Raw genomic sequence first — 46,494 nt, forward strand, 5'->3', positions numbered from 1 at the left:
CCGGTGGCGCGGCCGCCCTCCTCCGTGTCCGTCCCCGTGCCCGCGCGGGCACGGGGACACGCGGACCGGTCACTCCTCGAAGGGGTCGAAGTCCTCGTACTCGCGCAGGGCCTCGTCGCGCTCCGCGTCGCGGTCGCGGCGGCGCTGGGCGGCCGGGCGGAGGGTGTCCAGGCGGTGGTCCTCGCCGCGGCGGCCGAGCATCTCGGCGCCCGCGGCCATCGAGGGCTCCCAGTCGAAGACGACCGCGTCCTCCTCGGAGCCGATGGCCACGCCGTCGCCCTCGCGGGCGCCCGCCTTCATCAGCTCGTCCTCGACACCGAGGCGGTTGAGCCGGTCGGCGAGGTAGCCGACGGCCTCGTCGTTGCTGAAGTCGGTCTGGCGCACCCAGCGCTCCGGCTTCTCGCCGCGCACGCGGAAGAGGCCCTCGCCCTCGCGGGTGACGGTGAAGCCGGCGTCGTCCACGGCCTGGGGACGGATGACGATGCGGGTCGCCTCCTCCTTCGGCCTGGCCGCGCGCGCCTCGTCCACGATCCCCGCCAGGGCGTAGGAGAGCTCCTTGAGGCCCTTGCGGCTCACGGCCGAGACCTCGAAGACCCGGTAGCCGCGCGCCTCCAAATCGGGGCGGATGATGTCGGCGAGGTCCTGCCCGTCGGGGACGTCCACCTTGTTGAGCACCACGACGCGCGGGCGGCCCTCCAGACCGCCGTACTGCGCCAGCTCGGCCTCGATGACGTCCAGGTCGGTCACCGGGTCGCGGTCGGACTCCAGCGTCGCGCAGTCCAGCACGTGGACCAGGACCTCGCAGCGCTCGACGTGGCGCAGGAACTCCAGGCCGAGCCCCTTGCCCTGGCTGGCGCCGGGGATCAGCCCGGGGACGTCGGCGACGGTGTAGACGGTCGAACCGGCCGTCACCACTCCCAGGTTGGGCACCAGGGTGGTGAAGGGGTAGTCGGCGATCTTCGGCTTGGCGGCGGAGAGGACGGAGATCAGGGACGACTTGCCCGCCGACGGGTAGCCGACGAGCGCCACGTCCGCCACCGTCTTCAGCTCCAGGACGATGTCGCGCGTCTCCCCGGGCTCGCCCAGCAGCGCGAAGCCCGGCGCCTTGCGGCGGGCCGAGGCCAGCGCGGCGTTGCCCAGGCCGCCCCGGCCGCCGCGGCCGGCGACGAAGGTGGTGCCCTGGCCCACGAGATCGGCCAGCACGTTGCCCTGCTTGTCCAGGACGACCGTGCCGTCCGGGACGGCCAGCACCAGGTCCCTGCCGTCCGCGCCCGAGCGGTGGCCGCCCTCGCCGGGCTTGCCGTTGGTCGCCCGGCGGTGCGGGGTGTGGTGGTACTCCAGCAGCGTGGTCACGGACTGGTCGACGACGAGGATCACGTCGCCGCCCCGGCCGCCGTTGCCGCCGTCCGGGCCGCCCAGCGGCTTGAACTTCTCGCGGTGGACGGAGGCACAGCCGTGGCCTCCGTTACCCGCGGCGACGTGCAACTCGACGCGGTCCACGAAGGTGGTCATGACGGGTGCCTCCAGGCTGGTGTTCGAGGGGTGTGACGGATTGCGGGGTGCCGGCGCGCCGGCGAGGCGCCGCGCGGGCCGCCTTCGTACAACGCGCCGAGGGCGGAACCGCTTCCCCGCCGTACGCGCGGGGCGCGTACGACGAGAGGCGGTCCGCCCTCGGAGGGTGCTGCGGGGTCGTACCGGAGCCGGTGGTTACTTGGCGACCGGGACGATGTTCACGACCTTGCGGCCGCGGGAGGTGCCGAACTGCACCGCACCGGCGGCCAGCGCGAACAGGGTGTCGTCGCCGCCGCGGCCCACGCCGGTGCCCGGGTGGAAGTGGGTGCCGCGCTGGCGGACCAGGATCTCGCCCGCGTTGACGACCTGACCGCCGAAGCGCTTCACGCCGAGCCGCTGGGCGTTGGAGTCACGACCGTTCCGAGTGGACGATGCGCCCTTCTTGTGTGCCATCTCTCCTCAGTCCCTTACTTCGTCGCCGGGGCGTCGATGCCGGTGATCTTCAGCGCGGTGTGCAGCTGACGGTGACCGATCCGCTTGCGGTAACCGGTCTTGTTCTTGTACTTCATGATGTCGATCTTGGCGCCCTTGTGGTGGTCCACGACCTCGGCGTGCACCTTCACGCCGGCCAGGACCCACGGGTCGCTGGTGACCGCGTCGCCGTCGACGATGAGCAGGGTCGAGAGCTCGACGCTGTCGCCGACCTTGCTGGTGGAGATACGGTCAACCTCAATGACGTCGCCGACGGACACCTTCTGCTGGCGGCCGCCGGTGCGCACGATCGCGTACACGCGGAACTCTCTCTCGCTCGTGGGTGGGGCCCCTGATGCCAGCCGCCCGCCACGGGCGGGGCCCGTGCTGGTCCGAATGGATTGAGCGGCCTCTCCTCGCGCTCACGCGATGCCTCGCGGAGCGCGTGGAGGGAGTTGCTCAGGAGCCTGGCGTATCCATTGACACGCCGCGACGGTCAAGGTTACGGGGCCTGATGTCGAGAATCAAACCGGGCCCCGGACGCCGGTGAGGGCGGCCGGGGCCCGGGCCGTCAGTCCCCGGCCGGAGCCGAGACGGACGGCGGGTCCTGCTGCTCGGCCGCGGACGTCTTGCGGGCGGCCGACTTCTTGGTGGCGGTCTTCTTCGCCGCCGTCTTCTTGGCGGCCGTCTTCTTCGTCGCCGACGCCGCGGTCTTCTTGGCGGCGGTCTTCTTGGCCGCCGTCTTCTTCGCCGTGGTCGCGGCCTTCTTGGCGGTGGCCTTCTTGGCCGTCTTGCGGGCCGCCTTCTTCGCCGGAGCCGCCTCCTCGGCGGGCGCCTCGGCCGGAGCCTCGGCGGCGGTCTCCGGCTCGGGCGCCGCGGCCGCGGGCTCGGGCTCGGGCTCGGGTGCCGTGACGGCCGGCTCGGTGATCTCCGCAGCCTCCGGGGATCCGGCCGGAGCCGCCGCACGGCGCACCACACGACGGCGGGGACGGGCCGGCGGGGCGGGCTCCTCGGCGGCCGGAGCGGGCTCGGGGAGGGGCGCTGCCTCCTCCACGGCCTCCGGAGCCGCCTTCTCGGCGGCCGGAACCACCGTCACCGCGGCCTCCGCCTCGGCAGCCGCCTTCGGCGGACCCGCCGGAGCCGACACCTTCCGCGTCGCACGACGCCGCGCACGCGGCGCGGCCTCCGCCACCGGCGCGGCCTCCGCCACCGGCTCGGACACCGCGGCCGGAGCCTCCGCGACCGGAGCCTCCTCCACGGCCTCCGGAGCCGTCTCCTCGGCGGCCGGAACCACCGTCACCGCGGCCTCCGCCTCGGCAGCCGCCTTCGGCGGACCCGCCGGGGCCGACACCTTGCGGCCGACACGCCGGCGCCTGCGACCGCGCCGGGCGGCCTCCTCGGCCTCGGCGGCGCTGCTGTACAGCTCCTCGTCCGGGACGAACTCCGGCTCGGGCAGCGCCCTGGGCTCGGCGGCCTCGGCCGCGACCTCGGCGGGCGTCTCGACGGACGTCCCGGCGGGTGCGGCCTCCTCCGGCACCTCGGCGGCCGGCACCTCGACGGCGATCTCGGGCGCCTGCTCGGGCTGCTGCGCGGCCTTGCCCTTCTTCCTGCCGCGCTTGCCCCCACCGCCGCCGCCCTGGGTCTGCACCTGGTCCATGTGGACGATGACGCCCCGGCCGTTGCAGTGCACACAGGTCTCGGAGAAGGACTCCAGCAGACCCTGCCCGACCCGCTTGCGGGTCATCTGGACCAGCCCCAGCGAGGTGACCTCGGCCACCTGGTGCTTGGTGCGGTCCCGGCCCAGGCACTCCAGCAGACGCCGCATGACCAGGTCGCGGTTGGACTCCAGCACCATGTCGATGAAGTCGATCACGATGATGCCGCCGAGGTCGCGCAGCCTGAGCTGGCGCACGATCTCCTCGGCCGCCTCCAGGTTGTTCCTGGTGACCGTCTCCTCCAGGTTGCCGCCCTGGCCGGTGAACTTGCCGGTGTTGACGTCGATCACGACCATCGCCTCGGTGCGGTCGATGACCAGCGATCCGCCGCTGGGCAGCCAGACCTTGCGGTCCAGCGCCTTCATCAGCTGCTCGTCGATCCGGTAGGTGGCGAAGACGTCGACCTCGGAGGTCCACTTCTGCAGCCGGCCGGCCAGGTCGGGCGCGACGTGCGAGACGTACCCGTGGATCGTCTCCCACGCCTGGTCGCCGCTGACGATGACCTTGGAGAAGTCCTCGTTGAAGATGTCGCGGACGACGCGGACGGTCATGTCCGGCTCGCCGTAGAGCAGCGTCGGCGCGTTGCCCTTGCGGGCCTTCCCCTGGATCTCCTCCCACTGCGCCTGGAGCCGCTCGACGTCGCGGCGCAGCTCGTCCTCGCTGGCGCCCTCGGCGGCGGTGCGCACGATGACGCCCGCGTCCTCGGGGACGATCCGCTTGAGGATCTGCTTGAGCCGGGCCCGCTCGGTGTCCGGCAGCTTGCGGCTGATGCCGGTCATCGAGCCCTCGGGCACGTAGACCAGGTAGCGGCCCGGGAGGGACACCTGGCTGGTCAGCCGGGCGCCCTTGTGGCCGATCGGGTCCTTGGTCACCTGGACCAGGACGGACTGGCCGGACTTGAGCGCGGTCTCGATCCGGCGCGGACCGCCGGACAGGCCGAGGGCCTCGAAGTTGACCTCACCGGCGTACAGGACGGCGTTGCGCCCCTTGCCGATGTCGACGAAGGCGGCCTCCATCGACGGCAGGACGTTCTGGACCTTGCCCAGGTAGACGTTGCCGACGTAGCTGGTGGCCTGCTCCTTGTTGACGAAGTGCTCGACGAGGACGCCGTCCTCCAGCACCCCGATCTGGGTGCGCTCGCCGCTCTCGCGCACGACCATGACGCGCTCGACGGCCTCGCGCCGGGCCAGGAACTCGGCCTCGGTGATGATCGGTACGCGGCGGCGGCCCTGCTCGCGGCCCTCGCGGCGGCGCTGCTTCTTGGCCTCCAGACGGGTGGAGCCCTTGATCGACTGCACGCCGTCCGCGCTCTCGGACGCCTCGTCCTTCTTCTTCCGCGGCTCGCGGATCTTGACGACCGTGCGCTCCGGGTCGTCCGGGGCGACCTCGGCGGCCTGGGGCTCGGCCTCACCGCTGCGGCGACGGCGGCGACGGCGACGGCGCGAGGTGCTGCTGGAGGATGCCGAGTGCTCGTCGGCGTCCTCGCCCTGCTCGTCGTCCTCCCGGCCGTTCCCGGCGGCGCCCTCGCGGCCCTCGTCGCCCTCCTCGGCGCTGTCCTCGGAGGTCTCGGCGTCCTCGGGGGCCTCGGCGTCACCGCCGCGGCGACGGCGGCGCCCACCGCGGCGGCGGCGGCGCGAGGGACGCTCGTCGCTCTCCTCGCTCTCGCCCGGGCCGTAGGCCTCCTCGTCCTCCTCGCCGGTGTCCTCGCCGTCGGCCTCCTCGGCGCGCTCCTCGCCGTCGGCCTCCTCGGCGTTCCCGGCGGCGGTCCGCTCGTCCCGCTCCTCCTGCTCGGCGGGCTCGCCGGCGCGGCGGCGACGGCGACGGCGGCGTGCCGACGCGGTGGCCTCGGCGCGCTCCTCGCGCTCGGCCTCCACGGCGCGCTCGGCCTCGGCCTCGGTCTCGGTCTCGGTCCCGTACTCCTCCGGCTCCTCCGGCTCCTCCGGCTCGTCGGACCCGGCGGCCTCGGCCGCGGCGGCGGCCGCGGCGGTCTCCGGGGTCTGGAAGACCGGCTCGGCGAACACGGGCGCCTGGAACACCGCCACGGGCGCCACCGGCGGCCTCCTGCGGGCGCGCCGGGGAGCCTCGGGCTCCGTCTCGGCGGCGGTCTCCTCGGCCTTCCGGGACCTCGCCGTCTTCGCAGCCTTGGCCGTCTTCGCCGTCTGCTCGACCTTCGCGGTCTTCGCGGTCTGCTCGGCCTCCGCGGGCCGCTCCGTCTCGGCGGCCGCCGCCTCGCGCGGCTGCTCGGCGGGCTTCTCCTCCACGGGCTGCTCGGCGGCCTTGCGGGTGCGCCGCCTGGTACGGGCGGGCGCCAGCTGCTCCTCGGCCGCCTCGGGCGCAGAGGCCCCGGCCGGCTCGGCGGCGGGCTTCTCCGGCTCCGCGTCCTCCCCGGCCGTCTGCGGCGGGCCCGCGGGTGCGGCGGCCCGGCGGGTCGCACGGCGGCGCGTGCGGGCGGGCGCCGGCTGCTCCTCGACCGGCTCGGGCGCAGAGGCCCCCGCCGGCTCGGCGGGTTCGGCCGCGGTGGGGGCCTCCGCCGCGGGCACGACCGTCTCGGCCGCCTGGGGCGGGCCGGCCGGAGCGGAGGCGCGGCGGGTCGCACGGCGCCTGGGCCGCGCGGGCGCGGCCTGCGCCTCGGGCTCGGCCTCGGCGGTGGGGGCGGAGGCCTGCGCCGACGGGTCCCCGGCCGCCGCGGCGGCCGTCGCCGTGGTGACGACCTCCGGCTCCGCCGAGGTCACCGCGGGCGGTCCCGCCGGGCGGGACACGGCGCGGCGGCGGCGCGGCGGCAGTGTGTCACCGGGGCCGCCGGATGCGGCGCCCGCCCCTCCGCCGGGTGCGGCGGACGTACTGTCGATGTTCTCCGCGGGCGTGGGCTCCGCGGACTCTGTGGGTTCGCGCATGCGGGCGGTTCTCCCGTTCACGCTCCCGGGCGCCGTGCCTCGATCCGGCCGGGCTCCGCCTGATGTGCGCGGGCCGTTCTCCGGGGCGCGGGCGCCGCACGGGAGCTGTTGTCTCGCTCGCCGGTTCCGTGCCATCGGGCCCGGCTACGGCGAAAGTCTGCTGGTGGATGCGCCTGCCTGACGGCCGGACCCGGGTGGCTCCCTGGTGCCTCGCACATCGGCGGCGCGGCGGCGTCGGCCTACGCGGTGCCGTCCGGCACCGTCGCGACGGGGGTTGCGTCGCGGTCGGGCGCAAGCGGATCGGTCACCGTGCCGGTCTCCTCATCGAGCGGCCCCTGCGCCAGCCTGGTCACCGCTGCGGGGACCGGCGGCGCCAGGTCGGCCGTAGCTCGGAGGCCGGACAGGACGTCGTCGGGTCGTACGGCAGGTGTCAGGTGCCGTACCACCAGGCGCAGTATCGCACAGGGAGCCTCTCCGGGCCTATCGGACCCGGCCGGGGCCACCTCCAGTGAGGCCACCGCGGCACGTGTGTCGAAGGTGCGCATGCCCTTCTTGGTCTGCCGCTGGACCTCGACCGAGTCGGCCGCGAGGAAGACCTCCACCGCCTTGCGCGCGTCCTCCGGGGCGACGCCGTCGAGCCGCAGCTCCCACCGGGAGGCCGTCAGGCGGTCGGCGAAGCCGCTGGTGTGCGCCTCCACCGCGTCGACGACGTCGAGTCCGTCGGGAAGCGACTCGTCGAGCAGCCGCCGCAGCACCTCCGGGTCGCGCCGCTCGGTGAGGGCGATCTCCAGGTACTCGGCCTCGCTGCCCGTGCCGGTCGGCGCCGCGTTGGCGTACGAGACCTTCGGGTGCGGGGTGAAGCCCGCGGAGTACGCCATGGGCACCTCGGCCCGGCGGAGCGCCCGCTCGAAAGCGCGCTGGAAGTCGCGATGGCTGGTGAACCGGAGGCGGCCGCGTTTGGTGTAACGCAGACGGATGCGCTGCACCGCGGGTGCGGGCGGCGGGCCTTCGGGCTGTCGCTTGCCCAGGATCCTTCTCCTTGCTGCGGGGTGGCGCGCCGAGCGCCCCTCGGTCGAACACTGGCGGCCGGGCCGTCCCCGCCGGTGCGGGGCCGGTAGGCCCGTACCTACCCACCAGCCTACTCGCCGGCGGCCCCGGCCTCTTCCCGCCCGGCCTCCCGCGCCTGCGGCGCGGACGGTCCCGTGGCGATCCAGTACCGCAGTTTCTTCCCCCGCCGGTCCTCGAAGACACCCCCGCACTTCTCGATGACGCGGCGGGAGGCGGTGTTGGTGTCGTCGCAGGTGACCAGGACCGGGTCGATGCCCAGGGAGCGCACGACGGGCAGGGCGGCGCGCAGCATCGCGGTGGCGTGGCCGCGGCGGCGGGCGGAGGCGCGCACGTCGTAGCCGATGTGGCCGCCGTAGTCGAGCAGGAAGCCGTTGAGCCGGTGGCGGATGGCGATGCGGCCGAGGTAGGTGTCCCCCTCGACCCACCACAGGGTGGTGCACGGGACGTGACCGTCGGGGCGCGGGCTGTCCTCCTCGGCGTCGGCGCGGACGCGCTCGACGTACGCGGCGAAGACCTCCGGGTCCTCCCAGCGTCCGCGGTGGGTGCGGATGTCGCGGCCGACCATCGAGTTGTCGTCCGCCGCCCCGCGCCCCTCGGCCTCGAACTCCTTCATCGCCTCCAGGAAGGAGGCGTGGACGCGGACGGCGGGGGCGATCAGCTCGGGCATGCGGCCAGTGTGTCAGCGCGCGACCGCCCCCGGCCAGCGGACGTCCACCGGCCGGGGCGGGGCGCGTACGCCCGCGCGGCCGGCGGGTGCTCGTCGGCGACCGTCAGCGGGAGCGGCTTCTTCCCCGTCGGGCCGATCCGGACGTGCGTGTCCGTCTGCGACCACGGGGCGACAGCCCCGGCATCGGGTCCGTACGCTCCGCGGTCGTGAGGACGTACGGCGTCGGGAGCGGGTGGACCGCCCCGGACCCGGCCCTCCCGGAGGGCCTGGAGCGGGCGGAGGCCCTGCTCCCCGAGGACGCTCCGGACCGTACGAGCGGGGTCGATGCAGCGGCCATACGGGAGAACGCGGCTGTGCGCGTTGCCGCGTGAACGGGACCCCGAGAACGCCGAGAGGCGTCCGGACGGGATCGTCCGGACGCCTCTCCACGTCCTACGGCCGCTCGACCTCCGGGGCGGCGCCCGGGTCCCGCCGAGGGGCGGGGAGCGGCGTGCGCCGCTCGGGGCGGGGAGCCCGCCCGCGCTCCTTCGCTCCGAGCCCCCGGAGGGCTTCGGCGCGGTCCGCCCCGGGCGTGTCGGCAAGCGCCTCGGCCATCCGCTGGACGGGACCGCCGCCGGTCGCGGCTACTTCTTGACCGTCAGCGGGAGCAGCTTCTTCCCCGTCGGGCCGATCTGGATGTGCGTGTCCATCTGCGGGCACACGCCGCAGTCGAAGCAGGGCGTCCAGCGGCAGTCCTCGACCTCGGTCTCGTCGAGGGCGTCCTGCCAGTCCTCCCACAGCCAGTCCTTGTCGAGACCGGAGTCGAGGTGGTCCCAGGGCAGGACCTCCTCGTAGGTGCGCTCGCGCGTGGTGTACCAGTCGACGTCCACGCCGTGGGGGGCCAGCGCGCGCTCGGCGCACTCCATCCACAGGTCGTACGAGAAGTGCTCGCGCCAGCCGTCGAAACGGCCGCCCGCCTCGTAGACGGCCCGGATGACGTCGCCGACGCGCCGGTCGCCGCGCGAGAGCAGGCCCTCGACGATGCCGGGCTTGCCGTCGTGGTAGCGGAAGCCGATGGAGCGGCCGTAGCGCTTGTCGGCGCGGATCCTCTCGCGCAGCTTGTCCAGCCGGGCGTCGGTCTCCTCGGCCGACAGCTGCGGGGCCCACTGGAAGGGGGTGTGCGGCTTGGGCACGAAGCCGCCGATGGAGACGGTGCAGCGGATGTCGTTGGAGCCGGAGACCTCCCGGCCCTTGGAGATGACCTTGGCCGCCATGTCGGCGATCTGCAGCACGTCGTCGTCGGTCTCGGTGGGCAGGCCGCACATGAAGTACAGCTTCACCTGCCGCCAGCCGTTGCCGTACGCGGTGGCGACGGTGCGGATCAGGTCCTCCTCGGAGACCATCTTGTTGATGACCTTGCGGATGCGCTCGCTGCCGCCCTCGGGGGCGAAGGTGAGGCCCGAGCGGCGGCCGTTGCGGGTCAGCTCGTCGGCCAGGTCGATGTTGAAGGCGTCGACGCGGGTGGAGGGCAGCGACAGGCCGATCTTGTCGTCCTCGTAGCGGTCGGCCAGGCCCTTGGCGATGTCGCCGATCTCGCTGTGGTCGGCCGACGACAGCGACAGCAGGCCGACCTCCTCGAAGCCGGTGTTCTTCAGGCCCTTCTCGACCATGTCGCCGATGCCGGTGATGGAGCGCTCGCGCACCGGGCGGGTGATCATGCCCGCCTGGCAGAAGCGGCAGCCGCGGGTGCAGCCGCGGAAGATCTCCACGCTCATCCGCTCGTGGACGGTCTCGGCCAGCGGCACCAGGGGCTGCTTGGGGTAGGGCCACTCGTCGAGGTCCATCACGGTGTGCTTGGACACGCGCCACGGCACGCCGGAGCGGCCCGGCACGACGCGGGCGATGCGGCCGTCGGGCAGGTACTCCACGTCGTAGAAGAGCGGTACGTACACGCCGCCGGTCCTCGCCAGGCGCAGCAGCAGCTCCTCGCGGCCGCCGGGGCGGCCCTCGGCCTTCCAGGCCCGGGTGATCTCGGTGATCTCCAGCACGGCCTGCTCGCCGTCGCCGATGACCGCGCAGTCGATGTAGTCCGCGATCGGCTCGGGGTTGAAGGCGGCGTGGCCGCCGGCGACGACCACCGGGTGGTCCTCGGTGCGGTCCTTCGCCTCCAGCGGGATGCCGGCGAGGTCGAGGGCGGTGAGCAGGTTGGTGTACCCCAGCTCGGTGGAGAAGGAGACGCCGAACAGGTCGAAGGCGCCGACCGGGCGGTGGGCGTCGACGGTGAACTGCGGGACCCGGTGCTCGCGCATGAGCTTCTCCAGGTCCGGCCAGACGCTGTAGGTCCGCTCGGCGAGCACGCCCTCGCGCTCGTTGAGGACCTCGTAGAGGATCATGACGCCCTGGTTGGGCAGGCCGACCTCGTAGGCGTCGGGGTACATCAGCGCCCAGCGGACATCGCAGGCGTCCCAGTCCTTGACGGTGGAGTTCAGCTCTCCGCCGACGTACTGGATCGGCTTCTGGACGTGCGGGAGGAGGGCCTCCAGGCGCGGGAAGACCGACTCGACAGGCATGGGTGGTGTCCTCGGATGCTGGGGTTCGCTGGGTCTGCTGGGTTTCGCCGGTTTTTCGGTGGGGGCCCGCGCGGCTGGTCCGGTACCGCCGGCCGCCGGGCGGGAGTGACCATCCAGCGTAACGCCTGCCGGAGCCGGCCCGGCGCCCGCGTACCGGCCGGGGGCCGGTACGCGGGGCGGGCTCAGGCGGAGACCGGGCGCTGCACCCGGATCGACTGGAGCAGCCCGATGGCGATCCAGACCGCGAACATCGAGGTGCCGCCGTAGCTGACGAAGGGCAGCGGCAGGCCGGCGACCGGCATGATGCCCATGGTCATCCCGATGTTCTCGAAGGACTGGAAGGCGAACCAGGCGATGATCCCGGCGGCGACGATCGTGCCGTACAGCTCGGTCGTCTCGCGGGCGATGCGGCAGGCGCGCCACAGCACCACGCCCACCAGGAAGATGATCAGGCCCGCGCCGAGGAAGCCCAGCTCCTCGCCGGCGACGGTGAAGACGAAGTCGGTCTGCTGCTCGGGGACGAACCGCCCGGTGGTCTGGGTGCCCTCGAACAGTCCCTTGCCGTAGAGGCCGCCCGAACCGATGGCGATGCGGGCCTGGTTGGTGTTGTAGCCGGCGCCGGACGGGTCGAGCGCGGGGTTGGCGAAGGCCGCGAAGCGCTTGATCTGGTAGTCGTCGAGCACGCCGAGCTGCCAGACCAGGACCGCGCCGATGCCGCCCGCGGCCAGCAGGCCGATGATCCAGCGGTTGGAGGCCCCGGAGGCCAGCAGCGCCCCCAGCACGATCACCGCCAGGACCATCACCGAGCCCATGTCGGGCATCAGCATGACGATTCCGATCGGCACGGCGGCCAGCGCGAGGGCCTGCACCACCGTGCGGTGGTCGGGGTGGGCCCGGTCGCCGGCGTCCACCTGGGCCGCCAGCAGCATCGCCATGCCCAGGATGATGGTGATCTTGGCGAACTCGGCGGGCTGGAGGGAGAGGCCGGCGCCCAGGTTCAGCCAGGCGCGCTGGCCGTTGATCGTCGCGCCGACCGGGGTGAGCACGAGCAGCGTGAGCAGCACCGACAGCACGTACAGCACCGGGACCGCGCCGCGCAGCCTGCGGTGGCCGAGCCAGATGGTGCCCACCGCGAGCGCCACGCCGATGGCGAGGCTGAGCAGGTGGCGCCAGAGGAAGTAGTGCGGGTCCCCCTCGTTCAGCTCGGTGCGGTTGCGGGTGGCGGACCACACCAGCAGGGCGCCGAGGACGGACAGCGCCGTGCAGGCCAGCAGCAGTGTCCAGTCCAGGCGGCGGAGGACGGAGTCGCGCGCCGTCAGCCTGCTCCATGCGGAGCGCTCCTGCCAGGGCCGCCCGGTGTAGGAGTGGGTGCTCACGGCTTGAAGCCCTTCTGGCGCAGGGCCTCGATGGTGCCGTCGGAGTTGACCTTCGGGAGTTCCTTCTGCGGCTTCGGCAGGAGCGCCTTCCTCTTGTCGATCTTGCCGTCCTCCCCCACGCCGTACAGGGCGTCGTAGATCGCCCGCACCGCGGGGCCGGAGGCGCCGGAGCCGGTGCCGCCCTGGGAGATCGTCATGACGATCGCGTACTCGTCGGTGTAGGTCGCGAACCACGAGGTGGTCTGCTTGCCGTAGACCTCGGCGGTACCGGTCTTGGCGTGCATGGGGATCTCCTTCTGCGGCCAGCCGGCGTCGGCGAAGCGCCAGGCCGCGGTACCGCGGGTGGCGACGCCCTCGAGGGCCTTGTCCGTCTGGCGCAGGGTCTTGGCGTCCATCGGGAGCCTGCCGCGCTTCTTCGGCTCGATCTCCTCGACGTTCCTGCCGTCGGGGCTGATGACCGCCTTGCCGACGGTGGGCTCGTACACGGTGCCGCCGTTGCTGATGGCCGCGTAGATGGTGGCCATCTGGATGGGCGTCACCAGCGTGTCGCCCTGGCCGATGGAGTAGTTGACGCTGTCACCGGCGCGCAGCCTGTTGCCCTCCAGGCAGTTCTCGTACGCGATCTGCTCGACGTAGTCCCCGCCCTTCTTGCCGTACTTGCACCAGGCGTCCTTGTTGGCCTCCCAGTACTTCTGCTTCCACTCCCGGTCGGGCACGCGGCCCTCGACCTCGTTGGGGAGGTCGATCCCGGTGCGCTTGCCGAGGCCGAACTCGTGGGCCATCTTGTAGAACCAGTCGTCGGGGTTCTTCTTCGGCCTGGCTCCGCCGTCCTTCTTCCACTCCTGGTGGGCCAGGGCGTAGTAGACGGTGTCGCAGGAGACCTCCAGCGCGCGGCCGAGGTCGATCATGCCGTGGTTCTGCGACTCGAAGTTCTTGAAGACCTGGCCGCCGATGCTGTACGAGGACGAGCAGTTGTAGCGTCCGTCGAAGTCGTAGCCGGCCTTGACGGCCGCGGCGGTCGGGATGACCTTGAAGATCGAGCCGGGTGCGGCCTGTCCCTGGATGGCCCGGTTGAGCAGCGGGTAGTTGGACTCCTTGCCGGTGAGTTCGGCGTAGTCCCTGGCGGAGATGCCGCCGACCCAGGCGTTGGGGTCGTAGTCCGGCGCGGAGGCCATCGCGACGATCCGGCCGGTCCTGGCCTCCATCACCACGACCGCGCCCGCGTCCGCCTCGTAGGTGCGGTTGGTGTTGCGGTCGTGCTGTTTGCGGGCTTCCTTCATCGCCTTGACCAGCTCCTTCTCCGCGACGGCCTGGACGCGCGAGTCGATGCTGGTGACGAGGGAGGAGCCGGGTTCGCCCTTGTCGTTCTCGGCCTCCCCGATGACCCGGCCGAGGTTGTCCACCTTGTAGCGGGTCACGCCCGCGTCGCCGCGCAGCGCCGCGTCGTACTGGCGCTCCAGGCCGGAGCGGCCGATCTGGTCGGAGCTGAGCAGCGGCGAGTCGGTGTCCTTGGTCTGCGCGATCTCCTCGTCGGTGACGGGCGAGAGGTAGCCGAGGACCTGCGCGGTCCGGGCGCCGTACGGGGCCGGGTAGCGGCGGACGGCGACGGGCTCGGCGGTGATGCCGGGGAAGTCCTCCTGGCGCTCGCGGATCTGGAGCGCCTGCTGGGTGGTGGCCTCGTCGGTCACCGGGATCGGCTGGTAGGGGGAGCCGTTCCAGCAGGGCTGCGGCGTCTCGGCGTTGCACAGGCGGATCTTCTCGGACACCTCCTTGTAGGACATGTCCAGCACGTCGGCGAGCCGGGTGAGGACGGCCTCGCCGTCGTCGTCCATCTTCATCAGCTCGGTGCGGCTGGCGGAGACCACCAGCCGGGTCTCGTTGTCGGCCAGCGGCACGCCGCGCGCGTCGAGGATGGCGCCGCGCACGGCGGGCTGGACGACCTGCTGCACGTGGTTGCCCGCGGCCTTCTCGGCGTACTCCTCCCCGTTGCGGATCTGGAGGTACCACAGCCGTCCGCCGAGGGTGAGCATCAGGGAGAAGACCAGGACCTGGATGGCGACCAGCCGGATGGTGACCCGGGGGGTGCGCCCGGTCTCGGGAATGTTGCTCACTGCGTCTCCGTCGCAATCGCCGTCACAGTCGCTTGACGCCCTTGATCCGCCCCGACCCGCTCCTGGGGATCCGGGCCGGCAGGCCGCCGCGCCGGGCGGTGCCCACCCGGGCCGCGCGGCCGCGGAGACCGCCGGAGCCGAGCAGACCGTCGTACTTGTGGGCACCGTCGCTGGCGCTGCCCGCCGTGTCGGCGAGCGGGTCGTGCGCGGTGCGCCGGGCCAGCGCCATGACCACCGGGACCGTGAACGGCGCGAGCAGCAGGTCGTAGACGGTGGCCGTGGTCAGCAGCACGCCCAGGCCCACGTGGCGGGCGGCGGTGTCGCCGACCAGCGCGCCGACCCCGGCGTACAGCAGGGTGGAGGAGAGCGCGGCGCCCGCCACGACGAGCATCGGGACGGTGGCCGAGCGGTGCTGGCCGTTCTCCGGCCTGGTCAGGCCGGCGGCGTAGCCGATGACGCACAGCACCAGGGCGTAGCGGCCCACGGCGTGGTCGGCGGGCGGCGCGAGGTCGGCCAGCAGACCGGCGCCGAAGCCGACCAGCGCGCCGCCGGTGTGGCCGTACACCAGCGCCAGGCCGAGGACGGTCAGCAGCAGCAGGTCCGGTACGGCGCCGGGCAGCTGGAGCCGGGCCAGCACGCTGACCTGGACGACCAGGGCGACGACGACGAGCGCGGTCGAGAGCAGGATCCGGTTGAGGTGCATCGTTATCGGTCAGCTCCTGGAAGGACCGGGGGTGGCGCCCCCGGAGGAGGTGGCGTCCCCGGAGGGACCGGCGCCCGCCGCAGGGCCGGCACTCGCCGAGGGGCCGACGGTCACCGTGACCGTCGGGGTGGGCTGGGCCTTCGGCCTGGGCGGGAGGACCGCGTCGCGCGGGTCGGTGCGCGGCGGCCTGACGACGACGCCGACGATGTCGAGCTTGGTGAAGCCGACGTACGGCCGCACCCGCACCGTCCGGGTGAGACCGCCGCTGTGCGGGTCGACCCGGATGACCTCGCCCACCGGCACCCCGGGCACGAACGGCCGGTCGTTGCTGGAGCCGAAGGTGACCAGGCGGTCGCCCTTCTTCACGTCGGCCTTGCTGTTGAGGAGCTGGACGGTCAGCGCGCTGTCGCCGCGGCCGTTGGCGAAGCCGAGCTCGCCCGTGCCCTCCATCCGGGTGCCGACGGTGAAGTCGGGGTCGTTGGCCAGGAGCACGGTGGAGGTGTTCGGCCCGACGGTGGTCACCCGGCCGACGAGCCCGTCACCGTTTATCACGGTCATGTCGCGCCTGATGCCGTCGCGCTCGCCGACGTCGAGGGTGACGGTCCAGGAGAAGCCCTGGGCGGCGCCGATCCCGACGACCTGGGCGGCCTTGATGCCGTACTGCCCGGCGCCCGCGGTCCGCAGGAGCCTGTCGAGCTGCTCGACCCGGGAGCTGTTGCGGTCGGAGGCGGCGAGCCGCTGCTTCAGCTCGGCGTTCTCCTGCTCCAGCACGCTGATCCGGTCGTAGCGCTCGCCGGAGTCCCGTACGGCCGCGATGGCGTTGCCGACGGGGTCGACGGCGGTGGCGACGCCGCTCTCCACCGGGCCGAGGACGGACGCGGCGACCTGTCGCGCGCCGTCCAGCGGTGATCGCTCACCACCGCGGATGTCCACGGTGATCAGTGCGAACGCGATGGCGACCAGCAGAACGAGCAGCAGCCGGCTCTCTCGTGTATCCCTCACGTGCGACGGCCGTGCCTTCCCCTTGTTGGACTTGTTGGACTTGTCGGGCTTGTCGGACCGTTCCGTCAGCGCCGCGGCTGGGCGTCGAGCACCTGCTGGAGCGCCTCGAACTCCTCGACGCACTTGCCGGAGCCCAGCGCCACCGAGTCCAGCGGGTTCTCGGCGATGTGGATGGGCATGCCCGTCTCGCGCCGCAGCCGCTCGTCCAGGCCGCGCAGCAGGGCGCCGCCGCCGGTGAGCACGATGCCGCGGTCCATGATGTCGCCGGAGAGCTCGGGCGGGCACTTGTCGAGGGTGGTCTTCACCGCGTCGACGATGGAGTTGACGGGCTCCTCGATGGCCTTGCGGACCTCGCTGGCGGAGATGACCACGGTCTTGGGCAGCCCGCTGACCAGGTCGCGGCCGCGGATCTCGGTGTGCTCGTCGGTCTCCATGTCGTACGCCGAGCCGATCGTGATCTTGATGCTCTCGGCGCTGCGCTCGCCCAGCAGGAGGCTGTACTCCTTCTTGATGTGCTGGATGATCGCGTTGTCCAGCTCGTCGCCCGCCACCCGGATGGACTGCGCCGTGACGATCCCGCCGAGCGAGATCACCGCCACCTCGGTGGTGCCGCCGCCGATGTCGACGACCATGTTGCCCGTCGCCTCGTGGACCGGCAGGCCCGAGCCGATCGCGGCCGCCATCGGCTCCTCGATGATGTGCACCTGGCGCGCGCCGGCCTGGGTGGAGGCCTCGATGACCGCGCGGCGCTCGACGCCGGTGATGCCGGAGGGGACGCAGACGACCACCCGGGGGCGCGCGAGGTACCGCCGCTTGTGGATCTTGAGGATGAAGTAGCGGAGCATCCGCTCGGTGATCTCGAAGTCGGCGATCACCCCGTCCTTCAGGGGACGGACCGCCACGATGTTGCCGGGGGTGCGGCCGATCATCTTCTTGGCCTCGGCGCCGACTGCGAGGATCCCGCCGGTGTTGGTGTTGATGGCGACGACCGATGGCTCGTTGAGGACGATCCCGCGACCCCTGACGTACACCAGCGTGTTGGCGGTCCCGAGGTCGACAGCCATGTCACGGCCGATGAACGACATGTTGTTCGCCATGAGGATACGTCAGGCCTTCCAACTGGAGCGATGTAAGGGGAGGACGACAGCGTGCGCTGCGGGGCCCGGAGAAGTTTCCATCGTAGTCGCGCTCGTTCGAACGCGGTGAGAGGGTTCCTCCTCCGTCATTGTCGGCGGAACGCGGGTCATCCCCGTATGTGGTGACGTCGCGTCCGGGTGATTCGTTCCCCCGAGTGGAGGCGAATTCACGGTGGGGCGATCGAATTCCATCGATCGCCCCAGGTCAAGAGGTCCGGTGAAATGACACGCCGTCAGGAGTGGGAAGGGAAGAAAATCTTCAGCTCCCGTTCGGCGGACTCCTCGGAGTCCGAGGCGTGGATGAGGTTCTCACGCACGATCGTCCCGAAGTCCCCCCGGATGGAGCCGGGCGCTGCGGCGATCGGGTCGGTCGGCCCGGCCAGGGCGCGCACCCCCTCGATCACCCTTTCGCCCTCGACGACCATCGCCACGGCCGGGCCGGAGGTCATGAACTCCAGCAGCGGCTCGTAGAACGGGCGGCCGACGTGCTCGGCGTAGTGCTGCTCCAGCGTGGCGCGGTCCAGCGTGCGCAGCTCCAGCGCGCTGATCGTCCAGCCGGCCTTGCGCTCGATGCGCCCGACGATCTCGCCGATCAGGCCCCGCCTGACCGCGTCGGGCTTGAGGAGGACGAGGGTGCGCTGGCTCATGGTCGACTGCTCCTTGGAGTCATACGGAATACGGGCTTTCACAAGTGCTCAGAGGCTACAGGGAGCCCGTCCGTGCTCCGGCGGCACCCGTCAGGCGGCGTCGGCGGCGGCGGCGAAGCGGGCCTTCGCCTCGTCGATCTTCCGGCCGAAGTGGATGGACGCCCACCACAGCCCGGCGAAGAGCGCGCCGAGGAAGAACATCGCCGGGACGGCGAAGCCGGAGGCGATCAGGCCGATCTGCAGCACCCAGCCGAGCTGGAGCGCACCGGGCCGGCCGAGCACCCCGCACAGCAGCAGGCACAGCACCATCGCCGTACCGCCGACCGCCCAGACCGTCCCCGCGGGCAGACCGCCCAGTCGCATCGCCACCAGGGAGGCGAAACCGATGACGAGGAACTCGCCGACGAGGGTGGAGGCGCAGAGCGTACGCACCGCCGTCACCTGTCCTTTCCGAGCAGCAGCCGGGCCTCGCCGACGGTGAACACCGAGCCGGTGACCAGCACCCCCGCGCCGGAGTACTCGCCCTCCTCCTCGGCCAGGGTGATGGCCGCCTCCAGCGCGTCGTCCAGCCTCGGCTCGACCTGGATCCGCTCCTCGCCGAAGACCTCGACGGCCAGCGCCGCCAGCTCGTCCACGTCCATGGCGCGGGGGGTGGCGTTACGGGTGACCACGACCTCGGCGAAGATCGGTTCGAAGGCCTCCAGCAGCCCGCGCACGTCCTTCTCCGCGCTGGGGGCGACCACGCCGACCAGCCGGCTGAAGCCGAACGCCTCGGTGACCGCGGCGGCGGTGGCCAGGGCGCCCGCCGGGTTGTGCGCGGCGTCCAGCACCACCGTGGGGCTGCGGCGCACCACCTCCAGCCGTCCCGGGGAGGTCACGGAGGCGAAGGCGGTGCGGACGGCGTCGATGTCCAGGGTGCGGGCGTGCTGGGAGCCGATGCCGAAGAACGCCTCGACGGCCGCCAGCGCCACGGCGGCGTTGTGCGCCATGTGGGCGCCGTGCAGCGGCAGGAAGACCTCCGGGTACTCCCCGCCCAGCCCGCGCAGCGTCAGCAGCTGGCCGCCGACGGCCACCTCGCGGGAGACGACGCCGAACTCCAGGCCCTCGCGGGCGACGGTGGCGTCCGTCTCCACGGCCTTGCGCAGCACGACCGAGGCGGCCTCCACCGGCTGCTGGGCCAGGACGACGGTGGCGCCCTGCTTGACGATGCCGGACTTCTCCTCCGCGATCTTCCCGGGCGTGTCGCCCAGCCGGTCGGTGTGGTCCAGGGCGATCGGGGTGATGACGGCGACGCCCGCGTCGATCACGTTGGTGGCGTCCCAGCTCCCGCCCATGCCGACCTCGACGACCGCCACGTCCACGGGCGCGTCGGCGAAGGCCGCGTACGCCATGCCGGTCATGACCTCGAAGAACGACAGGCGGTGCTCCTGGGAGGCGTCCACCATCTCCACGTACGGCCTGAGGTCCTCGTACGTCTCGATGAACCGCTCGGCGGAGATCGGCGCGCCGTCCAGGCTGATCCGCTCGGTGACGGCCTGCACGTGCGGGCTGCTGTAGCGGCCGGTGCGCAGCTCGAACGCGCCCAGCAGCGCCTCGATCATCCGGGCGGTGGTGGTCTTGCCGTTGGTACCGGTGATGTGGATGGAGGGGTAGGAGCGCTGCGGCTCGCCGAGCACGTCCATCAGCGCGCTGATCCGCTTCAGGGACGGCTCCAGCTTCGTCTCGGGCCAGCGCCCCACCAGCTCGGCCTCCACCGCCCGCAGCGCCCGGTCCAGCTCCGGGTCCTCGGGACGGACCGGCAGCGCGTCGTCCCCGGCCGGCCCCGCCTGGGTGCGCAGGGTGCGGCTGCCCGCCTCGATCACGGCGAGATCGGGGTCGCGGTCCGTCTCGGCGCCGATGATCTCCTCGAACCGGTCCGGGGGATCGCCGGGGCCCCCGTCCTCGCCGGGGGCGTCGCCGGGGCCGTCGTACGGGTCGTGCGGGGGGTGCTCGCTCACGGTTTCAGTGTACGGAGACGGCGGCAGCCGCCGCGCCCGGCCCGGGCGCGGCGGCTGCCGCTCTCTCGTCGTACCTTCCGTCCTACCCGCTCGCGGGGCGTGCTAGCCCTGCGGCAGCGCGTCCAGCTGGGCGGTGATCCGGGCGATGTCCGCCTCGGCCTGCTCCCTGCGGGTGCGGATCTTGGCGACCACGTGGTCGGGGGCCTTGGCCAGGAAGCCCTCGTTGCCGAGCTTGGCCGTGGTCTGCGCCAGCTCCTTCTCGGCCGCCGCCAGGTCCTTCGCCAGGCGCTTGCGCTCGGCCGCGAAGTCGATCGCGCCGGACAGGTCCAGCTCCACCCTCGCGCCCGCCACCGGCAGGGACGCGGTGGTCTGGAAGCCCTCCCCCTCCGGCTGCAGGCGCAGCAGGGAGCGGATGGCCGCCTCGTGCGCCGCCAGCGGGGTCCCGTCCAGGGTGAGGCGGGCCGGGACGCGCTGGCCGGGCTGGAGGCCCTGGTCGGCGCGGAAGCGGCGGACCTCGGTGATCACCCGCTGGAGCGTGGCGATCTCCTCCTCGGCCGCCGCGTCGCGGAAGCCGGAGTCGGCCGGCCAGTCGGCGATCACCACGGACTCGCCGCCCGTCAGCGTCGTCCACAGCGTCTCGGTGACGAAGGGCATCACCGGGTGGAGCAGCCGCAGCGTGGTGTCCAGGACCTCGCCCAGGACGCGGGCGGAGGCGCGGGCCGCGGCGCCGCCCTCGGCGAAGGTGGTCTTGGACAGCTCGACGTACCAGTCGAAGACCTCGTCCCAGGCGAAGTGGTAGAGGAGGTCGGAGAGCTTGGCGAACTGGTAGTCGTCGTAGTACGCGTCCGCCTCGGCCACGACCGTGTTCAGCCGGGAGAGGATCCAGCGGTCGGTCGCGAGGAGCTCCCCGGGCGCGGGCAGGGGGCCCTCGACCGTGGCGCCGTTCATCAGCGCGAAGCGGGTGGCGTTCCAGACCTTGTTGGCGAAGTTGCGGGACGCCTGGACCCAGTCCTCGCCGATGGGGACGTCGACGCCGGGGTTGGCGCCGCGCGCGAGGGTGAAGCGCAGCGCGTCGGAGCCGTACGTGTCCATCCAGTCCAGTGGGTTGACCGCGTTGCCGAAGGACTTCGACATCTTCTTGCCGAACTGGTCGCGGACCATGCCGTGCAGCGCGATGGTGTGGAAGGGCGGGGTGCCGTCCATCGCGTAGAGGCCGAACATCATCATCCGGGCGACCCAGAAGAAGAGGATGTCGTAGCCGGTGACCAGGACGGAGTTCGGATAGAACTTCTCCAGGCTCTCGGTCCGCTCGGGCCAGCCGAGCGTGGAGAACGGCCACAGGCCGGAGGAGAACCAGGTGTCCAGCACGTCGCTGTCCTGGTGCCAGCCCTCGCCGCTCGGCGGCTCCTCGTCCGGGCCGACGCAGACGGTCTCGCCGTCCGGGCCGTACCAGACCGGGATGCGGTGGCCCCACCACAGCTGGCGGGAGATGCACCAGTCGTGGAGGTTGTCGACCCAGCCGAAGTAGCGGGACTCCATCTCCTTGGGGTGGATCGTCACCCGGCCGTCGCGCACCGCGTCGCCGGCGGCCTTCGCCAGCGGGCCGACCCTGACCCACCACTGCATGGACAGCCGCGGCTCGATGGTGGTCTTGCACCGCGAGCAGTGGCCGACGGAGTGGACGTAGGGGCGCTTCTCGGCGACGATGCGCCCCTCGGCGCGCAGCGCGCCGACGACCGCCGAGCGGGCCTCCAGCCGGTCCAGGCCCTGGAAGGGGCCGTGGGCGGTGATGACCGCGTGCTCGTCCATGACCGTGATGCTCGGCAGGTCGTGGCGGCGGCCGATCTCGAAGTCGTTGGGGTCGTGCGCCGGGGTGACCTTGACGGCGCCCGTGCCGAACTCGGGGTCGACGTGCTCGTCGGCGACGACCGGGATGCGGCGGCCGGTGAGCGGCAGTTCGATCTCGGAGCCGACGAGGTGGGCGTAGCGCTCGTCGTCGGGGTGGACCGCCACGGCGGTGTCGCCGAGCATCGTCTCGGCGCGGGTGGTGGCCACGACGATGGAGTTCTCGCCCTCTCCGTAGCGGATCGAGACCAGCTCGCCGTCCTGGTCGGCGTACTCCACCTCGATGTCGGAGATGGCCGTCAGGCAGCGCGGACACCAGTTGATGATCCGCTCGGCGCGGTAGATCAGCTCGTCGTCGTAGAGCCGCTTGAAGATCGTCTGGACGGCGCGGGAGAGCCCCTCGTCCATGGTGAAGCGCTCGCGCGACCAGGCGACGCCGTCGCCCAGGCGCCGCATCTGGCCCGAGATCTGGCCGCCGGACTCGGCCTTCCACTGCCAGACGCGCTCGACGAACGCCTCGCGGCCCAGGTCGTGGCGGGACTTGCCCTCCTTGGCCAGCTCGCGCTCGACGACGTTCTGCGTGGCGATGCCGGCGTGGTCCATGCCCGGCTGCCACAGCGTCTCGTGGCCCTGCATCCGCTTGCGGCGGGTGAGGGCGTCGATCAGCGTGTGCTCGAAGGCGTGGCCCAGGTGCAGGCTGCCGGTGACGTTCGGCGGCGGGATGACGACCGTGTACGGCGGCTTGTCGCTCTTGGCGTCCGCCTCGAAGTAACCGCGCTCTACCCAGCGCTCGTACAGCTTCCCCTCCACCTCGGCCGGAACGTACTGGGTCGGCAGGTCGGCATGGGCGCTGGTCGACGGCTCCGCCCCCGCGGGGGTCGGGCTCTGCTGAGTGTTCTCGGTCACGACGGCCAGTGTACGGGCGGCTGTGTAGCAGTCTCGAATCGGTTTGGAGGGCCGGGTGACCGGGGGGAGCGGGGGTCCGCCAGGATGGGACGGCTCATTCGCGAACGTGTCCGATCAAGGGGGAGCCCCAGCATGAGTTACCACCAGCCGCCGCCGCAGCCCGGTCCGTACGGCCAGCCGCAGCAGCCGCCGCAGCCGCCGTACGGCGGCCCCCAGCCGGGGTACGGCCACCCGCAGCAGCCCGGTCAGCCCCAGCCGGGCTTCCCCCAGCAGCAGGGCTGGGGGCAGCCGGGCTATCCGCAGCAGCCCGGCGGCTACGTGCCCCCGCCCCCTCCCCCGCCGGGCGGCGGCAAGGGCAAGACGATCGGCGCCCTGGTCGCCGTCCTCGCGGTCGTCGGCCTGGCGGTGGGCGGCTACCTCGTCTTCTCCGACGGCGGCGGCGACCTCGCCGACGACGGCAAGCGGTACAAGCTCGTGGCTCCCGCGACACTGGCCGGCGAGTACAAGAAGGCACCGTCCGGCGAATCGGACGGGTTCGACTCGGAAGACCTCGAGCAACTGGAGAAGGTCGGCGTCTCCGACGCCCAGGAGGTCAACGCCGAGTACCTCACCGGCAACGTCGGCGACCCCGACCCCACGACCGGCATGGCCCTGTCCTTCAACGGGGTGTGGGGCGAGGTGAAGGACCCGGAGGCAGCCGTCGACACCCTGTTCGCGACCCTCGCCGAGGGCGCCGGCGAGGAGTCCTCCGAGAAGGGCGACGCGAAGGTCACGCTGGTGGGCGAACCGGAGGAGGTGTCCCCCGAAGGGCTGGAGAACGCCGTGATGAAGTGCCAGGAGGCCGAGTTCACCGGCGACTCCTCCACCGGGCTGGGAAGCGGCGGGAAGGCGACCATGCCCTTCTGCGTCTGGGCCGACTACAGCACCGTCGGCGCGGTGTCCCTGGCCGACATCTCGGCGTTCCTCGGCGGCAAGGGCGGGGCGCCGATCGGCGACGCCGCCGACCTGGCCGCGGAGCTGCACAGGGAGGCGCGCGTCGAGATCGAGTGACACCCGACGCGCGCGCCCGCCGCGTACGTGCCGTGCGTGCGCGCTCAGGCGCTCTTCTCGCGCGGGCCCTGGCCCTGGTCGCCGCGGGAGCGGGGCACCAGGGTGGGGTTGACGTTGGAGTGGACGACGTCCTCGGTGATCACCACACGCGCCACGTCCTTGCGCGAGGGCACCTCGTACATCACCGACATCAGGACCTCCTCCATGATGGCGCGCAGGCCGCGCGCCCCGGTGCCGCGCAGGATCGCCTGGTCGGCGATGGCCTCCAGCGCCGGGCGGTCGAAGTCCAGCTCCACGCCGTCGAGCTCGAAGAGCCGCTGGTACTGCTTGACCAGCGCGTTGCGCGGCTCGACCAGGATCTTCAGCAGCGCCTCGCGGTCGAGGTTGTGGACGGAGGTGATGACCGGCAGCCGGCCGATGAACTCCGGGATCATGCCGAACTTGACCAGGTCCTCGGGCATGACGTCCTCGAACTGGTTGCTCGCCTCGATCTCGCGCTTGGAGCGGATCGTGGCGCCGAAACCGATGCCCTTGGCGCCCGCCCGGGACTCGATGATCTTCTCCAGGCCGGCGAAGGCGCCGCCCACGATGAACAGCACGTTCGTGGTGTCGATCTGGATGAACTCCTGGTGCGGGTGCTTGCGCCCGCCCTGCGGCGGCACGGAGGCCGTGGTGCCCTCCAGGATCTTCAGCAGCGCCTGCTGCACGCCCTCGCCGGAGACGTCGCGGGTGATCGACGGGTTCTCGCTCTTGCGGGCGACCTTGTCGATCTCGTCGATGTAGATGATCCCGGTCTCGGCCTTCTTCACGTCGTAGTCGGCGGCCTGGATCAGCTTCAGCAGGATGTTCTCGACGTCCTCGCCCACGTAGCCCGCCTCGGTCAGGGCGGTGGCGTCGGCGATGGCGAAGGGGACGTTCAGCATCCGGGCGAGGGTCTGCGCCAGCAGCGTCTTGCCGGAGCCGGTGGGGCCCAGCAGGAGGATGTTGGACTTGGCCAGCTCGATGCCGTCGTCCCGGCTCTGCGAACCGCCGTTCTCGCCCGCCTGCACCCGTTTGTAGTGGTTGTAGACGGCGACGGAGAGGGCCTTCTTGGCGGCCTCCTGGCCGACGACGTACCCCTCGAGGAACTCGTAGATCTCACGCGGCTTGGGCAGCTCGTCCCAGCGCATCTCGGAGGTGTCGGCGAGCTCTTCCTCGATGATCTCGTTGCAGAGGTCGATGCACTCGTCGCAGATGTAGACGCCCGGCCCCGCGATGAGCTTCTTCACCTGCTTCTGGCTCTTGCCGCAGAACGAGCACTTGAGCAGATCGCCGCCGTCACCGATGCGTGCCACGAGGTGCTTCTCCTTCGCCTGGGATCCGTCGAGTTCCACGAACCCGGGTGCTTGCTCTGGGCCTTGGCGGGGGCGGCCCCCGGACCCCCTATGACGGTACCTTGCCCGACCCCCTGAATGGGCCCCCCTCGGACCGACTCGACCCGAGGGGGGCGGAAATGTTCGGGGGAATCCGCGGACTCAGCCCATCCCCACCGAGGTCTTGCGGGTGGAGATGATCTGGTCGATCAGGCCGTACTCCAGCGACTCCTCGGCGGTGAGGATCTTGTCGCGCTCGATGTCCTGGCTGATCTGCTCGAGCGGCTTGCTGGAGTGCTTGGCGAGCATCTCCTCCAGCTGGGTCCGCATGCGCTGGACCTCGTTGGCGGCGATCTCCAGGTCGGAGACCTGGCCGCGGCCGGTCTCGCTGTACGGCTGGTGGATCAGCACCCGCGCGTTGGGCAGCGCCATCCGCTTGCCGGGGGTGCCGGCGGCGAGCAGCACGGCCGCGGCGGAGGCCGCCTGGCCCATGCAGACGGTCTGGATGTCCGGCTTGACGAACTGCATCGTGTCGTAGATGGCCGTCAGCGCCGTGAACGAGCCGCCGGGGCTGTTGATGTAGATCGAGATGTCGCGGTCGGGGTCCATCGACTCCAGGCACAGCAGCTGCGCCATGACGTCGTTGGCGGAGGCGTCGTCGATCTGCACGCCGAGGAAGATCACGCGCTCCTCGAAGAGCTTCGCGTACGGGTCGTACTCGCGCACGCCCTGCGAGGTGCGCTCCACGAAGCGCGGGACGACGTACCGGGACTCGGCCGACGGCCCGGTGTAGCGGGCCTCGGGGCGGCCGTGCGTCCCGGAGCCGGGGAAGGTGTGCTGACTGTTCATGTGGCGGTACACCGTTCTGGAGAGATGGACTGGCTGCGGTGTCGGACTGCGGCGGACGCGGCGCTCACGCGCCCGTGCCGCCGCCGCCCGGGAGCTGCGCGGCGGAGCCGTAGACCTCGTCGATCAGGCCGTACTCCTTGGCCTCCTGAGCGGTGAACCAGCGGTCGCGGTCGGCGTCGCGGTTCCACTGCTCCTCGCTCTGGCCGGTGTGCAGCGCGGACAGTCGCGCCATCTTCTTCTTGGTGCGCAGCAGCTGCTCGGCGTGGATCTTGATGTCCGAGGCCGAGCCCGCCAGCCCCGCGGAGGGCTGGTGGATGAGGATCTCCGCGTTCGGCAGGGCGAAACGCTTGCCGGGGGTGCCCGCGCTCAGCAGGAACTGGCCCATGGACGCGGCCAGGCCCATGGCGATGGTCACCACGTCGTTCTTGATGTACTGCATGGTGTCGTAGATCGCCATGCCGGCCGTGATGGAGCCGCCCGGGCTGTTGATGTAGAGGTAGATGTCCTTGTCCGGGTCAGCGGCCAGGAGGAGCAGCTGAGCGGTGATCTTGTTGGCGATGTCATCGTCGACCGGCTGGCCGAGGAAGATGATCCGCTCGTTGAGCAGCCGGTTGTAGACCTGGTCGCCGAGGCCACCGATGGTCGGCTCGGTGGCGGCGGAAGGCATCGGAAGCGTCACGTGTCCACCTGCTCGTGTACGGACGGCCGCGGTCTCTCACAGGGCCGTCTCTGGGGTCTTCGTCTTTACTTGGACCCTAACGCGCGGGTCCTGTCGCGCCATCCCGGTCCGAGAACTGTTCGCTGTTAGCGCAGGGAGCGTTCCCGCAGGTGAGGTCGGTGTGTTCCGCCGTACGCGAACGGGCCCGCACGCGGTGTCGCGTACGGGCCCGTTCGGCCGGTCGTGGAGCCGGCCGCGGATCAGTCCTCGGACTTCTCCGGGCCCTGCTCGGCGGAGTCCCCGGCGGACTCGGCGGAGGCCTCGGCGGTCGCGCCGGACTCCTCCTCGTCCTCCTCGTCCTCCATGGAGACGGCCTCGCCGTTGGTGTCGGTGACCTTGGCGGCCTCGACGACGACCGCGAGGGCCTTGCCGCGGGCGACCTCACCGACGAGCATCGGCACCTGGCCGCCCTCGACGACGGCCTGGGCGAACTGGTCGGGGCTCATGCCGGAGGACTGGGCGCGGCGCATGAGGTGCTCGGTGAGCTCCTCCTGGTTGACGTTCAGCTTCTCCTTGTTGACCAGCTCGTCGAGGATGAACTGGGTCCGGATGCCCTTCTCGGCCTGCTCCTTGAGCTCGGCCTCGAACTCCTCCTCGGACTTCTCCTGCATCTTCAGGTAGGTCTCGAGGTCCATGCCGAGCTGCGCGAGCTGGTGGTTGACCAGGTTGTGCTTGCGGGTGTTGATCTCGTCCTGGAGGAGCTTCTCCGGGATCGGGACCTCGACCAGGGAGATCAGCGCGTCGAGCACCTTCTCCTGGGCCTGGGTGGCCTGGTCGTACTTCTTCATCCGCTCCAGGCGCTTGCGGCTGTCGGCCTTCAGCTCCTCGAGGGTGTCGAACTCGCTGGCCATCTGGGCGAAGTCGTCGTCCAGCTCGGGCAGTTCGCGGGCGGAGACGGAGGTGACGTCCACCTTGACCTCGGCCTCGCGGCCGGCGGCGGAGCCGCCCTTGAGCTCGGAGGTGAAGGTCGCGGAGCCGCCGGCCTCCAGGCCGATGACGGCCTCGTCGATGCCGTCCAGCAGCTCGCCGGAGCCGATGGTGTAGTCGATGCCCTTGGCGACGCCGTCCTCCAGGACCCCGCCGTCGACGCTGGCCTCCAGGTCGATCTTGACGACGTCGCCCTCGGCGGCGGCGCGCTCGACGACGCTGGTGGAGGCGAAGCGCTCGCGGAGCTGCTCGACCGACTTCTCCACGTCCTCGTCGGTGACCTCGACGGCGTCGACGGTGACCTCGATGCCGGAGTAGTCCGGGATCTCGATGGCGGGACGGATGTCCACCTCGGCGGTGAACGCGAGGAGCTCGTTGTCCTTGAGCTCGGTGATGTCGACCTCGGGCTGGCCGAGCGGGCTCAGCTCACCCTCGTTGACGGCGTCCTGGTAGAGCTTGGGAAGCGCGTCGTTGACGGCCTCCTCCAGGACGGCGCCCCGGCCGAACCGCTGGTCGATCACCCGGGCGGGAATCTTGCCCTTGCGGAATCCCGGCACCGTGACCTGCTGGTTGATCTTCTTGTACGCCGCGTCGAGGCTGGGCTTGAGCTCCTCGAAGGGCACCTCGACAGTGAGCCGAACCCGGGTGGGGTTCAGGGTCTCCACGGCGCTCTTCACGGTCGGTCTCCTTGGGGCTGACTGCTGGGACTTCGTACTTCTGTGAGGCGCCCCGCACGCAGACACGACACAGGCAGGCGCGTCTTTCATAGTACGTGGTCGGGGTGGCCGGATTCGAACCGACGACCTTCCGCTCCCAAAGCGGACGCGCTACCAAGCTGCGCCACACCCCGTCCGTGCGACACGTAGAGTACATGCCGTACGATGCGGAGCGTGCCGCACGCGGTCACGATCGGTTGGCTGTGGTCTGTATGATCTGCCTGCCACGTGAACGACGGTGGCGCCGCGGGCGTAGCTCAATGGTAGAGCCCCAGTCTTCCAAACTGGCTACGCGGGTTCGATTCCCGTCGCCCGCTCCGAACGAAGGCCCGGCCCCTCGCGGGGGACCGGGCCTTCACCCTTTTCCGACCTTCTTCGTCCTTCTTCGCCCCTCTTCGTCCTTCTCCGCCCTTTCGCGTCTTTCGCGCTCCCGGAAGGGCGGCCCGCCGGCCGCCGCCCGGATCGCCCGGGCCGCTCAGAAGGTGATCTGGTTGATCGACTCGGCGAGCGAGTTGAGGAAGCGGTTTATCGACGGGGCGATGCCGGTGGAGGCCAGGAAGAAGCCGAAGAGGATCGCGACGAGCGCGGGACCCGCCTTCAGCGAGCCGCCGCGGATGAGCACGACCATGATGATTGCCAAGAGCAGCACCACAGACAGTGAAATGGCCACAACTGATCACACCCTCGGTCGCAACGCCTCTGCACCGGCCGCGCCGGCCCGGGGAGCCTCCACCGTGTCCCCGCCGTGACCATCGTGCCACCAACTGACCTGCAAGCGCAGGCAGGTGAACGATCGACGGGGTCCGGGCGTGTCCGCGCCCCGCGCCCGCCGGCGGCCGCACGCCGGGCGCACCCCGGCCGCCGGCAGGGGATTCCGGCGCGTTCCGAACAGATCGGTGCAGCGTGCACCGGAGTGCCCGGCGATCCGGGCCGCATGGGCTCCGGATAACGCCGCGGAGCGAATTCGACGGCATTGCGACCGGCCCGTGATCGGCGCCGCACGGCGAAAGGGGCTTCGAAGAGGCGCGGCTTATCTTTCGGACATTCCGAATATAAGGGGTATAAAGCTCCGGACATCGCGTTACTTAACGGACGCCCGCCTCTTCGGTCGCTCACCGACCGGCCGACCGGTCGTGTCCGGGGCATAAGCGGCTCCGCCGGGGCGGAGGGAACGGCGCGAATTTACCTGCGGGCGGATTCCCACTAAGGTGCGGCAGATGTTCCACGCTGGCTACGAGCGCTCTCCGCTTCCCCCGGCCCGGCCGGACGCGACCGAACCGCCGGCGCCGCCCGCTCCGGAGACCGTCCGGACCGGACCGGGCAGCGGATCCGGAGGCGCCGCGCAGCGGGACGCGTTCTTCGACAACGCCAAGTACCTGGCGATCGTGCTGGTCGTCGTGGGACACGCCTGGGGGCCGATCCTCTCGGACTCACGGGCGGTGCTGGCGGCGTACAACTTCGTGTACGCCTTCCACATGCCGGCGTTCATCGTGATCACCGGCTACCTCTCCCGCAACTTCGACATGCGCCCGGGCAGGCTGCGGCGGCTGGTGACCACCGTGGTCGTGCCGTACGTGATCTTCGAGACCGCGTACACCCTGTTCAGGCGGGCCGGGGACGGCGCCGACCATCCCATCAGCCTGCTCGACCCCTGGTACCTGTCCTGGTTCCTGCTGGCGCTGTTCGTGTGGCGGCTGACGACCCCGCTGTGGCGGCTGGTGCGCTGGCCGGTCCCGCTGGCCCTGGGGATCGCCCTGCTGGCCTCCGTCTCCCCCGAGACCGGCGGCGACCTGCACATGCAGCGGATCCTGCAGTTCCTGCCGTTCTACGTCCTCGGGCTGAACCTGCGCCGGGAGCACTTCGACGTCGTGCGGCACCGCGCGGTGCGGCTGCTGGCCGGACCGGTCCTCGCCGCGGCGGCGGTGTTCGCCTACTGGTCCGCGCCCCGGATGAACCTCGCGTGGTTCTACCACAACAACAGCGGCCAGGAACTGGGCGTCCCCTGGTGGGTCGGCGCCGCGATGACCCTCGCGCTGACCGTCTGCTCGCTGGTGCTGAGCGCCTGCTTCTTCGCCCTGGTCCCCCGGCGCCGCACCTGGTTCACCGCGCTGGGCGCCGGGACGCTCTACGCCTACCTGCTGCACGGCTTCCTCATCCTGGGCGCGCGCTTCCAGGGCTGGTACGACCTGGCGTGGGTGACCACACCGGCGGGAGAGGTCGCGCTGTCGGTCCTGTTCGCGGTGCTGGCCACGGTGATGTGCACCGCGGCGGTGCGGCGGGTGTTCCGGTTCGTGGTGGAGCCGAACGTGGAGTGGATCTTCAGGCGGGACGCCGCCGGGGCCGCCCGCGAGCGCGCCGCCGCGCCGGCCGAGCCCGCCGCCCGGTCCGCCGAGCCGGCCGCCCCCCGCCGCTGACCCGTTCAGCCCCCGAACCGCTCCGCCCCTACCGTTCTCCCGCGTCTCCCGCGCTCGCCGCGTCCCCCGCCGCACCGTACGGCTCCCGCAGGCCCTGCTTGATCTCCCTCAGGACCCTGCGGCCGAGGCCGTCGGCGCCGCGTGTCGTCTCCGGCAGCCGGTAGCGCGGGGCCAGGCGCAGGGTGTGGGCGCAGGCGTGGTCCAGGCCGATCCCGTGGCCGGCGGAGACGAACACCGGCTTGACGCCCGGCTGGGTGCGCAGCGCGCGCCCCACGGTCTCGGGCGGGGTGAGCAGCCGGTCCAGCAGCGGCGAGGCGTCGCCGCGCCGCGGGCCCGGCTCGGTGTGGTCGAAGGCGAAGGGCGACTTGGCGACCCCGAAGCACGGCAGCCCGGTCAGCACCCCCAGGTGCACCGCCAGCCCGGCCCGCCGGGGGTGCGCGTAGCCGTAGCCGTCGCAGACCACCAGGTCCGGCGGGGCGCTCAGCTTCCCCAGGGCGGCCAGCACCGGGGGCAGCTCGCGGAAGGCGAGCAGGCCGGGCACGTACGGGAAGCGGCTGCGGTCGGTGTGGACCGCCTCCTCCAGGACCCGGAGCGTCCCGGCGTCCAGCACCACGGCCGCCGCCACCAGCAGGTCGCTCTCCTCGTCGTAGGTGACGTCGACCCCGGCGATCCTGCGCGCCTGCCCCGGCGCGGGCCCCGGACTCGTCAGGTCGGCCGCCCCGCGGATCCGCTCCTGCTCGGCCGTCGCCTCCGCCTCGTCGGCGGGCCACCGCACGGTCCCGCCGGCCGTCCCGTCAGTCACGGCGGATCAGCAGCAGGGCCCGGTCGTCGTTGACGTCCCGGGCGACGGCCTCGATCAGGTGCCAGGCGGCCCCCTCGAAGCCGGTGACGACGTAGCGGTCGGCCTCGCCCGTCAGCCGGTCGATGCCCTCGGCCAGCTCCCGCTCGGCGGTCTCCACCAGGCCGTCGGTGAAGAGCATCAGCACGTCGCCGGGGCGCAGGCTGCCCTTGACCGCGTCGAACTGGGCGCCGTCGTAGACGCCCAGGAGCGGGCCCTCGGCGGCCTTCTCCTCCCAGCGTCCGCTGCCCGCGTTGAGCTGGAGGGCGGGGACGTGGCCGGCGGAGAACAGCTCGTAGTCGCCGCTGTCGAGGTCGAGGACGAGGTGGACGGAGGTGGCGAAGCCCTCCTGCCAGTCCTGGCGCAGCAGGTAGGCGTTGGCGGCCGGGAGGAAGGCGTGCGGGGGCAGGGAGCCCAGCAGGCCGCCGAAGGCCCCGGACAGCAGCAGCGCCCGGGAGCCGGCGTCCATGCCCTTGCCGGAGACGTCGGTGAGGACGGCCTCCAGGGTGCGGCGGTCGGGCCCGGTGAGGGCGGCGACGACGAAGTCGCCGGAGAAGGACTGGCCGCCCGCCGGGCGCAGCGCCATCTCCCGGTGCCAGCCCGCGGGCAGTTTCGGCAGCTTGCTCTGGACGCGGATGCGTTCGCGCAGGTCGAAGAGCATGGTGCCGCCGCGTCTCCAGGGAACGCCGACCCGGCTGCGGAACTGGGCGACCAGCAGCCCGGAGAGCCCCACCGCGGCCACCACCAGGATGGTGCCGGGGGTGACCCGGCCGGGGCCGGACGCGTACGGCCCGAGCACCGTGGCCTCCACGATCAGCGCGGCGGCCGCGGCGGCGTACAGGATCAGCAGACTGGCCGGACGCAGCAGCAGGCCGCCCGCGATCACCGGCAGCACCAGGCTCTCGGGCGCGAACCACAGCGGCTCGGCGAGAGTGGCGTAGGTGAGGGCGGGAACGGTGACCAGCAGGGCCGCGAAGGCGATCCAGTCGGAGCCGTCGCCGCGGAAGTAGTCGACGGCGGAGCGGCGCACGGCGGTGCGGACCCGGTGTACGGCCTTGCGGGCCTGGTACAGCCGGGGCGCGGGAGGGGTCTTGCCCGTGCGGCCTGCCATGTCAGGGACCTTATCCACCCGTTCGGGGGTCCGTCGATTCCCGGTGAGGGTGCCTCGGAAACCGTGTTCGATATCCAGTCGACCCGGCCTCGTCTCCCTGATAGTGATGGGCTCATGACGAGCACGGATCTGCGGGTACTGCGCCGCGAGGAGTGGGACGACTGGTACGGAAGGCTCGAACTGGCCTTCGGGGAAACCGAACCGCCCGAGGCGCGGGCGCTGTGGCGGGACCTGACGGAGTTCGAGCGGTCGATCGCCGCCTGGGACGACGGGGAGATCGTCGGCACGGCCGGCACGCTGTCCTTCGGCCTGTCGGTGCCCGGCGGCGCGATCGTGCCCACCGGCGGGCTGTCGATGGTCAGCGTGGCCGCCACGCACCGGCGGCGCGGCATCCTGACCGCCATGATGCGGCGGCAGTTGGACGACGTGCGGGCGGCCGGGGAGCCGCTGGCGGTGCTGACCGCCTCGGAGCCGGCGATCTACGGGCGCTTCGGCTACGGCGTCGCCGCCCGCCACGCGCGCGTGGAGGTCGACACGGCCCGGGTCCGGCTGGACGTGCCGCCGGACGCGGACGGGTTCCGGCTGCGGTACGCCGATCCGGCCGCGGCGCTGAAGGAGTGCGAGGCGCTGTACGCCCGCCGGGTGCCCTCCCGGCCCGGCATGCTGGAGCGGCGCCCGGGCTGGGAGCGGCAGGGGGTGCTGGACCCCGAGGGCTGGCGGGACGGCGCCTCGCCGCTGCGCTGCGTGCTGGCCGAGAAGGACGGCGAGTTGCGCGGGTACGCCCGCTACTCCGTCAAGCCGGAGTGGGACGCGTCCGGGCCGAAGGGCACGGTGGTGGTGCACGATCTGGAGGCGCTGGACCCGGCGGCGCACGCGGCGCTGTGGCGCTTCCTGTTCGGGATCGACCTGACCTCGACGGTGTCGGCCAAGTCCCGTCCGGTGGACGACCCGCTGTTCCACCTGGTCAGCGACCTCCGGCGCTGCGGGATCCTGCTGCGCGACCTGCTGCACCTGCGGCCGGTGGAGGTGGGCGCGGCGCTGGCGGCCCGCCGGTACGCGGCGCCGGTGGACGTGGTGCTGGAGGTCGAGGACGCCTTCTGCCCCTGGAACACGGGACGTTGGCGGCTGACGGGCGACGCCCGGGACGCCCGGTGCGTCCGCACCGACGCGGCGGCCGAACTGGAGCTGGGCGTCAGGGAGTTGGGCGAGGCCTATCTGGGCGGGACGTCGCTGGCCGCGCTGGCGGGCGCCGGGCGGGTGCGGGAGCTGCGGGCGGGGGCGCTGGCCGAGGCCTCGACCGCGTTCTCCTGGCCCGTCGCGCCGTGGCTCCCGCACGGCTTCTGACGGCCGGCTCCGGGGCTCCGCCGGGCCCGGCGGGCCGGCCGCTCACGGCTTCTGGCAGGCGGGGCACCAGAACAGGTTGCGGGCGGCGAGCGGGGCGGTGCGGACCTCCTCGCCGCAGACGTGGCAGGGCATCCCGGCGCGGCGGTAGACGTACACCTCGCCGCCGTGGTCGTCCACGCGCGGCGGGCGGCCCATGGCCTCGGGGGTGTGCTCGGGCCGTACGGTGTCGATGCGGTTGTTGCGCACGCCCTCGCGCATCAGCCCGACCAGGTCGGCCCAGATCGCGTCCCACTCGGCCCGGGTGAGGTCCTTCCCCGCCCGGTACGGGTCGATGGCGTGCCGGAAGAGGACCTCGGCGCGGTAGACGTTGCCGACGCCCGCCACGACCTTCTGGTCCATCAGCAGCGCGGCGATCGTGGTGCGGCTGCGGGAGATCCGCGCCCAGGCCCGCCCGGGGTCGGCGTCGGCGCGCAGCGGGTCGGGGCCCAGGCGGCCGGCGACCGCGTCCTTCTCCGCCTCGGTGAGCAGTTCGCAGGTGTTGGGACCGCGCAGGTCGGCGTAGGCGAGGGGGGCTTCGGCGGTGGCCAGGCGCAGCCGTATCAGCCCCACGGGTGCCGGGGGCGGGCCGTCGCCGTGCCGGAAGGAGCCGTACAGGCCGAGGTGGATGTGGATCCAGTCGCCCCCGGCGGATCCCCCGGCGCCGGTGAAGCCCAGGAAGAGGTGCTTGCCGTGGGCGTCGGCCGAGCCGAGCGTCCGGCCGTCGACGAGGGCGGCGCCCGCCTCGAACCGGCCCTGGGGGCTGGACGCCCGTACGGGCCGGCCGCCGAACCTGTCGTCGAGGTCGGCGGCCAGCCGGTGGATGGTGTGGCCTTCTGGCACGGGTCGGTTCAGTCCTGCTGCGGGTGGTGGGCGGGGACGGGCGGGAGGGCCCCGGTCCGCTCGTACGACGAGAGCATGTCGATGCGGCGGACGTGCCGCTCGTCGCCGGAGAACGGGGTGTCGAGGAAGGCCCGCACGAAGGAGACGGCCTCCTCGGTGGTGTGCATCCGGGCGCCGACGCTGATCACGTTGGCGTTGTTGTGCTCCCGGCCCAGCCTGGCGGTCTCCACGCTCCACGCCAGGGCGGCCCGCACTCCCTTGACCTTGTTGGCGGCGATGGCCTCGCCGTTGCCCGAGCCGCCGATGACGATGCCCAGGGAGTCCTCGTCGTCGGCCGTCTGCTCCGCGGCGCGCAGGCAGAAGGGCGGGTAGTCGTCAGCCGCGTCGTAGAGGTGCGGGCCGCAGTCGACGGGCTCGTGCCCGGCCTCCTTCAGCCACTGGACGAGGTGGTTCTTCAGTTCGTAGCCGGCATGGTCGGAGCCGAGGTACACGCGCATGGGACGGAGTCTATTCAGCGCCGGTTCAGGACGTGCGCCCGACCAGCTTCCAGGCCGCGGGAAGGGCTCCCATGGCCAGGGCCGCCTTGAGCGCGTCGCCGACCAGGAAGGGCACCAGACCGGCCGCGACGGCCTGTCCGGCGGACATGCCCGTGGCCAGCGCCAGGTAGGGGACGCCGACGGCATAGATGACGGCGGTGCCCACGGCCATGGTCCCGGCGGTGCGCAGCACCCCGCGGTCCCCGCCGCGGCGGGCCAGGGCGCCGACGACGACGGCGGCCAGCAGCATGCCGAGGATGTACCCGAAGGAGGGCATCGCGGCGCCGGAGGCGCCCTCGGCGAACCACGGCATCCCGGCCACGCCCGCGGCGGCGTACAGGCCCAGGGAGGCCAGGCCGCGGCGGGCGCCCAGGCCGGCGCCGACGAGCAGGGCGGCGAAGGTCTGGCCGGTGACGGGGACGGGCGAGCCCGGCACGGGGACGGCGAGCTGCGCGGCCACACCGGTGAGCGCGGCGCCGCCGACGACCAGCGCCACGTCGCGCACCCGGGCGCGGGCGGCCGTGGAGGCGGGCAGGACGTCGGCGAGGACGGCGCCCGGGCGGACGGTGGCTGTGGTGGTGGCAGGGGTGCTCATCACGGCTCCGGATGTCTGGGGACTTCGGGGAACGCCCCGACGTTAACCGACGTTAGCCCCGGTTCCCCCGTGAGATTGGCGACAAAGAAGGGCTGGTCCAGCTTGTGGGAGACGGCTGGAAAGGCGCTGGAGGACGCCCTGCGCGGGCGCCCGCGCCGCATTTCCGGTGGTCTCGCGGCGGACCGGGCGGAAGTGCACGGAGGGTGAACAAGATGTCCGGATAGCGGACAGGAAAGCGGGGGCCGTTGCCGCCGGCCGGGTCCGGCGCCCACACTGACCGAGTGCGGAGCCAATTGTTCCGCTTCCCCCGACCCCCTGGACGGCACCCTCCCCATGCCCGGTACGCCCGACCTGAAGACCACCGGCTCCCCCCACCGGGACCCGGACACCATCGAGCGCTCCGCCCTCTCCCACGGCCTCAAGCAGCGCCATCTGTCGATGATCGCCCTCGGCGGCGTGATCGGCGCCGGCCTCTTCGTCGGCTCCGGGGCGGGCATCGCCGCCGCGGGCCCGTCGATCGTCGTGGCGTACGCCCTCTCCGGGCTGCTGGTGATGCTGGTGATGCGGATGCTCGGCGAGATGTCGGCCGCCCATCCCGCCTCCGGCTCCTTCTCCGTGCACGCCGAGCGCGCGATCGGGCCGTGGGCCGGCTTCACCGCCGGGTGGATCTTCTGGGTGCTGCTGTGCGTGGCCGTCGCCGTGGAGGCGCTGGGTGCGGCGACGATCATGGCGGGCTGGCTCCCGGGCACCCCGCAGTGGCTGTGGGTCGCCGTCTTCATGGCCCTCTTCACCGGCAGCAACCTGCTGGCGGTGCGGAACTTCGGCGAGTACGAGTTCTGGTTCGCCGCCCTGAAGGTCGCCGCGATCGCCCTCTTCATCGCCCTGGGCCTGGTGGCCGTGCTCGGGCTGCTGCCCGGCACCCCCTCCCCCGGCCTGACCAACCTCACCGGGCAGGGCGGCTTCCTCCCCAACGGCGCGGAGGGCCTGGTGGTCGGCCTGCTGGCCTCGGTCTTCGCCTACGGCGGACTGGAGACGGTCACCATCGCCGCGGCCGAGTCGCGGGATCCGGTGCGGGGCGTGGCCAAGGCCGTGCGCACGGCGATGTGGCGCATCGCGGTCTTCTACGTCGGCTCGATCGCGGTGATCGTCACGCTGATCCCCTGGGACGACGAGTCGGTGCTCTCCGGCCCGTACGCCGCCGTGCTGGACCACATCGGGGTCCCGGCCGCCGCCCAGATCATGAACGTGGTGGTGCTGGTCGCCCTGCTGTCGGCCATGAACGCCAACATCTACGGCGCCTCGCGCATGGCGTACTCCCTGGTCGCCCGGGGCGAGGGGCCCGCCTTCCTGGGGAAGGTCGACGGCGGCGTGCCGCGCCGGACGGTGCTCGCCTCGGCGGCCTTCGGATTCTTCGCGGTGCTGCTGAGCTTCCGGTGGCCCGACACCGTCTTCGCCTGGCTGCTGAACATGGTGGGCGCCGCCGTGCTGGTGGTGTGGGGCTTCATCGCGGTCTCCCAGCTGATCACGCGCCGCCGGCTGGAGCGGGAGGCGCCGGAGCGGCTGGTGGTGCGCATGTGGCTGTTCCCCGCGCTGACCTGGCTGTCCCTGGCGGGGGTGGCCGCGGTGCTGCTGCTGATGCTGCGCGAGGGCGACACCCGCACGCAGCTCGCCTTCACCGCCGGCCTCACCCTGGCCCTGTCGGCGGCCGGGCTGGTGCGCCAGCGGCGGGCGGCGCGTACGGCCGGCGCGACGGCGCGCGGACGGTAGCCGGCCCCCGCCGCGCCCCGCGCCGTACGCCCCGCCGTCCCCGAGCGGCACGGAACGGCTCCCGCGCGGTCCTGTGCGCGGGAGCCGCTCCGTGCCCACGGCCCGTGGGAGCGGGGCTCAGTCGAACGTCGGGTCCTCGGTGCGGGTCCGCTTCAGCTCGAAGAAGCCGGGGGTGGAGGCCACCATCAGCGTGCCGTCCCACAGCCGGGCGGCCGCCTCGCCCTTGGGCGCCGGGGTGACGACCGGGCCGAAGAAGGCGGTCTGCCTCCCGTCCGCGCCCGGCACGGCGATCACCGGGGTGCCGACCTCCTGGCCGACCAGGCCGATGCCCTCCTCGTGCGAGGCCCGCAGCCGCTCGTCGTACGCGTCGGAGTGCGCCGCGTCCGCCAGCTCCTCCGGGAGACCGGCCTCCTTCAGGGCGTCGACGATCGTGGCGCGCTCGTTGGGGAGGCCCCGGTTGTGGAAGCGGGTGCCGAGGGCGGTGTAGAGGGGGCCGAGCACCTCGGAGCCGTGCTTCTGCTCGGCGGCGATCAGCACGCGCACCGGGCCCCAGCCGGCCTCCATCAGGTCGACGTACTGCTGCGGCAGCTCGTCCAGCCGGTTCTCGTTGAGCACCGACAGGCTCATCACGTGCCAGCGCACCTCGACCGGGCGGACCTTCTCCACCTCCAGCATCCAGCGGGAGGTCATCCAGGCCCACGGGCAGATGGGGTCGAACCAGAAGTCGGCGGGGATTCTGCTCGCGCTCTCGGACGTCTCGGGCATGCGGGTTCTCCTCGTCATACGGTGGCACGCCGTGGCATACAGCGGCACGCTGCGACATACCGTGGCGTACGGTTCACGGGCCGGGGCGCACGGGCGGCGGCCGTCGCGCGGACGGCCGCCCCGGCGTCCCACGGGAACGCCGGGGGACGGCCCGGTGATTCCCGGCCCGTCCGACCGACCGGTCGACCGGCCGTACGGCGGCGCGGCACCGCATGAAATCCTGACCTCCTGTGTTCGCGACGCGAGACGAGGGAGTCACGCCGTGCCCGGTGAGAATCTGACCCGTGACGAGGCCCGGGAGCGCGCCCGGCTGCTGACCGTGGACGGGTACGACGTCGCGCTCGACCTGCGCTCCGCGGTCGGGCCCCACTCCGGCGACGGCCCGCGCGTCTTCCGGTCCACCACCACGATCCGCTTCCGCTGCGCCGAGCCGGGCGCCTCGACCTTCGCCGACCTGCTGGCGCCCTCGGTCGCCTCGGTGACGCTCAACGGCCGCGAGCTGGACGCGGACAAGGTGTTCGACGGCACCCGCGTGGCCCTGGACGGGCTGACGGCCGAGAACGTCCTGACCGTGGACGCCTGGTGCGCCTACAGCCGCACCGGCGAGGGGATGCACCACTTCGTCGACCCCGAGGACGGCGAGACCTACCTCTACACCCAGTACGAGCCGGCCGACGCCCGCCGGGTGTTCGCCAACTTCGAGCAGCCCGACCTCAAGGCGCCCTTCACCTTCACCGTCACCGCCCCGGAGCGGTGGACGGTGCTGAGCAACGGCGCGCGCGAGGGCGAGCCGGAGCCGGTCGGGGAGGGCGCGGCCCTCTGGCGGTTCGCGACGACGAAGCCGATCTCGACGTACATCACCACCGTCGTGGCCGGCCCGTACCACCACGTCACCGACGTCTACCGGCGCGAGCTGCCCGGCGGCGGCGAGCTGGTGATCCCGCTGGGGGCGCTGTGCCGCAGGGGGCTGGCCCGCCACTTCGACGCCGACGACGTCTTCACGGTCACCAAGCAGGGCCTGGACTTCTTCCACGACCACTTCGACTACCCGTACCCGTTCGGCAAGTACGACCAGGCGTTCGTGCCCGAGTACAACCTCGGCGCGATGGAGAACCCGGGGTGTGTGACCTTCCGCGAGGAGTTCGTCTTCCGCGGCAGGGTGACCGACGCCTCCTACGAGAACCGCGCCAACGTCATCCTGCACGAGATGGCGCACATGTGGTTCGGGGACCTGGTCACCATGGAGTGGTGGGACGACCTGTGGCTCAAGGAGTCCTTCGCGGACTTCATGGGCTCCTTCTCGATGGTGGAGGCCACCCGCTTCACGGACGGCTGGATCACCTTCGCCAACCGCCGCAAGTCCTGGGCGTACCGCGCCGACCAGCTTCCCTCCACGCACCCGATCACCGCCGACATCCGGGACCTGGAGGACGCCAAGCTCAACTTCGACGGCATCACCTACGCCAAGGGCGCCTCCGTCCTCAAGCAGCTCGTGGCGTATGTGGGGCGCGACGCCTTCCTGGAGGGCGCGCGGCGGTACTTCAAGCTCCACGAGTGGGGCAACACCCGGCTGGAGCACCTGCTGTCGGTGCTGGAGGAGACCTCCGGGCGCGACATGGGCGAGTGGGCCCGGGCCTGGCTCCAGACCGCCGGGGTCAACTCCCTCGCCCCGCAGGCCACCTACGACTCCGCGGGCCGGATCACCGAGCTGGCGGTCGTCCAGGAGGCGCCCGAGGCGCACCCCGTGCTGCGCCCGCACCGGGTGGCGGTCGGCCTGTACCGGCGGCAGGGCGCGGGGGGCGCGCTGGAGCGCTACGCCCGCGCGGAGGTGGACGTCACCGGCGTGCGGACGGTCGTGGAGGAGCTGGCGGGCGCCGAGCGCCCCGAGCTGATCCTCGTCAACGACGACGACCTGACGTACTGCAAGGTCCGCTTCGACGAGGCGTCCCTGGAGACCCTCCGCTCCCACCTGGACTCGGTCTCCGACGACCTCGCCCGCGCGCTGTGCTGGTCGGCGCTGTGGAACCTCACGCGCGACGCGCTGATGCCCGCCCGCGACTTCCTCGACCTGGTGCTGCGCTTCGGCGGCCGGGAGAGCGACATCGGCGTGGTGCAGATGCTGCACGCCTGGGCGCGCACCGCCGTGGTGCACTACGTCGCGCCCGAGTGGCGCGAGGAGGGCGCGCGGCTGCTCGCCCACGGCGCGCTGCGGCACCTGCGGCAGGCCGAGCCGGGCAGCGACCACCAGCTGTCGTGGGCGCGGTTCTTCGCCGCCGTAGCCCACGACGAGCACGACCTGCAGGTGCTGGACAGGCTGCTGGAGGGGAGCGGCCGGATCGACGGCCTGGACGTCGACCAGGAGCTGCGCTGGACCTTCCTGGAGACGCTGGCCTCCGAGGGGCTGGCCGACGAGGGGCGGCTGGCGGCCGAGCTGGCCCGCGACGACACCGCCTCCGGCAAGCGGCACCAGGTGCGCTGCCTGGCCTCGCGGCCGGACCCCCGGGTCAAGGCCCGGGCGTGGACGGACGTGGTGGACTCCGACCGGCTCTCCAACGCGCTGGTGGAGGCGACCATCTCGGGCTTCGACCAGCCGGGGCAGCGGGAGCTGCTGGCGCCGTACGCGCCGCGGTACTTCGAGGTGATCGAGCGGGTGTGGGCCGAGCGGTCCATCGAGATCGGCATGTCGGTCGTCCGCGGCCTGTTCCCGGCGCTCCAGGACAAGCGGTCCGTGCTGGAGACGACGGACGCCTGGCTGTCCGCGCACGAGGACGCCCCGCCGGCGCTGCGGCGGCTGGTGCTGGAGGCGCGCGACGACGTGGCGCGGGCGCTGCGGGCCCAGCGCTGCGACGCGGCGGCGGGCGCCTAGCCGGGCCGGAGGCCGACCCGGTGGAAGCGGCGCGGCACGCGTGTCGCTTCCACCGGGGCCGCCCTCACCGGGCGGACGCGGACGTCTCCCGGGGCGCCTCGTCGGTGCAGGTGGAGTACTGGTCCAGCTCCGCGGGGTCGGGCTTGAACCGGTTCTCCCAGGTTCCGGGGTACTCGTCGAGGATCTTCGGGAACTTGTCGCCGAAGTGCGTCGACCACTTCTCCTTGATGAACTCCCGCAGCGCCTTCTTCAGTTCCTCGCACTCCTTCCGGTGCCCCTTGGCTATGCCTATCCCGTAACGGTTGGGGCGGCCGAACGTGACGTCGCCGAGGACTTTGACGTCGCTGTACCTCTCCGCGTACCCGTGGAGGAGCACCAGGTCGGTGAAGACGGCGTCCGCTTCGCGGTTGCGCACGTCGTCGACGCAGGTGGAGTAGTCGGGCTCCGTGTAGAACACGGCTCCCTTCGGGAGCTTCACCGCCTCCGCGGTCGAGCCCTCGACCGTGCAGATCTCCTTGCTGCCGTCCACGTCGTCCCGCTTGCTGATGCCGGAGTAGTCCTTGCGGACCAGGAACCCCTGGTGCGTGATCAGGTAGGGGCCGACCATGTCGAGGTGCCCCAGCCTCTCCTCGGTGATCGAGTACGTCGCGATGACGAGTTTGCTCCTGCCGCTCTTCACCGCCTGCTCGCGCTCCTTGGAGGGCACGTTGATCCACTGCGGGCCGAACCCCATCGCGTCCCCCAGGTAGCGGGCCAGCTCGACCTCGAAGCCGCTGCGCTTGTAGTTGGTCTCGAGGTTGAATCCCGGCTGGTCCTCCTTCCCGGCGATGTTGACCGTTCCGGAGAGGAACCGCTCCGGCTCGGAGACGGGCCCGCACTGCGCGCCCGTCAGCAGGAGCACCGACGCGGCGGCCATGCCCGCGAGGCGCCCGTGTGTGATGTCCACTCCCGTTCCCCCGTCCTTCAGCTGTGAAGAGTCGCCTCGGCCACCGATATCCTCAGCTCACAGCCCTCTTCGGCCTCGAGCCGCATCCTCAGTTCGGCCGTGCGCCGGCCCGGCCGCAGGACCAGCTCCAGGGGGTCCTCGGAGGAGACCTTCTGCCGGGAGCGCCCGTCCAGGTCCGCCGATTCCACCGTCAGTTCGCTGCTCGGCCGGCAGGACGGCAGGTCGGGGGCGGCGTCCGCGATCCGGAAGGTGACCCGCAGCCGGGAGTACGAGTCCCTGACGGGCAGGGTGACGACCGCCTCGTCGGCGTCCGCCATCCGCAGCCCGGGCTCCTCCTCACCGGCCTCCGGCGCGCCCCCGGCCCGCTCGAGGCGGACCTGGTGGGTGACGTCGAGCGGCTCACCGCCGAGGTGGTACCGCACGACCAGGGCCGCGGCACCGATCAGCAGGACCGCGGCGGGCACGGCCATGAGGCTGACGGGCGCCCACAGCCGGGGGGACGCCCCGTTCTGGTCGCCGATCAGCGTCAGCGGCAGCATGGCGCCGACGAAGGCCAGCAGGCAGGCCGCCGTGGCGGCGGCCACGGCGATGTCGCCGACCAGCCACGCCAGAACCGCCGCCGAACCGATGATGACCACGCAGTTGAGGAAGACCACCCAGAACAGCAGCACCCTGTCGTCGCGGAGTTTCTCCCTCAGACGACGCGCCGTCTCCCTCGACCACGTCCCCGGCGCACCCGTCCCGGGCGGCTCCCCCTCCGACATGCTCCCCCCGCTGCTGTCGCCGTCACGTCACGACACGGAAGGAGGATATGGCTCGCCCGTCGGCCACAACAGGCCTGTCCGGGCCTTTTTCGACGCTCCGTCACATCTGCCGTACCGCGCGGCGGTCCGGCGAAAAACCGGCGGGCGCCCCGCTCCGGCTCCGCGGACGCGCCCGCCGCGGCCGTACTTGAGGACGGGCGCGTCCTGATCCGTCGACAGGTGTGTAACAGAGGTTGGCGGGCGGAACCCGGGCGGGAATCGCGGGGACATGAGCCACAACACCCCCGTCTCCCCCCGCCCCGCCCACCCGGTCCGCCGTCCGGCGCACGTACGGCACCGGGTGGTGACGGCCCGCACGCTGCGCGAGCACGGCGTCTCCGCCGCCATCGCCGACGCGCGCTGCCGGCCGGGCGGCCCCTGGCGGATGCCGCTGCCCGGCGTCTACCTGCTGCACCCCGGACCGCCGACCAGCGAGGAGCGGCTGCACGCGGTGCTGCTGTACGCGAGCCGGGAGCGCGGACCGGACCAGGCCCCGCCCGGGTTCGCCCCGCCCGCCGGCCACGGGGCCGGGGCGGTGATCACCGGGCCCGCCGCGCTCGCCCTGCGCGGCTTCTCCTCCACTCCCCCGCTGCCCGCCCTGGAGCACATCGACGTGCTGGTGCCGCGCACCCGCCGGCTGCGCTCGGCCGGCTGCGCCCGTGTGGTGCGCACCCGCTCCCTTCCCGTGCCCGAGGAGGTCACCGGCCTGCCCGTGGCACCCGTGCCCCGCGCCCTGGCCGACACCGCCGCCCGGACCGACGACGCCGTGGCGGTGCGCCGGATGCTGACCGAGGCGGTGCGCGACGGCCACTGCGAGGCCCCGGCGCTCCTCCGCGAGCTGGCCCGGGCCCGGCTGCTGAACCGCCCGCACGTGGCGGACGCCGTGGAGGCGGTGCTGGCGGAGAGCCGGTCGGTGGCCGAGAGCCTGCTGTACGGGATGGTCCGCGCCCACGGGCTGCCCGCCCCCTGCTGGAACGTCGACCTCCGTCTGCCCGGGGGCCGGCACCTCGGCGGTGTGGACGCCTACTGGCCCGAGCAGGCCGTCGCCGTCGAGATCGACGTCCGCGACGGCACCGACGGCACCGACGGCACGGGCGGCACGGGGGCGGAGGGCGGCGCGGCCTCGGGGTACGCCCGCAAGCGCGAGCGGCTGCGGGATCTGGGCATCACGGTCCTCCACCTCACCCCGGCCCAGTTGCGCGACCGCCCCGGGCAGCAGGCCGCCGTGGTCCGCACGGCCCTGGTGACCGCGCCGGAGCGCGAGCCGGCCGCGTACGTGGCGGTCCTGCCGCGGTGAGGCCCGGGGCCCGGCGGGCCCCGGGCCTCAGGGCGCGGAGGTCTCCCGCTCCTCCCCCTCCCCGGGCCGCGCGGTCCCGCCGGCCCGGGGCTCCTCGCGGTGCAGGAAGGTGTCGAGCAGGTCGCCGACGGGGTGCCCGGCCTCCGAGGGGTGGCGCAGGGAGACGGTGGGATCGACGGTGTAGCGGTTGCGCCGGCCGACCCGGGTGCGGCTGAGGTATCCGGCGGCCTCCAGGTCGGCGACGATCGCCTGGGTCGCGCGCTCGGTGATGCCGATGGACGCCGCGACGTCCCGCAGCCGGACGCCGGGGTCGCGGGCGATGTGCAGGAGCACGCGGGCGTGGTTGGTGAGGAAGGTCCACCGGTCGCCGCGGGAGGGGGATCGGGAGGGGGACACGGTCATGCCTCCATCGTACGATCCGCGCTTCGTACGTCACGCTCCGGAAGGGCGCGGCCAATATGCGAATAATTTTTCGCGTAATGTTTGACGCGTCTTTCTTTTCGGGTGACTCTGGGAGGCGTACGACCGCTCCCGCGCAGGAAGGCGGGTCCACCGTGACCGTGCCGCACTCCCCGCCCCGGCCGATCGCCGCCGTCCTCACCGACCGCCTCGACGACGTCGCCGTCGCCGACACCGCCGTACGCCTGGCCCGGACCCACCAGGCGCCCCTGCTGCTGGTGGCCGTACTGCCCGCGCACGCGGGCGACGGCGACGCCCGGGCCGTCCTGGCCAGGGTGCTGCCCCGCGTCGGACCCGCCGGCCTGGGCCACATCCCCGCCGCCCACCGTCTGCCGCCGCGCCGCGACACGCGGCTGCGGACCGCCGCCGGGCTGCTCGCCCTGGCCTGCCGGAACCGCTGCGACGCGGTGGTCGCCGCCCGTACGGGTCCCGCCGGCCTCGACGCCGCCGCGCTGCGGGAGGCCGCCGCACTGCGCGGCGGTCCACCGGTGCACACGACGGTCCCCGCGTCCTGGGCGCCCCCGCGCGCCACCGCGCGGCGCCCCCTGTCCGACGCCCCCGAGTCCCCCGGTACGACACCGCGCTGACCCGCCGACGGCGGAAGGAATCCACTCCAGATGAACGAACCGTCCCTGGCCGTCCCCCTGTGGGTGTGGGCCGCCCTGACCCTGGGCATCGCCGCGATGCTCGCCGTCGACCTGCTCGCCCACCGCGACAACCACGTGATCGGCTTCCGCGAGGCGGCCCTGTGGAGCGCAGTGTGGATCGCCGCCGGCCTGGGCTTCGGCCTCGTGCTGTGGGCCTGGCAGGGCGGTGACACCGCCGGCACGTACTACGCGGGCTACCTGATCGAGAAGGCCCTCTCGATCGACAACGTCTTCGTCTTCGCGCTGGTCTTCTCGTTCTTCGCCGTTCCCGACGCCTACCAGCACAAGATCCTCTTCTGGGGCGTGATCGGCGCGCTCGTGGCCCGGCTGGTGTTCATCTTCGTCGGGGCCGGGCTGCTCGAGGTCTTCTTCTGGACCGCCTACGTCTTCGGCGGGTTCCTGATCTGGACCGGCTGGAAGATGGCCTTCTCGCACGACGAGGAGGTGCACCCCGACCGCAACCCGGTCGTGCGGCTGGTGAGGAGGGTCCTCCCGACCGACTCCCGGTACCACGGCGACCGGTTCTTCGTCCGGATCGACGGGCGCCGCGTGGCCACCCTGCTGTTCGTGGCCCTCGTCGCGATCGAGGCCACGGACCTGATCTTCGCCGTCGACTCGGTCGCCGCCGTCCTGGCCATCACCACCGACACCTTCCTGGTGTGGACGGCCAACGCCTTCGCCGTCCTCGGCCTGCGGAGCCTGTACTTCTGCCTGGCCGGACTGCTGCGGCGCTTCGCCTACCTCCACTACGGGCTGGCGTTCCTGCTCGTCTTCGCCGGCGTCAAGCTGATCCTGTCCGAGACCCCCGTCGGCAAGCTCCCCATCCCGGTCACCCTCGGGGTGATCGCCGCCACCATCGCCGTCTCGATCGGCTGGTCCCTGGCGGCCACCCGCTCCCGGGACGGGGACGGCGGGGACGGCGGCGGCGGTACGGGCGGGAGGGCAGCCGAGCCGCGCGGCGTCCCGTCCGCCTGAGGACACGGAGAAGGGAGGGGGCGGCGCCCGCGCCGGAAGCG

The 46,494-nt window shown here is 72.5% G+C and carries 38 protein-coding genes and 2 tRNA genes; 9 read left to right on the forward strand and 31 right to left on the reverse strand.

What is annotated here, in order from left to right:
* Positions 1 to 69: 69 nt before the first annotated feature.
* The 16 genes from obgE to QC029_RS23070 all read right to left on the reverse strand — a co-directional run bounded on the left by obgE (position 70) and on the right by QC029_RS23070 (position 22,599).
* Positions 70 to 1,512: a GTPase ObgE gene (gene obgE, locus QC029_RS22995; protein ID WP_279557660.1), complete on the reverse strand. Its 1,443-nt coding sequence runs from the start codon at positions 1,510 to 1,512 to the stop codon at positions 70 to 72.
* Between the two features lie 195 nt (positions 1,513 to 1,707).
* Positions 1,708 to 1,965: a 50S ribosomal protein L27 gene (rpmA, locus tag QC029_RS23000; protein WP_279557661.1), complete on the reverse strand. Its 258-nt coding sequence runs from the start codon at positions 1,963 to 1,965 to the stop codon at positions 1,708 to 1,710.
* Between the two features lie 14 nt (positions 1,966 to 1,979).
* Entirely contained in the window at positions 1,980 to 2,303 is a 324-nt protein-coding gene (gene rplU, locus QC029_RS23005) for a 50S ribosomal protein L21 (RefSeq protein ID WP_093654483.1), read from the reverse strand.
* 251 nt (positions 2,304 to 2,554) lie between these two features.
* On the reverse strand, positions 2,555 to 6,592 hold the full coding sequence (locus tag QC029_RS23010) for a ribonuclease E/G (protein ID WP_279557662.1): 4,038 nt from the start codon (positions 6,590 to 6,592) through the stop codon (positions 2,555 to 2,557).
* A 239-nt stretch (positions 6,593 to 6,831) separates the two neighbouring features.
* The gene (locus tag QC029_RS23015; RefSeq protein ID WP_279557663.1) at positions 6,832 to 7,578 is read right to left on the reverse strand and encodes a TIGR03936 family radical SAM-associated protein; all 747 of its coding nucleotides are present in this window, start codon (positions 7,576 to 7,578) and stop codon (positions 6,832 to 6,834) included.
* 152 nt (positions 7,579 to 7,730) lie between these two features.
* On the reverse strand, positions 7,731 to 8,327 hold the full coding sequence (locus tag QC029_RS23020) for a GNAT family N-acetyltransferase (RefSeq protein ID WP_279557664.1): 597 nt from the start codon (positions 8,325 to 8,327) through the stop codon (positions 7,731 to 7,733).
* Positions 8,328 to 8,950: 623 nt separating this feature from the next.
* Positions 8,951 to 10,876 (reverse strand): TIGR03960 family B12-binding radical SAM protein, encoded by a 1,926-nt coding sequence (locus QC029_RS23025; RefSeq protein WP_279557665.1) that lies wholly within the window; start codon positions 10,874 to 10,876, stop codon positions 8,951 to 8,953.
* 182 nt (positions 10,877 to 11,058) lie between these two features.
* Entirely contained in the window at positions 11,059 to 12,252 is a 1,194-nt protein-coding gene (gene rodA / locus QC029_RS23030) for a rod shape-determining protein RodA (RefSeq protein ID WP_279557666.1), read from the reverse strand.
* Entirely contained in the window at positions 12,249 to 14,363 is a 2,115-nt protein-coding gene (mrdA, locus tag QC029_RS23035; RefSeq protein ID WP_279557667.1) for a penicillin-binding protein 2, read from the reverse strand. The genes rodA and mrdA overlap by 4 nt, the downstream gene beginning before the upstream one ends.
* Before the next feature lie 22 nt (positions 14,364 to 14,385).
* Positions 14,386 to 15,066, reverse strand: a complete 681-nt coding sequence (mreD, locus tag QC029_RS23040) for a rod shape-determining protein MreD (RefSeq protein WP_279557668.1) — start codon at positions 15,064 to 15,066, stop codon at positions 14,386 to 14,388.
* 9 nt (positions 15,067 to 15,075) lie between these two features.
* Positions 15,076 to 16,068, reverse strand: coding sequence for a rod shape-determining protein MreC (mreC, locus tag QC029_RS23045; RefSeq protein WP_279557669.1), 993 nt, complete (start codon positions 16,066 to 16,068; stop codon positions 15,076 to 15,078).
* Between the two features lie 65 nt (positions 16,069 to 16,133).
* Positions 16,134 to 17,153: a rod shape-determining protein gene (locus QC029_RS23050; protein WP_279557694.1), complete on the reverse strand. Its 1,020-nt coding sequence runs from the start codon at positions 17,151 to 17,153 to the stop codon at positions 16,134 to 16,136.
* A 284-nt stretch (positions 17,154 to 17,437) separates the two neighbouring features.
* The gene (gene ndk / locus QC029_RS23055) at positions 17,438 to 17,851 is read right to left on the reverse strand and encodes a nucleoside-diphosphate kinase (protein WP_279557670.1); all 414 of its coding nucleotides are present in this window, start codon (positions 17,849 to 17,851) and stop codon (positions 17,438 to 17,440) included.
* Between the two features lie 90 nt (positions 17,852 to 17,941).
* A complete protein-coding gene (locus QC029_RS23060) occupies positions 17,942 to 18,283 on the reverse strand; it encodes a DUF4233 domain-containing protein (protein ID WP_279557671.1) in 342 nt (113 codons plus the stop codon).
* A gap of 5 nt (positions 18,284 to 18,288) precedes the next feature.
* Positions 18,289 to 19,752: a folylpolyglutamate synthase/dihydrofolate synthase family protein gene (locus tag QC029_RS23065; RefSeq protein WP_279557695.1), complete on the reverse strand. Its 1,464-nt coding sequence runs from the start codon at positions 19,750 to 19,752 to the stop codon at positions 18,289 to 18,291.
* A gap of 198 nt (positions 19,753 to 19,950) precedes the next feature.
* Positions 19,951 to 22,599 (reverse strand): valine--tRNA ligase, encoded by a 2,649-nt coding sequence (locus QC029_RS23070; RefSeq protein WP_279557672.1) that lies wholly within the window; start codon positions 22,597 to 22,599, stop codon positions 19,951 to 19,953.
* 132 nt (positions 22,600 to 22,731) lie between these two features.
* Here QC029_RS23070 and QC029_RS23075 point away from each other — a divergent pair, with 132 nt between their 5' ends.
* Positions 22,732 to 23,649: a hypothetical protein gene (locus QC029_RS23075; RefSeq protein ID WP_279557673.1), complete on the forward strand. Its 918-nt coding sequence runs from the start codon at positions 22,732 to 22,734 to the stop codon at positions 23,647 to 23,649.
* 44 nt (positions 23,650 to 23,693) lie between these two features.
* On the opposite strand, the gene clpX is transcribed toward QC029_RS23075, so the two are convergent.
* The 5 genes from clpX to QC029_RS23100 form a co-directional block, all read right to left on the reverse strand.
* A complete protein-coding gene (gene clpX / locus QC029_RS23080; protein ID WP_279557674.1) occupies positions 23,694 to 24,983 on the reverse strand; it encodes an ATP-dependent Clp protease ATP-binding subunit ClpX in 1,290 nt (429 codons plus the stop codon).
* A 180-nt stretch (positions 24,984 to 25,163) separates the two neighbouring features.
* Positions 25,164 to 25,850, reverse strand: coding sequence for an ATP-dependent Clp protease proteolytic subunit (locus tag QC029_RS23085; protein WP_279557675.1), 687 nt, complete (start codon positions 25,848 to 25,850; stop codon positions 25,164 to 25,166).
* 64 nt (positions 25,851 to 25,914) lie between these two features.
* Positions 25,915 to 26,517 (reverse strand): ATP-dependent Clp protease proteolytic subunit, encoded by a 603-nt coding sequence (locus QC029_RS23090; RefSeq protein WP_279557696.1) that lies wholly within the window; start codon positions 26,515 to 26,517, stop codon positions 25,915 to 25,917.
* Positions 26,518 to 26,768: 251 nt separating this feature from the next.
* The gene (gene tig, locus QC029_RS23095; RefSeq protein ID WP_279557676.1) at positions 26,769 to 28,172 is read right to left on the reverse strand and encodes a trigger factor; all 1,404 of its coding nucleotides are present in this window, start codon (positions 28,170 to 28,172) and stop codon (positions 26,769 to 26,771) included.
* 96 nt (positions 28,173 to 28,268) lie between these two features.
* Positions 28,269 to 28,345 (reverse strand) — tRNA-Pro (locus tag QC029_RS23100).
* Positions 28,346 to 28,457: 112 nt separating this feature from the next.
* Between QC029_RS23100 and QC029_RS23105 the strand changes: the two genes are divergently transcribed.
* Positions 28,458 to 28,528 (forward strand) — tRNA-Gly (locus QC029_RS23105).
* Positions 28,529 to 28,686: 158 nt separating this feature from the next.
* Here QC029_RS23105 and QC029_RS23110 read toward each other — a convergent pair.
* Positions 28,687 to 28,881 carry a hypothetical protein gene (locus QC029_RS23110; protein WP_279557677.1) on the reverse strand — a complete coding sequence of 65 codons (195 nt, stop codon included), beginning with the start codon at positions 28,879 to 28,881 and terminating at the stop codon, positions 28,687 to 28,689.
* 547 nt (positions 28,882 to 29,428) lie between these two features.
* Here QC029_RS23110 and QC029_RS23115 point away from each other — a divergent pair.
* Positions 29,429 to 30,625: an acyltransferase family protein gene (locus tag QC029_RS23115; RefSeq protein ID WP_279557678.1), complete on the forward strand. Its 1,197-nt coding sequence runs from the start codon at positions 29,429 to 29,431 to the stop codon at positions 30,623 to 30,625.
* Between the two features lie 28 nt (positions 30,626 to 30,653).
* On the opposite strand, the gene QC029_RS23120 is transcribed toward QC029_RS23115, so the two are convergent.
* Both QC029_RS23120 and QC029_RS23125 read right to left on the reverse strand, forming a co-directional pair.
* A complete protein-coding gene (locus QC029_RS23120; RefSeq protein WP_279557679.1) occupies positions 30,654 to 31,427 on the reverse strand; it encodes an endonuclease V in 774 nt (257 codons plus the stop codon).
* Complete coding sequence (locus tag QC029_RS23125) at positions 31,420 to 32,574, reverse strand: PP2C family protein-serine/threonine phosphatase (protein WP_279557680.1); 1,155 nt, start codon at positions 32,572 to 32,574, stop codon at positions 31,420 to 31,422. Before QC029_RS23125 ends, QC029_RS23120 begins: the two co-directional genes overlap by 8 nt.
* A 114-nt stretch (positions 32,575 to 32,688) precedes the next feature.
* Between QC029_RS23125 and QC029_RS23130 the strand changes: the two genes are divergently transcribed.
* Complete coding sequence (locus QC029_RS23130) at positions 32,689 to 33,918, forward strand: GNAT family N-acetyltransferase (RefSeq protein WP_279557681.1); 1,230 nt, start codon at positions 32,689 to 32,691, stop codon at positions 33,916 to 33,918.
* A gap of 42 nt (positions 33,919 to 33,960) precedes the next feature.
* Here QC029_RS23130 and QC029_RS23135 read toward each other — a convergent pair whose 3' ends face one another.
* The 3 genes from QC029_RS23135 to QC029_RS23145 are packed head-to-tail and all read right to left on the reverse strand — an operon-like array spanning position 33,961 to position 35,928.
* A complete protein-coding gene (locus QC029_RS23135; protein ID WP_279557682.1) occupies positions 33,961 to 34,797 on the reverse strand; it encodes an Fpg/Nei family DNA glycosylase in 837 nt (278 codons plus the stop codon).
* 8 nt (positions 34,798 to 34,805) lie between these two features.
* A complete protein-coding gene (locus QC029_RS23140; RefSeq protein WP_279557683.1) occupies positions 34,806 to 35,294 on the reverse strand; it encodes a ribose-5-phosphate isomerase in 489 nt (162 codons plus the stop codon).
* Between the two features lie 25 nt (positions 35,295 to 35,319).
* Positions 35,320 to 35,928 carry a biotin transporter BioY gene (locus tag QC029_RS23145; protein ID WP_279557684.1) on the reverse strand — a complete coding sequence of 203 codons (609 nt, stop codon included), beginning with the start codon at positions 35,926 to 35,928 and terminating at the stop codon, positions 35,320 to 35,322.
* 333 nt (positions 35,929 to 36,261) lie between these two features.
* Between QC029_RS23145 and QC029_RS23150 the strand changes: the two genes are divergently transcribed.
* A complete protein-coding gene (locus QC029_RS23150; protein ID WP_279557685.1) occupies positions 36,262 to 37,695 on the forward strand; it encodes an amino acid permease in 1,434 nt (477 codons plus the stop codon).
* 117 nt (positions 37,696 to 37,812) lie between these two features.
* Here the strand turns inward: QC029_RS23150 and QC029_RS23155 are convergent, their stop codons facing one another.
* The gene (locus QC029_RS23155; protein WP_279557686.1) at positions 37,813 to 38,460 is read right to left on the reverse strand and encodes a DsbA family protein; all 648 of its coding nucleotides are present in this window, start codon (positions 38,458 to 38,460) and stop codon (positions 37,813 to 37,815) included.
* A 262-nt stretch (positions 38,461 to 38,722) separates the two neighbouring features.
* Here QC029_RS23155 and pepN point away from each other — a divergent pair, with 262 nt between their 5' ends.
* Positions 38,723 to 41,326, forward strand: coding sequence for an aminopeptidase N (gene pepN / locus QC029_RS23160; protein ID WP_279557687.1), 2,604 nt, complete (start codon positions 38,723 to 38,725; stop codon positions 41,324 to 41,326).
* A gap of 64 nt (positions 41,327 to 41,390) precedes the next feature.
* Here pepN and QC029_RS23165 read toward each other — a convergent pair whose 3' ends face one another.
* Together QC029_RS23165 and QC029_RS23170 are read right to left on the reverse strand one after the other, a co-directional pair.
* Positions 41,391 to 42,272: a transporter substrate-binding domain-containing protein gene (locus tag QC029_RS23165; RefSeq protein WP_279557688.1), complete on the reverse strand. Its 882-nt coding sequence runs from the start codon at positions 42,270 to 42,272 to the stop codon at positions 41,391 to 41,393.
* Between the two features lie 17 nt (positions 42,273 to 42,289).
* Positions 42,290 to 43,036: a hypothetical protein gene (locus QC029_RS23170; RefSeq protein ID WP_279557689.1), complete on the reverse strand. Its 747-nt coding sequence runs from the start codon at positions 43,034 to 43,036 to the stop codon at positions 42,290 to 42,292.
* Between the two features lie 268 nt (positions 43,037 to 43,304).
* Here QC029_RS23170 and QC029_RS23175 point away from each other — a divergent pair, with 268 nt between their 5' ends.
* Complete coding sequence (locus QC029_RS23175; RefSeq protein ID WP_279557690.1) at positions 43,305 to 44,372, forward strand: hypothetical protein; 1,068 nt, start codon at positions 43,305 to 43,307, stop codon at positions 44,370 to 44,372.
* Between the two features lie 27 nt (positions 44,373 to 44,399).
* On the opposite strand, the gene QC029_RS23180 is transcribed toward QC029_RS23175, so the two are convergent.
* A complete protein-coding gene (locus QC029_RS23180; protein WP_279557691.1) occupies positions 44,400 to 44,774 on the reverse strand; it encodes a helix-turn-helix domain-containing protein in 375 nt (124 codons plus the stop codon).
* Between the two features lie 152 nt (positions 44,775 to 44,926).
* Between QC029_RS23180 and QC029_RS23185 the strand changes: the two genes are divergently transcribed.
* Complete coding sequence (locus tag QC029_RS23185) at positions 44,927 to 45,418, forward strand: universal stress protein (RefSeq protein WP_279557692.1); 492 nt, start codon at positions 44,927 to 44,929, stop codon at positions 45,416 to 45,418.
* Positions 45,419 to 45,448: 30 nt separating this feature from the next.
* Positions 45,449 to 46,453 (forward strand): TerC family protein, encoded by a 1,005-nt coding sequence (locus QC029_RS23190; protein WP_279557693.1) that lies wholly within the window; start codon positions 45,449 to 45,451, stop codon positions 46,451 to 46,453.
* Positions 46,454 to 46,494: the final 41 nt, after the last annotated feature.

The organism is Streptomyces sp. DH37, from assembly GCF_029813835.1.
GTDB lineage: Bacteria > Actinomycetota > Actinomycetes > Streptomycetales > Streptomycetaceae > Streptomyces.

Bases quoted from the DNA above. Each gene is read 5' to 3' on its own strand.
- obgE (WP_279557660.1), bottom strand. From the start codon at position 1,512: ATGACCACCTTCGTGGACCGCGTCGAGTTGCACGTCGCCGCGGGTAAC.
- rpmA (WP_279557661.1), bottom strand. From the start codon at position 1,965: ATGGCACACAAGAAGGGCGCATCGTCCACTCGGAACGGTCGTGACTCC.
- QC029_RS23010 (WP_279557662.1), bottom strand. From the start codon at position 6,592: ATGCGCGAACCCACAGAGTCCGCGGAGCCCACGCCCGCGGAGAACATC.
- QC029_RS23020 (WP_279557664.1), bottom strand. From the start codon at position 8,327: ATGCCCGAGCTGATCGCCCCCGCCGTCCGCGTCCACGCCTCCTTCCTG.
- QC029_RS23025 (WP_279557665.1), bottom strand. From the start codon at position 10,876: ATGCCTGTCGAGTCGGTCTTCCCGCGCCTGGAGGCCCTCCTCCCGCAC.
- mreD (WP_279557668.1), bottom strand. From the start codon at position 15,066: ATGCACCTCAACCGGATCCTGCTCTCGACCGCGCTCGTCGTCGTCGCC.
- QC029_RS23050 (WP_279557694.1), bottom strand. From the start codon at position 17,153: ATGTCGTTCATCGGCCGTGACATGGCTGTCGACCTCGGGACCGCCAAC.
- ndk (WP_279557670.1), bottom strand. From the start codon at position 17,851: ATGAGCCAGCGCACCCTCGTCCTCCTCAAGCCCGACGCGGTCAGGCGG.
- QC029_RS23075 (WP_279557673.1), top strand. From the start codon at position 22,732: ATGAGTTACCACCAGCCGCCGCCGCAGCCCGGTCCGTACGGCCAGCCG.
- QC029_RS23085 (WP_279557675.1), bottom strand. From the start codon at position 25,850: ATGAACAGTCAGCACACCTTCCCCGGCTCCGGGACGCACGGCCGCCCC.
- QC029_RS23090 (WP_279557696.1), bottom strand. From the start codon at position 26,517: ATGCCTTCCGCCGCCACCGAGCCGACCATCGGTGGCCTCGGCGACCAG.
- QC029_RS23115 (WP_279557678.1), top strand. From the start codon at position 29,429: ATGTTCCACGCTGGCTACGAGCGCTCTCCGCTTCCCCCGGCCCGGCCG.
- QC029_RS23125 (WP_279557680.1), bottom strand. From the start codon at position 32,574: ATGGCAGGCCGCACGGGCAAGACCCCTCCCGCGCCCCGGCTGTACCAG.
- QC029_RS23130 (WP_279557681.1), top strand. From the start codon at position 32,689: ATGACGAGCACGGATCTGCGGGTACTGCGCCGCGAGGAGTGGGACGAC.
- QC029_RS23140 (WP_279557683.1), bottom strand. From the start codon at position 35,294: ATGCGCGTGTACCTCGGCTCCGACCATGCCGGCTACGAACTGAAGAAC.
- QC029_RS23145 (WP_279557684.1), bottom strand. From the start codon at position 35,928: ATGAGCACCCCTGCCACCACCACAGCCACCGTCCGCCCGGGCGCCGTC.
- QC029_RS23150 (WP_279557685.1), top strand. From the start codon at position 36,262: ATGCCCGGTACGCCCGACCTGAAGACCACCGGCTCCCCCCACCGGGAC.
- QC029_RS23155 (WP_279557686.1), bottom strand. From the start codon at position 38,460: ATGCCCGAGACGTCCGAGAGCGCGAGCAGAATCCCCGCCGACTTCTGG.
- QC029_RS23170 (WP_279557689.1), bottom strand. From the start codon at position 43,036: ATGTCGGAGGGGGAGCCGCCCGGGACGGGTGCGCCGGGGACGTGGTCG.
- QC029_RS23175 (WP_279557690.1), top strand. From the start codon at position 43,305: ATGAGCCACAACACCCCCGTCTCCCCCCGCCCCGCCCACCCGGTCCGC.
- QC029_RS23180 (WP_279557691.1), bottom strand. From the start codon at position 44,774: ATGACCGTGTCCCCCTCCCGATCCCCCTCCCGCGGCGACCGGTGGACC.
- QC029_RS23190 (WP_279557693.1), top strand. From the start codon at position 45,449: ATGAACGAACCGTCCCTGGCCGTCCCCCTGTGGGTGTGGGCCGCCCTG.